Below are 47,045 nucleotides of genomic sequence, written 5' to 3' on the forward strand. Positions count from 1 at the left end.
CGCTGGTCTGATCCGGCGGGATCAGTTCGGCGGCCCCGCGGTCAGCACCACCGGAACCGTGCGCTGCCCAGCCGCGCCGGTGACGCCCAATCGGACGGTGTCGTTCGGTTTGCGGGTGTTCAGCACGGCGCGCAGTGATTGGACGCTGGTGACGGCGCGATCGTCGACCGAGGTGATCACGTCGCCCGCGCTCAGCCCCGCGGCGTGCGCGGGCATACCGTAGATCGCCACGTCCACCCGGGCGCCGGTGCCGGTGGGCAGCGCGTTGGAGATGAGCACACCGAGGGTGGCCGTCGGGCCGACGTGCACCGTATCGGTCGGGGTGCCGGATCGAATCTGCTCGACCACCCGCATCGCCGCGTCGATCGGCACCGCGTAACCGTTCGGCGAGCGGTCCTCGGCATGCTCCGGGTCCCCCGAAGCGGCCGCGATGACCCCGACCACGGACGCGTTCCGATCGACCAGGGCCCCGCCGGACTGCCCGGAAGTGACTTCCGCCGCGACCTCCAGCATGCCGCTGAGCGCCTTGCGCGACAGATCTGCGACGTTGACCGCCACGATCTCGCTGTCCAGGTCGGTGAGCGGGCCGTGCACCGCGGACGGTGGGCCACCGGTCCCGCCCGCATTGCCGATCGCCAGAACCTCTTCGCGCAACCGCAACCGGGCCGAGCTACCGATGGTGGCGGTCGGCAGCGCGGCCGCGGGCAGGTCGAGCAGCGCGATGTCGGCGCCGGAGTCGTAGCCGAGGACCACGGCGTCGTAGGCCGTCCCGTTGCCGACGTCGGTGACGGTCACCGTGTCCGCACCCTTGACCACGTGGTGGCTGGTGAGCACCTCACCGTCGGCGGTCAGCACGATGCCGGAACCCGCCGCGCCGGGGCCGGCGAGCTTGGTGGACGCGCTGATGTTGACCAGCGCCGGTTGCACGGCCGCCGTGACCAACGCGGGGTCCAACGGCTCCGGGAGCGCAGGCAGGGCGGAGACCGTGGTCCCGGTGGGATCGGACAAGTTCCGGCTGGGCAGTTCGCCGCGATACCCGAGAAATGCGGCCAGGGTCAGCACGAGGGTGATCACCATGACCAGCGAGCGCCCGCCACCCGGCGCGCGCCGCGCGATGATCTGCTGCCGTCCTTCGTCCATGGCTCTCCCCGCCTCGGCCGAATCGCTGACCGTTTTCCATTGTCGCCGGAGATCACCGGCAAAGATCATCGAACCGGAGATCGGGGCCAAAGAATGGTCGTGACCGGGTCGTTTACGTGTCATGGTTGGCAACCGGACCCATGCGGCGGTAGGCATGTATCCATGAGTACCGCTGCTGCCTACGCCCTGCCCGCCCCCGACGGCTCGTTCGAGAAGGTCACGATCGAGCGCAGGGAGCTGGGTACGCACGACGTGCTGATCGACATCAAGTACGCGGGCATCTGCCACTCGGACATCCACACCGCGCGCGACGAGTGGGGCGGGACCCGGTACCCGTGCGTGCCCGGGCACGAGATCGCGGGCGTGGTCGCCGCGGTGGGATCCGCGGTGACGAGGCACCGGGTCGGCGACCGCGTCGGCGTCGGGTGCATGGTCGACTCCTGCGGCGTCTGCGCACCGTGCCTCGCCGACGAGGAGCAGTACTGCACCGCAGGCGCGACGATGACCTACAACACCCCGGTCGATCCCGCGGTGCAGCCCGGCGGACACACTCTCGGCGGTTACTCCACCCAGGTCGTCGTCACCGAGAACTTCGTGGTCCGGATCCCCGAGGGGATCGGGCTGGACGTCGCCGCGCCGCTGCTGTGCGCGGGAGTCACGCTGTACTCGCCGCTGCGGCACTGGGACGCCGGGCCGGGCAAGAAGGTCGCGATCATCGGCATGGGTGGGCTCGGGCACGTCGGCGTGAAGCTCGCCGCCGCGATGGGCGCCGAGGTCACCGTGCTCAGCCACTCGCTGAGCAAGCAGGACGACGGCAAGCTCTTCGGGGCGAGCGGCTACTACGCGACCGCCGACAAGCAGACCTTCCGCAACCTGCGCGGCCGGTTCGACCTCATCCTCAACACGGTCTCGGCGGATCTTCCGCTGGACGACTACCTGCGCCTGCTCAACCTGGACGGAACCCTGGTGATCCTCGGCCTCCCCGAGAATCCATTGAGCGTCAAGCCGTTCACCCTCGCCGGGTACCGGCGCTCGCTGGCGGGCTCGATGATCGGCGGCATCGCGCAGACCCAGGAAATGCTGAACTTCTGCGCCGAGCACGGCATCGGCGCCGAGATCGAGCTGATCTCCGCCGACGAGATCGATGGCGCCTACGACCGGGTCGTGGCCAGCGACGTGCGGTATCGGTTCGTCATCGACGTCGCCACGATGTGACCCGCCTCGCCCGAACCGCGCGGCGCGCGATGTGGGGCCGCGAACCGGTCGCAGCGTGGGTACGTTGGCTTTGTGTCTGCGGAGGACAAGGAAGTGACGACACAAGCCGCCGAACCCGTGGGCGGCACTACCCGTATGCCGCAGTGGTTGCCGCGCGCGTTCCTGCTCGCCGCGGCGACGATCGCGGCACTGCTGGCGGCGGGCTGGGTGCTTCAGCGCTTGCAGGGCCTGCTGACGGTTCTGCTCGTCTCGCTGTTCCTCGCGTTCGCCATCGAGCCCGCGGTGAACTGGCTGGCCCGGCGTGGGATGCGCCGCGGTCCCGCTACCGGGCTGGTGTTCCTCGTGCTGACGGCACTGGTCGTCGCTTTCCTGTGGACCCTCGGCGCGCTGCTGGTCGAGCAGGTCACCACCTTGGTGAAGCACGCGCCGGAGTACGCCGACGGGGTGGTGGACTGGATCAACCGCACGTTCAAGACCGACCTGTCCAGCACCGACATCCAGAAGTACGCCAGCGAGTGGAGCTCGACCCTGGAGGGCTACCTCACCGGATTGGCGGGCAACGTGTGGGGCATCGGCGCCGCCGCGATCGGCGCGATCTTCCAGGGGCTCGGCATTCTGTTGTTCACTTACTACTTCGCCGCGGAAGGCCCGCGCTTCCGCAATGCCGTCTGCTCGTTGCTGCCGCCGCGACACCAACGACATGTGTTGCGGGCCTGGGACATCGCGGTGGACAAGACCGGCGGCTACATCTATTCACGCGGCCTGCTCGCGCTCATCTCGACGCTCGCGCATTACATAGTCCTGCGGGTGCTGGACATGCCATCGGCGTTCGCCTTGGCGCTGTGGGTCGGTGTGGTCTCCCAGTTCATCCCCACCGTCGGCACGTATCTCGCGGGTGCGCTTCCGGTGATCGTCGCGCTGGTGCACGGCCCGAGCACCGCGCTGTGGATTCTCGGCTTCATCGTGCTCTACCAGCAGTTCGAGAACTACGTGCTGCACCCGCGCATCACCGCGAGCACGCTCGACATGCACCCGGCCGTCGCGTTCGGCGCGGTGCTGGCGGGCGCGGCGCTACTCGGCCCGACCGGCGCGCTGCTCGCCATTCCGGTGACCGCGACCGTGCAGGCGTTCTCCAGCGCCTACATCCGCCGCTACGACGTCGAGACCGACGAGACCGATGTCCGGCGGCGGCCGCCGAAACGGCGCCGAACGTGGGCCAGGCAGTTGACCCTTCGCTTCGCGCGCACCAACCCGCCACCCACGGAGTAGAACCGCGCTTCCCACGAGTGGCCAGAAACTCGCCAGCCGATGTAGAACTCTTCGAAAACGATCCGCACCACAAGGTGTCGAGGCTGGATGGGAACAATGCTGAAGCGGCCGCCGGACCTGGCCTTCGACCTCGGCAAGATGCACCTCAGGCGCAACGACCTGGCGGCCGCGCGCGACGCGTTCCAAACCGCCATCGCGTCCGGGCACCCGAACTGGGCACCGCTGGCCGCCGCCGAGCTGGGCGACCTGCTCAGCGCGGCGGGTGACAAACCGGCCGCGGAGGGGGCCTACCACGTCGCGGTCGATTCCGGCCACGCGGACGCGGCGCCACGCGCCGCGTACAACCTCGGCTTGCTGCTGGCCGAGCGCGGCGACACCGCCGCTGCCGAGGCGATGTACCAGCGCGCGGCCGAATCCGGGCATTCCGACGCGGCGCCGCGCGCCTGGATCAATCTCGGGTATTCGCGGGCCAAACGCGGCGACTCGGACGCGGCGCGCGCCGCTTACGAGCACGCGATCGCCTCCGGTCCCGGCGAGATCGCCCGGCTCGCGCTGTCCAACCTGGCCTACCTGCTGCGCACGGACGACGATATGGACGGCCTGAAAGCCGCCTACCGCACCGTCATCGACGATTGGCCCGCCGATCAGGCGGTGATCGTCGCGGGCGATCTGGTTCAGCACCTGAGCGAGGCCGGAGATCTGGTCGGGGCCAGGGAGGTCAGCCGCTCCCTGGCCGCATCGGACGATCCGGCCGTCGCCGCGCGGGCCAGCTTCGACATCGGAATGTTCAGCAGCAGGCTCGGCGACACGGAGACAGCGCTGGCCGCTTTCCAGCGCGCGCTCGAGTCGACGGACACCGAAGCGCGCACACGAGCGGCGGACGCGCTCGCGCCGACCTACCATGAGCGGGCCGCGACCGTCCTGCGCGAGACCGACTGGGCCGGATTGGCTCACGCCCACGGTTCCGCCGCCGATGCCCCCGTCATGCTCGCCGACTTGATCGGCGAGGACGTGGATGACCGGTCACGCAGCATCGATTTCCTGTATTCCACGGTCCTGCACCAGGGTTCGATCTACTCCGTCACCGCGCCCGCCGCCGTGGTCGTGCTGGGCGCCCTGCTGCACGAGCGCACCGACGTGAGCTACGCCCGCGCTTGGCTCAGCGAGCCGCAGCCGCTGCGCTTGGAGCTGCTGAACTGGCTGCACGAGGTGATCGCCACCGCCGCATGGCAATCCGCCGCCGAGGATGACGACGCGCTCACCCCGGCCGACCGCGCCGCCGCGGCCGCCTGCGTGGCGCTGTTCCCCGACATTCGCACCGCCGCCGCGGCCGCGCTGGCCATGACGGAAACCGACTCCGTCGCCAATGCCGCCACCGAGGTGCTCGCGACGCTCAGCTCACTGCCCGCGGTCACCGGGTGATCGCGCGCAGCACCGCCGCGACCGACTGTTCGGCGAGGTCGTCCGAGAGCGGCAGGTGTCCGAACAGCGCACGGTAGTAGATCGGCGCGGCGACCGCGTCGAGCACGAAATCGATGTCGATTCCCGGGTCGATCTCGCCGCGCGCGACAGCCGACCGCAGCGCGGTCGCCGTGGTCTGCCGCCGCGGTTCGAAGACGGTGGCCAGGAAGTGTGCACGCAACTGCTCGTCGCCCGCCAGGTCGGCGACCAGCGCGGGCAGCACCCGGTGCAGGCATGTATCGCGCAGCGCGGCAACAAGGTTGCGCATGGCGAGGGTCAAGTCCGCGCGGAGGTCACCGGTGTCCGGGGTGGGCCGCAGGCCGAGCAGGTCGGCCACGACGTCGACCACCAAATGGCGCTTCGACGGCCATCGGCGGTAGATCGCCGGGCGGTGCAGGCCCGCGCGGGCGGCGACCTGACCGATGGACAGGTCGGCGTATCCGACCTCGTCGAGCAGCTCGCGCGCGGCGCTCAGTACCGCGGCGTCGATGCGATCGTCGCGGGCACGTCCCGCCATCAGAAGACCGGACGCGGCATCAGCACGACCCGCCAGCCGTCCGGATCGGGAAAGGTCAAACCGCCGTTGGCCGCCCAGAACGGATTCTCGGCGGGCACGGGTTCGACGCCGAATTCGCCGAGGCGCTGCGCCACGTCGTACATGTGGGTTTCGCCCTCGAAGTACAGCACCAAGAGATTCTCCGCGCTCGGCGCGTCGCCGGGGCTACCGTCCACGTGCGAGGTGAACTCCAGGTGATATCCGGTGCCGGGCAGTCCGAGCATCACGCCGTCGTAGCCCGCGTGGTTCTCGAATCGATACAGCTCGCGCAGGCCGAGACCGTCCACGTAGAACCGCACCACTTCGTCGAGCCGGTCGGTTGGTCGCGCGATCCGGACCTGCGCCACGCGCAACGAGTCCGGCCAGTCGTTCTCGGTTTCCATGCTTCAAAGAATACAGTACGTACTGTACCGAAATAGTAGGCGAGGCAGAGTACGCCTACCTCACTCGGCGGATTCGGCGGATTCGACGCGCCTGCGGATGCGTCGTGCCGCGGCGACGAGGTTCCGCAGCGACGGCTCGAGCTGCCAATAGTGGCGAGTCTTCAGGCCGCCGTCCGGATTGGCCCACAATCGCTGCGGCGTCACCGCTTCCGCCGCCGCGGTGAGCAATTCGTCCAGCTCGTCGATGTCCGGGATGCGCGCGGACCGGCTCTCGTACACGCCGGGGCCGACGCCGTGGCTGAGCCCGTGCCCGGAGGCGCAGTCCTCCTTCAGCGCGCGCAGCACCCACTCGATGGAGCGGGTCGCCACGATCGCGGTGACGTCGGCGTCGAGTTCATCGATCGCGTCGACCACCTCGGCGCGGCCGGAATAGCCGATGTGCGTGTGGATCTGGGTCTCGGCCTGCACACCGGAGGTGGCCAGCCGGAACGCGCCGATCGCCCAGCGCAGGTACTCCGCCCTGCCCTCCGGGCGCAACGGCAGCATCTCCCGGATCGCGGGCTCGTCGACCTGGATGATCGAGATGCCCGCCTTCTCCAGATCCACCACTTCGTCACGGATGGCGAGCGCCACCTGGTCGGCGGTCTCGTGCAGCGGCTGGTCCTGCCGGACGAACGAACGGGCGAGCATGGTGACCGGCCCGGTCACCATGCCCTTGACCGGCTTGTCGGTGAGCGACTGCGCGTAGCTGATCCACTCCACCGACATCGGCGCGGGCCGGGACACGTCGCCGTAGAGGATCGGGGGCCGCACGCAACGGGATCCGTACACCTGCACCCAGCCGAAATGGGTGGTCGCGAAACCGTCGAGCAGCTCGGCGAAGTACTGGATCATGTCGTTGCGCTCGTGCTCGCCGTGCACCAGCACGTCCAGCCCGATGTCCTCCTGCAGCCGGATCGTCGCCTCGATCTCGGCCTCGATCCGCTTGCGGTACTCCTCGTAGGACAGCCGTCCCTCACCGAGCTCGTAGCGCGCCTGACGGATTCGCGTGGTCTGCGGGAACGATCCGAGTGTGGTCGCCGGCACCGGCGGCAGGTTCAGCTTGCGCTGCTGCGCTTCCCGGCGCACCTCGTACGGCTCGCGCGAGCGCATATCCGACGTGATCGAGTACACCCGTTGCCGCACGGCGTGCTTCTGCTTGAAGTGCACCTCGGTCGGCCGCTTGCGCCACTTCTCCGACGGACCCTCGGTGAGCGCCTTGGCGAGCGAAACCACTTCGCCAACCTTCTGTTTCGCGAATGCGAGCCGGTCGGCGACATTGCCCTCGATGTCGTATTCGACGAGCAGGTCGTAGGGCACGTGCAGCAGCGTGGTCCCGGTCGAGACGACCAGGTCCGGACACACCTGAGCGAGCTCGTTGAGGTATTCCAGCGTCACGTAGCGGTCGGCTCGCCACACGTTGCGGCCGCTGATCACCCCCGCGTACAGGCGCTTGCGCCGGATGCCGGGAACCTTCGCCAGATCCTCCGGACGCATCCGATGACTCGCCAGGTCGAGGCCGATCGCCTCGACACCGGTACCGGCCAGGATGGTCAACGCCTCGCCGAAATCGCCGTACTGCCCGGTGACCAGGATGCGCGGGCGCAGCGGCGCTTTGGACAGCCGGTGATAGGCGGTCTCGAACGCGGCCAGCTCGGCGGGCGTGCGCTCGCTGGTGAACGCGGGCTCGTCCAGCTGCACACACGTGGCGCCGCGCTTGGCGAGGATCTCGAACAGTTCCTCGTAGACCGGCAGCAGCTTGTCCAGCAGGCTCAGGGTGTCGAACCCGCCCGACTCACCGGGGATGTGCCCGGCCTTGGACAGCAGCAGCAGCGACACCGGGCCGAGGACGACCGGCCGCAGTTCGATGTCTTGCTCCTTGGCCCGGTCGAATTCGTCGAGCAAGGCCTCGGGATGCAGCGAGAACTCGGTCTCGGCGTCCAGTTCCGGCTGGCGGTAGTGGTAGTTCGTGCCGAAGAACCGGACCAGCTCCAGCGGCGGCAAGTCCGGGCGGCCACGCGCCATCAGGAAGTAGAAATCCAGCGGGTGCATGCCCTCTCGGTACGGCTCGAACCGTTTGGGCACGGCGCCGAACAGCAGCGCGTTGTCCAGCACGTGGTCGTAGAACGAGAAGGTATTGCCCGGCACCTGGGTCAGGCCGGTGGCGGCCAGCTCGTTGAACTGGGTCTCCTGGATCTCGCGCCCAACCGCCAGCAGTTCGTCGCGGTCGATCCCACCGTGCCAGTAGGACTCCAGCGCCCGCTTGAGCTCGCGGTGCGGCCCGATCCTGGGATAGCCGAGGATGCTCGACCCGTAGCCGTCGGTCACGTTCACCATGAGCGGGACAACCCCTTTCGATCACCTGGGCGGTATGCCCTGGATATTCGGCCGAGCCGTTCCCACGACCCGGCCTTCTTGGAGCTTATGCCGATAGTTGCCACCGGCCATCACCAAGTTCTGGCTGGTTCCTCGCACCCACCGAAGTCCATGCACCATTGGCGCGCCGACCTCGTCAGCGAATCCCGGACAACAACCGCCCGATCTTCACCGTCCCGGTCCTGTCGGGTGCGAGTCTTACGAGCACCGTTCGCGGCCCGTCTCGCGTCCGAGTGACCGAAGCGCATGCGCCGCAGGCGCGAGTCTCGGTCGCTCGGACGCGAGACTTCCCGGGGCCGCGAACACGCAGCGCCGCAGGCGCTGCAAATCGAACACAGCTCAGCGGTTGTTGTACTGGTAGAAGCCCGCTCCGGTCTTCTTGCCCAGCAGCCCGGCCTCGACCATACGCATGAGCAGCGGCGGGGCCGAGTACAGCGGCTCCTTGAACTCCGCGTACATCGAGTCCGCGATGGACTTCACGGTGTCCAGGCCGACCAGGTCGGTCAGCGCCAGCGGGCCCATCGGGTGGGCACAGCCGAGCACCATGGCCTTGTCGACGTCTTCCTTGGTGGCGAAGCCGGATTCCACCATGCGGATGGCCGACAGCAGGTACGGAACCAGCAGCGCGTTGACGACGAAACCGGAGCGATCGGCCGAGCGCACGACCTGCTTGCCGAGCACATCGCCGGCGAAGGCCTCGGCCCGCACGGAGACCGACTCGCTGGTCTTGAGCGTGGTGACCAGCTCGACCAGCGGCAGCACCGGAACGGGGTTGAAGAAGTGCATGCCGACCACGCGCTCGGGGTTCGCCGTGGCGACCGCGATCTTCATGATCGGGATGGAGGAGGTGTTGGAGGCCAGCACCGCCGACGGGTCGGTGACGACCTTGTCGAGTTCGGCGAAGATGCTCGTCTTCACCTTCTCGTCCTCGAGCACCGCCTCGACCACCAGCTGGCGGTCGGCGAAGTCGCCGAGGTCGGAGGTGAAGCGCAGCCGCCATGCGGCCTGTTCGCGCTCACGCTCGGTGATCTTGCCGCTGCTCACGCCACGATCGAGGGACCGCAGGATGCGGGCGCGGCCCGCGGCAGCTAGTTCCCGGGTCTGCTCGTACACCAGCACGTCGACGTGCGCGCGTGCACACACCTCCGCGATTCCTGCGCCCATCTGTCCGGCGCCGATGATGCCGACGCGTTGGATCTTTTCGCTGCTCACGTCCCGCTCCTGCTGGGTTGTCTGGCTCTGGGGTGGCTGGTCTGCGAAGGTGCCGCTCCGGTATGAGCGAGCGACCCTCGATGGTCCAAGGTATAGGGATGCCCTCCCCGCCGGGGCTGTTCAGCGGGGAGGGCAGTACACCCCTACCGGAGTAGAGGATGGTCGGTATTCACGTCGGGAACCTCTCTTCCCTCGGCTAGCACCAGGTTCGACCCCGTGGCGTGCTCGCTGCTTACGCAACCACGCACGCGCGAGGCCATCGAGCGCCGTTCGCGGCCCGGCTTGCGTCCGAGTGGCCGAAGCGCATGCGCCGAAGGCGCGAGTCTCGGACGCTCGGGCGCAAGCCATCAAGGGGCCGCGAACACGCAGCGCCGCAGGCGCTGCTCAGTGAAATTGTCCCTCTTCGGTGGAGCCCTTGAGCGCCGCGGTGGAGGTGTTCGGGTCCACGGTGGTGGCGATGGTGTCGAAGTAGCCGGCGCCGACCTCACGCTGGTGCTTGATGGCGGTGAAGCCACGCTCGGTGGCGGCCTTGAACTCGCGCTCCTGCAGGTCGACGAAGGCGGTCATGCCCTCGCGGGCGTAGCCGTAGGCCAGGTCGAACATGCCGTAGTTGAGCGAGTGGAAGCCGGCCAGGGTGATGAACTGGAACTTGAAGCCCATCGCGCCGAGCTCACGCTGGAACTTCGCGATGGTCGCGTCGTCCAGGTGGGCCTTCCAGTTGAAGGACGGCGAGCAGTTGTAGGCCAGCAGCTGGTCCGGGAACTCGCCACGGACGGCCTCGGCGAACTTGCGCGCGACCTCGAGGTCCGGCACGCCGGTCTCCATCCAGATGAGGTCGGCGTAGGGGGCGTAGGCCTTGGCACGCGCGATGCAGGGCTCGATGCCGTTCTTCACACCGAAGAAGCCCTCGGCGGTGCGGGTGCCGTCCAGGAACTCACGGTCGCGCTCGTCCACGTCCGAGGTGATCAGGGTGGCGGCCTCGGCGTCGGTGCGGGCGATGATCACCGACGGCACGTCGGCGACGTCGGCGGCCAGACGCGCGGAGGTCAGGGTGCGGATGTGCTGCTGGGTCGGGATCAGCACCTTGCCGCCCAGGTGGCCGCACTTCTTCTCGGAGGCCAGCTGGTCCTCCCAGTGCACACCGGCGGCGCCGGCGGCGATCATGGCCTTCTGCAGCTCGTAGGCGTTCAGCGCGCCACCGAAGCCGGCCTCGGCGTCGGCGACGATCGGGGCCAGCCAGTTGGACACGGCGGTGTCGCCCTCGACCTTGGCGATCTCGTCGGCGCGCAGCAGCGCGTTGTTGATGCGGCGGACCACGGCCGGAACCGAGTTGGCCGGGTACAGCGACTGGTCGGGGTAGGTGTGGCCGGAGAGGTTCGCGTCACCGGCGACCTGCCAACCGGACAGGTAGATGGCCTTCAGGCCGGCGCGGACCTGCTGGACCGCCTGGTTGCCGGTGAGGGCGCCGAGCGAGTTGATGTAGTCCTCGTTGTTGACGAGATCCCACAGGATCTCCGAGCCGCGGCGAGCGAGCGTGTGCTCCTCGACGACGGTGCCCTGGAGCTTCACCACCTGCTCCGCGGTGTAGTTACGGGTGATGCCCTTCCAGCGCGGGTTGGTGTCCCAATCCTGCTGGATTTCCGCAGCGGTCTTCGGGGTGCCGGTGGTCGACATCTGTGACTCCACTTCCTCGTTCGGTCGAATGCCCAACGCTCGAGCTGGCAGACAACTCGAACTGCTGGAGCGGCAATTCGCAGGCTTGCTATGGCCTGGGGGTGTACTTCCACACGATGGCACACGAGGAAATGGCCGTCTACCTGTTGCTAATGCGAATCTGAGCTAGGTTTCCCGACCTCTTTGCTAACTCTGCAAAATTTGCCGCTTAGTTGCAAAGGCGAAGTCTACCGGCCGGTAGCCCTGACGTGCGGTTTTAGCGTAACGCTCGTACTGTTACCGGACCGCCAGCGGGCCACCCTTGCCGCACAGACCGATTCCCGAGTGTGAGCACCTTCACAAGTCAGGTGTGTCCTGCGCCACCCGAAGATTGGGGCAGAATCGCGCGTCGCGCCCTGTCGATCTCCAGCGCTTCGAGGATGGAGTCTGTGGGAGCGCGGCGAGTCCGCGGCCGAGTGGCGCGAGCGAGTGGCGACTCCGTCTTGGTTACGGGTGCTGAGCGCGGATGGTATGGGGTTCGGTCAGGGGTCCGTAGTGGTCGGTGAACAGCTTCGCGACCAGTTCACCCCTGCTCGCCACGGCGACCTTCTCGAAAATCGCCTTCACGTGGTCGCGGACAGTGTGCGGCGAGAGGAAAAGCCGGGCGGCGATCTCGGCAGTGGACAGACCACCGGCGATGAGTTCGGTGACTTCGTGCTCCCTAGGTGTCAACTCATAGGAGGCGATGACCAGCGTGGCAATCTCCGACACGGGCGCGGGCTCGATCGTCATCGCAGTCACACCGAGGGCGCCGTCTGCATCGCGGAGGCAGGACGCGTGGCAAACCAGCCACCTGCCGGTGGCGGTGCGTACACGGATTCGGGCATTCTCGCCCGTCACCCGCGCCCGGCTCGCGGTGCTACGGATCCATACGGGCAGCGGCAGGTCGATGCCGCGCGGCGTAGGCGCACAGGGGCCCTGCGGCATATCCGCGAGAAACCAGCGGGCCTCGTCGTTGATGGACGACAGATTTCCCTCGGTGTCGAACAGGAGCATGCCGGGCGTGTCGTACGAGCGCCGTGGCTGCGCAGTGGGCTGAACGTACGATCGAAGTCGCTGTGCCAGTGGGCTCGACAGGCAGCTGACCAATGCGATGTCATCGGCATGGAACGGCGTTCGACCACGCTCACGGAACAGGCTCAGCTGCCCCCACGGTCTTCCGTCGACCCGAAACACGGCTCGCAGTTCATCGTCGAGTCCGCGAGGCTGCATGAAATGCCGGTAGAGAGCGCTCGATCGGGGACGGTCGCCGGTGGCGTGCCGCAATCCGGCCACCGGGACGGAGGACTTCGCCAGATGCCGGAAGGGATTGATGGTGTCGGCGAGGAACTCTGATTCCCAATAGGTTCCGCATCCACCTCGATGCAAGTTCTCGATCCGCACCGGCGCAGTGGTGAGCCCGTTCAGCGGATCCGTGGCCACCCACACGGCCGCGTCGAACGGGGCGACGCGGCGCAGCCGGGCCGATGTCGCGGCGAACAACGCTGCGGGGTCCGGCGCCGCGGCGATTCCCGCCAAGAGGCCATCCATCGGGCCGCTGCTGAACCTGGTCATGACCGCCATACTCCCGCCGCATCAGTACGCCCACAACACCTCGAGTGAGGGGGTCGACCGGTAGGTCGCAAACCCCCGATTGCGGGATGGGATCCGCACCGCCGCCCGATGAGGCTGGTCGACGCCAGGCCACGACGGATCGGAAGGATCAACCATGCACATCGGGATCGTCGGCGCGGGAGCCGCCACGGTGAGTCTGCTCGACGCACTTGCCGCGGCGGACACGACCCCGGGCGACATCACAGTGTTCGAGAGCTCGTCCTCGGTATGGCGAGGCAGGCCATACCAGCCCGACCAAGAGTCTGTGCGCGTCAACGCCACGCCGATCGCCATGTCGGCGCGCAGCGGCGACTTGGAGCATTACCTGCGTTGGCTGCGGGAACGCACTGACCTCGCCCGCTACCTCGACGAAGGACTCGGCGTGCCAGTGGTCCCACGCGGGGTGTTCGGACAGTACCTGGAGCACACCGCGGACACCGCCATCGCCACTCTGCGCCGAGCTGGTTGGCGGGTGAGCGTCGTCAGTTCCCGGGTGACCGGGTTCTCCCGGAACAAGGACGCGACACTGCATACCGCGGACGGCGGTGCGTTTCCGGTGGACCGCGCGGTGCTGTGCATCGGCAGCGGACAGCCGCGCGACGACTACGGGCTGGCCGAGACGCCGGGGTTCGTCCGTGAGCCGTATCCCCTGTCCCGGACGCTGGCCGACATCCCCGCGGACCAGCATGTCGCGGTCATCGGAAGCGGGTTGACGGCGGTCGACATCGCCACCGGGCTGGTCGCCAACGGACACACCGGTCCGATCAGCCTGATGTCCCGAAGCGGTGTGCTGCCCGATGTCCAGCAAAAGCCGGTCCGACTCGAACCGCGGTACCTCACACCGGATCAGGTATTGCACCGGGCGCGTGGCGAGCAGGGTTCGATTGTGTTCACCACGCTGCTGGCGCTGATGAAGGAGGAGCTCACCGAGCTCGGGCAGGACTTCGATACCTTGGCCGCCGAGATCACCGCGACCGAGCCCCCGGTGCAACGACTGCGCCGCCAGTTGTCCGCGATCGATGACCCACACCTCGGCCGTCGGCTGCTCGCCATGGTCATCCGGACCGCCGGGCCTGCCGTGTGGCCGCTGCTGACCGAGCAGGACAAGACGATGCTGCGGTCACGGCACTTCCGCACCATCAACAGCCTGAGTTCACCGATGGTGCCACACAACGCGAAAATCCTGCTGCGCCTGCTGGATTCAGGGCAAGTTCGGCTGCGGCCAGGCCTACAGAAGATCCAGCCCCGCGTAGACGGCGGGTTCACCGTGCTCGATGGCACCGAATGGACCGCCGACCGGGTGCTCAACGCCGTCAATCCGCCCGCCTACGCCATTCCCGAGGCCGCCGACGCACTGATGCGTTCCCTGCTCGCCACGGCCTCCGCCGAACAGCACCCGTTCGGCGGCCTGAACGTCCAACCCGGCACCGGAAGACTTCTCGTCGCGGGACGGCCCGACCCCACCTGGTCTGCCCTGGGCAACATCGCATGCACATCGATGTTCATCGCGACCAATCCCAGCGGGCTCGCCGCCGAGGCAGGGCGCTTGGCGCGCGCGCTCACGACCACGAGAGCAAGTTGAACGACCGATACCGATCGCGCACCTATATCGGGCATGGCATTCCGAAGGCGCCGGTCGCGACCGCCCTGCCGACCGGATTTATCACTACCATCCTGTGTTCGATGTCGAGTTTCGCATTGGGTGCCAATGTCATTGCGCGCCGACAGCTGCCCGGTTGCCCAGCCGTCCCCACCTGGGGGAACCGGTCTTTCCACCGCTAGGATCGGCCATTCCATCACGCGGTATGAATCAGGAATATTCCCAATGATTTTCAGTTCGCAGTCGCAGCCGCGGGCAGATCGGCAGTCGCAGGCGCGGGTGCCGGAGGAGGCGGGCGAGAACAGGCTGGCTCTGGCAGCGGTGACGGACAGCTTGCTGGTGTTGTTCGCCGGTCTCGGTGTCTCTCAGCGCGCCTTTCCCGGCACCGATGGCGCTCTGGCGTTTCTCACGGCCTGGGTCGGGTGCGTGCTTGCGCTGTCCTTCGTCAACCATGTGATCGGCACCCTGCTGTTCCGCGGCAGTGTCGCCAAGCTCCTGTTCGGCATGCGGGTGCTGCGGTGGAAGGACGGGCGACGCCCACGGTTCTGGCAGACGCTGTGGCGGTGGCTGTTCGGGTTCGTCCTCATCGCCTTGCAATACGTCTTGGAGGGCGAGAGTGTGGGGCAAGCGTGCGGGCTGCGAACTGTGCGCAGACGTGATGTGCTGCGCCACACGCCGTGAACGCCACGCTGGTATGCATCCACACCCACGGCACCAGGGAATTGGTCCGGCAGGTGCCACATCTGCGGCCGCGCGAGCCACGAAGCGCCGATGGCGGGCAGGTCCGCGGCAAGCGCTGAGCGGGCGCCGGACCGGCGAGCGTTTCCCCGGCGCGCTCGAGTCGCATGCTGGAGCGCAGCACTGCCGCGAGAACTGGGTTCTTACTGCTGAGCGCCTTCGTGCGGATGCTGCCGAAGTCGGTGCCGGAGCTGGATGACTCCAGGCGCCTGTGAGCTGGGCAGCAGAAGGCTCGCGTCGAATTGATTTCGGGGTTGCTGGAAGTCGGCGGTCATCGCAGTGGTGATTCGGTAGGGGTTGGCGGCAAGCCGGTATCCGAGTATCCGCCGCAGCCGGGTGAGCTCGGCTCGCACCGTGACAGCCTTGCCTTCATACCCGTAGATCTCCTCGGCCAGCGACGCAGCGGTAAGTCCCGCCGGATGCGCCAGCAGGAGGACCAGCAGCTCGCTGTGCCGGGCGCGGAGCTGGTGGGTGACACCGTCGAGGTCGAGCAGCGCTCGATCTCGCCCCAGGGCCGTGACATGGGCGGTCTGTGCGTAGGGGGCGCCGTGGCGTGGCGCACGCACGGTGAACAGACCATCCGGCGAGAGACGCTCGACGATCACGGGGCGACCGTCCGGAAGTTCCGTCGCCCCGTCGGCGAGCGGGCCCGACCAGACTCCGGGCAGCCAGCCCGGCGGCTCCGCATGCAACACCCGCCCATCCGGTGCCAGCAAGGCGTTCAGGTCGGAGGAGCGGGCCGAGATCCGGTCCAGATAGCGAGCACGAGCCTGGGCGTCGCGCTGACGAGCGCGCTCGGCGAGATGTGCCTCGGCCAGCCGTGCCGCGGCAGTCACCAACGGAAGGGCGAGCGGACGCGTGTCGCGGCGGCGACACGTGACATCGACGACACCGACCACGGCTCCGCTGACCGGGTCCCGGATCGGGGCGGCTGTGCAGGTGTATTCCACTGCGAGAGAAAGATAATGTTCGGCACCCCGTACCTGGAATGGCTTGCCGAGCGCCAAAGCGGTGCCCACGCCATTGGTGCCCGCTCCCGCCTCGCTCCAGCGTGCGCCTTCGACGAGATGGGCGCGTTCCGCCGCACGGCGCGTAGCAGCGTCGCCACAGACCCATAGCAGGTGTCCTTGGGCGTCACCAACGAACAGGATGTGCCCCGGTTCCGACGCCGCACTGCCCAATACCGTCTGCAGCACGGGCCACACAATGCCCATCGGGTCTTCCTCGCGCCGACGCCGCAACTTGGCGTCGGTCAGCGCGACACTCGGAAGATGCCGATCCGGATGCAAACCGCTGCGACGCGCGCGATCCCACGACGCGCGCACATCAATGCGCACCTGTTGTATCTCTCCGCCAGCGAGCCGGTCGGCGCGGGCCTGTGCCACTCGTTTTTGTGCGGAGTCATCCATGACGATGAAGAGCAGGATAAGACGCCGCCCAACGTGGTGCAACCGACATCCGGCTTGCCCGACAGCGCACCGGCAAGCGGTCGGATGCCGCCAACGAAGGGGGCATTCGAGTCTCGGAGGAATCTCGCTGCGTGGGATGCGCTGGTTGCAACGTTTGTGCAGCCCCCTCCCGGTGTCTGGTCTCTCTGTCCCTCGGCGCGTCAAAGTGTGCGAATAGACAGCGGATCGAAAGTCGATGATGCCGTGTCCGGAATTGCCGGATCGATTCGACGGCAGCTGGCGATGGGTGCGACTCACGGTACAGCTGGTGGTGCCGATCGATCGTCCTGTCGACGTCGGACTTCGGAGTTGAGCGGTGAGAGTGATGGATGAACTGCCTGCGACGCTGCGGTGCCGCGACAGCGGTCTCCTGGCGGAGAGTGTTGCCGCACATAGCGCGGGTCCGCTGTTGTCGGCGAAGGAGTTGCTGTGCGCGATGCGCGGGGATTACGTCCGCGACCACCCGCTGGCGCGGTGGGCGCGCGGGCTCGCCGAGTTGCATCGCATGCACCGATTCACCGGCAGCTCCCGAACAGGCGACGAGAAGGGCTGTGCCCGTTGTGATCTCGTGCATGCAATCGACGTGTGGACCGAGCAGAACGTTCCGCAGCATCGCCACGGCGTCGCACTGCATACCGAGACGCTCGGGTCGGTGATCGATCGCATCGCCGACGCCCAACTGCGCGCCGCCACCGTACTGATGTCTTGCCGAACAGCAGCGGATCCTCGTGTACATGCCGCATGGCATCGGCTGGCCGAACTAGCCGATGGATACAACGATCTGGTCGCACAGGTGACCGACGGGGTGCGGCGGCTGCCGGCACCGGCAGGAGAGGACTGGTGACCTCACGACCGGACCAAGGCACGCTTCCGGATCGGGAGGCGCTCTTGGCGGCGTGCCGTGGATGGCCGCCGCCAACCGATAGCCCGATCTTGGCGGCGGCCGTCGAACTTGCCGAGTTGCATGAGATCCGGATGACCCGACCGGACGGCGAAGTATGGCAGATCGATCGGGCGCGGCTGCGGTGGTCAGCCGCCATCGACCACCTCGTCGCCTCGACCACACCGGTGCCGTCGCCGGAGGCGCCCATGCACACCGAGACACTTGGACAGATCATCGACCGAATGGCCCAGCTCACGGCCCTCGCGTTCGCCACGCTGATCGACGGACTGGACCTGGTATTCCACGACATCCATACCCAGCTCGACGATCTGGCCAAAGGCTATGAGGATCTCGCCGCCGAAGTGGTCACCGGAACCCGACGCCTACCCATTCGTGATCCCAGCCGATAGTGCCGACTCCGTCCGTCGCAGACGATACGGATCACCACACCGACAACGGCGAAGATCCACGCCCTGCCGTTTACGGCGGATCGATACTGTGCGCCATATTCTCTGCGCCCGTGGGTAGTCCGAAGAGGTCAAGAGAGGTCCGGAGAGAAGGAGAATCCGTGAAAACACGTACGTTCCTCGGTGCTGTGGTCGCCGCGGCGGCGGTCTCGATGGCGGGCAACGCGGTTGCCGCGGCTGCGCCGACGCAGATCGCGAATCAAGACACTGCCGACTATCTGGTCGGCGACACCGTGTATTTCGCCTACGCCAGTTCGAACTGCGCTATCCGGCCGAATGGCGATGTGGGGTGCGATATCCCATTCGGCACGAACCTGTACGGCTTCCCCATCTACGACCTCTCCATCGATCTGCCGTTCCTGCCTGCCCATCCGACCTTCGGCCTGGTCGGCGCACACGGCCGACCCGGCAGCCAACCAATCGCCGGCACTATCAACTACGCGGGCGCAAGCTGCACCGGCGGCGGCCGAGGCGCGCTGATCTGCACCTCGAAGGGCCACAGCTTCAGCTTCGGCTGGTCGGGCACCCAGATCAGCTGACGACGATCCGGACGCCCACCGGCACCAGGCGCGTGCTGGACTTCCGGCTGCCTCGCCGAGAGCTCAGGAAATGAAGCCCACCGGGTGTACCGTGCGCCAGTGTTCGGCGATGTCGATGCGCCGGGTGATCCACACCTGGTCGTAGGACTGCACGTGGTCGAGCAAGCGCTCCAGCGCGGCGGTGCGGGCGGGACGGCCGATCAGGCGGCAGTGCAGGCCGATCGAGAGCATCTTCGGGCTGCCTTCCGCGCCTTCCCGGTAGAGCACGTCGAAGGCGTCGCGCACGTGGGCGAAGAACTGTTCGCCGGTCGGGAAGCCCGCGGGCGAGGCGAAGCGCATGTCGTTGGTGTCGAGGGTGTAGGGCACAACCAGGTGGTCGTGGCCGTGCACGCGCACCCAGTACGGGAGGTCGTCGGCGTAGGAATCTGCGTCGTAGGCGAAACCGCCGTGCTGCACCACCAGCTCCCTGGTGTGCGGCGAATCGCGGCCGGTGTACCAGCCCAGGGGTGCGGCGCCGGTCAGCTCGGTCAGGATGCGCACGGCCTCGGCCATGTGCGCGCGTTCGGTGTCGCGGTCGGTCAGCTGGTAGGACTTCCAGCGCAGCCCGTGGCAGGCGATCTCGTGGCCGAGTTCGCGGAAAGCGGCCGCCGCCTCCGCGTTGCGCTGTAGGGCGCGGGCGACGGCGAAGACGGTCAGCGGCAGCCCGCGGCGCTCGAAGACGCGCAGCACCCGCCACAGTCCGGCGCGGGAGCCGTATTCGTAGAGCGATTCCATGCTCATGTGCCGGTTCGGGAATGCCTCAGCAGGAGTCATTTCCGACAGGAATGTCTCGGAATGCGCGTCCCCGTCCAGGACGTTGTTCTCGCCGCCCTCCTCGTAGTTGAGCACGAACTGGACCGCGATCCGCGCGGCGCCCGGCCACTGCGGGTCCGGCGGGTTCGGACCGTAACCGACGAAGTCCCGGGCCTGACCACTCATGCTGCGTCCCTTCGCGCATGACCGGAGCCCTCCGTGGTCACGCTCCGCTGCCGCCTCCTGGCCTGACCACTCATCCGCCGAGCTCTCCGTACAGCCGTAACCGCGCCATCCCGCCGTCGGGATAGATGTCCAGGCGGACCTCTTCCACCGACGCGGCCATCGGTGCGATCGGGAACCGATGTCTGGTGTCGGGCTGCAATGCGGTGCGCGGCAACAACTCCAGTTCGGTGCCGTCGGTGGTGCGGCCGGTGAGCCGGGCCGCGCCCGGACTGTTGCCCAGGAAGTACGAGGTGTCCAGCTCGGCGAGGCGGATCAGCCCCGGTCCGGCCAGGCGGATGCGTACCCAGTCGTTGCCCTCGTCCCTGCGGCGAGCGGTCTCCCAGCCGTCGCCCATGGACCGGGCCAGGCCGGGATAGAGCAATTGATTGGGCGAACTGTAGAAGCGGTTGGAGCAGCCCAGCACCAGCGCACCGTTCTCCAGCGCGGCCAGATCCAGCGGCCCGAGGCCGAGCAGTCGCGGATCGGGTCTTCCCTCGCCGTGCACCCGCAACCGCGCCACGCCGCCGTCGGGATGCATGGTCAGCTTCACGTGCGTCCAGCGTTTCTCGTTCTCGACGGTGAACAGGTTGCGGCGGTCGCCTGCGACCGGGGAACGGTCGATCAGCATCACCCAATCATCGCGTGCGGCAATGGTTTCCGCGGCCGGATAGTCCTCGATCTCCAGCGCCGACACCGAAACCGCGGGCGGGTAGTTGCCCTTGAACCACGCGGTGTCGACCACGATGCCGCGGATCACGCCCGGCACGCCCAGCCGCACGATCGCGGAATCGTCGCCGGGCTGCCCGCGGTGCCTGCGGGTCTCCCAGCCGTCGTAGATCTGACCTTTGTGCCCGAAGGTGGACGGCCGGCGCTCGGCGGGGCCGGGGTTGATCAAATTCTCTTTCTCGGCGAAGAATTCGTCATCGGCCCAGATCACCGAGCCGCCGATCGGGCGGACCGCCAGATCCGGCAGCAGCGTGAACTCTTCGTCCTCGAGGCCGTCGCGCATCGCGCCTCCGGTGTCTTCGCGGGACGCCCGCGCATGGTCGGCGTCGTCCGGGACCGCACCGTCAGGAAGGCCGTTCACATCGCCTCCTCCGGAATCGGTGCGCGTGCCGCCAGTGCGCGCAGCACCGCCTCGGTCAGTTCCGGGGCGCCCGCGGTCGGCCGGGCGCCGCAGTCGATGCCGCGCAGAACCGTGGCGGCCAGCGCTTCCGCGGTGGCGGGCTCGTCCACGACGTCGCCGCCGCGCCGGGCCAGATAGTCCAGCAGCCGCGGCACCGCCACGTCGATGGCCCGGCGGAAGAAGTCGTAGGTGGCCAGCCAGCGCGTGACGAGGTGACCGGGATGCATGTCCCAGCCCTGGTAGTACCCGCGCCGCAGGGCTCGGGCGACCAAGCGGTGATGGTTGCGCAGCGCGGCCTCGGGGTCGGCGTCGGGCACGATCTGGGTGGAGCCGTCGCACACCCACACCCCGGTCTGGGCGGCCGCGACCTGCATGACCGCCTTGGCGTAGTCGGCGGCCGGATGGTCCAGCGCCTGGTCCGGCGCGGCGACGCCACATGCCGCGGTGTAGTCGTAGGTGCCGAAATGCACTGCGCTGCACCGCCCTTCGGCCAGTCTCAGCATGGTGGCCACCGGGGCGGTGCCGTCCGCCGCGAGGATCGCCTGCGGGCTCTCGATCTGTAGTTCGAAGCGCAGACTGCCCTCCGCGATGCCGTAACCGCGTTCCAATCCGACACACAGCTGCACCAGCGCTGGGACCTGCTGCGCCGCACGGATTTTCGGGACGGTGAAGACGAAACCCGCCGGCACCCCACCCGCGCCCTCCAGCACCAGGTCCAGGGTCCGCAGGGCACGCCGACGCTCACCGACTCCCAACCCCTTCATCCGGATGCCGCTGCTCGCCGGGCGCGGTCGCTGCGCCCGAGCATCGACGACGACCTGCTGCGCATTGTCGAAGTGCCGCCGGCGCAGGCCCGGGACCTCGTCGGATTCGTCGGCGCCGCCTGCCGTGGACGCGCCGACCGGGTGGCCACCGGAGCGCCGCGCCCATGACGCGAGCATGACGCCCGCCGCGATGGCGGCGCGGTCCTCCTCGGCGTCGGGGCGCAGGCCGTAGCCGTCCTCGAAGTCGATGCGCAGGTCCTGGACCGGGTCCAGCTCCAGGCGCTTGCGCACGTCGGGCAGCGACCCGGTTTCGTCGAGGGTGGCCAGCAGATCATGGTGGCGGTCGAGCAATTCGACCGCGGTGGCGCCCCATTCGGCAGCAGTTTCCTCCACCACGCGATCGGCCGGGACGTACACCGTGTGGATCGGCTGCGACCTGCCGTTCGACCCCGGATACCTCCGGCGCAGGTCGGCGTCGACCGTGTCGAGCATCGCCTCGATCCTGGCGCGGACGTGCTCGGGCACCTTGGTCATCGCGACTCCTTCTTCCCCAGCGCGGCCCAGATCCGGTCCGCGGTCATCGGCAGGCGATCGAGGCGGACACCCATCGCGTCGCGGATCGCGTTGGCCAACGCGGGCGCGACCGGGTTGTACGGCGACTCGCTCATCGATTTGGCGCCCAGCGGCCCGAGGATGTCGGCCGTCTCGGCGAAGTACACCTCGGTGTGGGGCACGTCGGCGAACTGCGGCACGTGGTAGTGCCGCAAGGTCTGCGTGAGCACCACGCCGTGGTCGCTGCGCATGTCCTCGTACAGCGCGGTGCCGATGGCCTGCGCGACACCGCCTTCCACCTGCCCGCGACACTGCACCGGGTTGAGCACGGTGCCCGCGTCGGCGGCCTGGATCGACTGGAGGATGCGGACCGAGCCGGTGTCGGGGTGCACGGCCACCCGGAAGGCGTGCACGTTGAAGCTCACCGACCTGGGGCTACCCGCGTGCTCGGCGCGCGCTGTGAGATCGCCGCGAGCCAGCAGTTCGGTCGCGCCGAGTAGCTGATCACCGCAGTGCACACCCCCGGACGTCAGCACGCAGTCGTGCTCCGGAACACCCGACACCTCGGCCGCCCTGGCCAGCAGCAGCCCGCGTAACGCGCCCGCGGCCGCGTAGACGGCCTTGCCTGCGACCACGATGCCGGTGGAGCCGAACGCGCCGGTGTCGTACTCCACCAGGTCGGTGTCGGCATGCCGGACCACGATGCGGGACACGTCGGTGTCCAGCGCGGTAGCCGCGAGCTGAGCGTGCACCGTCGTCGTGCCGTTGCCGAATTCCGCTGTGCCGACGCGGATCTCGTAGCGTCCGTCGGACAGCAGCGACGCCGTCGCCGTCGATCGGTGGCCGCGCGGCGGGACGGTCGCGATCATCGCGGCGGCCATCCCGGTGCCGACGCGCCACTCCGGGCCGGGCGCGTGCACGTCATTGCCCCGCAGCAGTGCCCGCTCGGCCAGGTCCAGGCACTGGTCCAGGCCGTAGCTGCCGAACATCAGGTCACCCTCGTTCACCGCGGCTCCGACGAACGGATCGCCGGGCACCACGACGTTGCGGCGCCGGAATTCGAACGGGTCGATGCCCAGCGCATGCGCGAGATCGTCCAGCGCCGACTCGACGCCGAAGATCACCTGTCCGAGTCCGTAACCGCGGAACGCCCCGGAGGGAACGTTGTTGGTGTACACCGCTCGCGCGTCGACGCGTTTGTTGGCGCAGCGGTAGAGCTCCACCGACTCACCGACGCCGTGGTACATCACGCCGCCGCTGTGGTTGCCGTAGGCCCCGGTGTCCGCGAGCACGTCGACGGCCAGAGCGGTCAGCACGCCGTTCGCGTCGGCGCCCGCCGTCACGGCGACGCGCATCGGGTGCCGACAGGTCGCGGCGGTGAACTCGTCGGAGCGGGTGAACTCGTACTGCACCGGCCTGCCGGTCCGCAGGACGGCCAGTGCGATCAGGTCCTCGGCCAGCATCTCCTGCTTCGCGCCGAATCCGCCGCCGACCCTGGCCGCGAACACCCGCACCCGCTGCGGCGGCAGTCCGAAAACGCGGCACAGTTCGTCGCGCACCAGGAACGGAACCTGGGTACTGCACCGGATGACCAGCCTGCCCGCGTCGTCCAGCCAGCCGACCCCGCCGTGCGTCTCCAGGTGCACGTGCTGCCCGCGCGGTGAATGCCACACACCACGCACAACCTGGGCCGCTGCCGCCAGGCCCGCCGCCATGTCGCCCACCTCGCCGTGCACTTCGGCGACCAGATTGCGGCCCGGATCGGCGATTCGCGCCGGCTCGAGTTTGTCCCCATGCAGTTTCGGCGCGTCGGCTCGTAGCGCCTCCTGCGGGTCGAACACCGCGGGCAGGATCTCATAGTCGACGTGCAGCAGCCGGACCGCCGCGCGGGCGGTCGCGACGCTCTCCGCCACCACCGCGGCCACCCGCTGCCCGACGAATCGGACGGTCCGGTCCAGCACGTAGGTGTCGTCGGGATCGTCCATCCGCAGCTCATGCCGTGCGGTCGAGAACGCCACGTCCGGCGCGTCGGCGTAGGTGAGCACCGCGTGCACGCCCGGCAGCGCCTCGGCGGCCGCGGTGCGGATCGATCGGATTCGCGCGTGCGGGTGCGGACTCCGCAGCACCGCGATATGCAGCGGGGCAGTCGGGGGCCCGTCGGCCGCATCTCCCATGCGCGGCCGGTCCGCCGCGAAGAAATCAGCGGCGAACTCGCGCTCCATGGCCGCGGGCGGCAGATCGAGGGTGAAGGGTTCGCTGCCGCTGACGATGCGTGGTCCGGCGAGAGCGCCGACTCCGGCGCCTGCGCCGCCGACCTTCGTCACGGTCTCATCGAGCGCGATGGCGGCGGGGTCGTCCGGGATGGGCGGCTCGCCCAGTGCCGCACGGATCGCGCGGTAACCGGTGCAACGGCACAGGTTTCCCTTCATCAATTCGGCGAGTTCGCTTTCGCGTCCGCGGAGTGGTCCATCCGGAGCACAACCCAGTCCCGCCGCGGTGACGACCATGCCCGCGGTGCAGAAACCACATTGGAATCCGGCGTTGTCGACGAATCGCCGCTGCACCGGGTGTGGGTCCTCCGGCGTCCCGAGCCCGGCGGCCGTCGTAATGGAGTGCCCGGCAGCGCGATAGGCGGGAAACACACAGGAGTGCACCGACATTCCGTCGACCAGCACCGAGCAGGCCCCGCAATCGCCCGCGTCACATCCCTTTTTCACGGCCAGATGGCCACTCTCGCGCAAGGCCGTGCGCAGGCATTGTCCCGGTCGCGCCTCGAACTCGACAGGCTTGCCGTCCACCTCGAACCGCATCACGATCCCCACCCCCGCCCTTCTCCGGCGACCTCCCGTTGGCCGCTCGCGCACAGGGACCTGCGCAACCGCTGGCCCGGCCGCGCCGCAATTCCTACGGGCCTACCGTCCACCTCGAACCGCATCACGATCCCCACCCCCGCCCTTCTCCCGCGACCTGGCAATGGCCGCTCACGCGCAGGGACCTGCGCAACCGCTGGCCCGGCCGCGCCGCGATTCCTACGAGCTTGCCGTCCACTCCGAACCGCATTACGACTCCCGCTCCCCCAGTTCCGGCGAACTCACAATCGCCGCTCGCACACAGGGCCCTGCGTAGGCCCGGCCGCACCTCGGACTCAACAAGCTTGCTGTCCACCTCGCACCGCGTCATGATGCGCGTTCCCGCAGTTCACCGGCGACCTCGCGGGCGAGCATCCCGGCGACGTGCCGCCGCCACTCCGGCGACCCGTGCGGGTCGTCGAACCAGAGCGTGGGATCGATCGCGCCCAGGGCGTCCCGCAACTCGACGTCGCTCGGTGGTGCGGCGAAGTCCAGGACGACCGGCTTGGTCGTGGCGGCCGTGATGGTGACCGCGCTGCGGCCGTCCGGATCCCGCCGTCCCATCACCACCGCGCCGGACCGGCCGAGCGGGGCGAGCGCGATCTTCCGAAAGCTGGTGTGCGCCAGCAGACTCGACCGCGGCAGGTAGATCGAGCGCAGTACCTCGCCGGGCCGCAGGGCGGTGCACCCGGGACCGATGACGAAGTCCCGCAACGGAATACCGCGATCGACGCCGTCCGCCGCCCACACCAGCGCCAAGCCGTCGAGCGCGACCAGCGCACCGAGCACCGCTCCGGCGGGCAGCGCGAGACAGACGTTGCCTCCGACGGTGGCGGTGCGCCAGATCTTGTGTGAGGCCAGCAGCGCCCGGCAGGATTGCGCGAACAGCGCCGTCCCTGGCCACAGGTCGCGCAAGACCGGCGCGCCCAGCTCGCGCCGCTGCGCGGCGCCCGCGAACTCGGCCAGAGTGCAGGTCGCGGCGATCTCCAGTCCGTCGTCCACCACCTCGAACGGGGGCCAGCTCATGGTCGTGATGTCGATCAGGCGCACCAGCTGATCCTGCGGTTCGGAGAACAGGAAGGTGCCACCGGCGAGCACCGCGGTCGACGCGCCGAGCAGCGCCAGGTCCTCTCGCTCCCGGGCGATCACCACCTCGCGGATCGTGTCCAGGTCCACGTCTCACCTCGTTCCTGCCTCCCCGTCACGGTAGAGCCAGTCGGTTGCCGCCACATTGCGCGTGACGCACGCCAGATTGCGCGGCCGTTACCTGGCCGCGAGCCACCATGTCCGAGCCCTCGGTCCACCATCCAGAGCTCCCGCCCGCCTCCGCGAGTCGCCCGAGCCGACACTGTCTCAGTATCTCGCGTCCGGCCTGACCAGGCACGAAACCGCGCTCACAGCCGCGATTGCGCCCCCACGCCCCGCTCTACCGACCGCAACAGCAACCCGATCACGGCCGACTCACCATCGCGCGTGCGCGACGTCCCGACCCGCGGTAGCTTCGCCCCACACCGAAGAGGCCCTCCTCCCCAGCATGGTCCGGCGCACCGCCGGCAAGCTCGTAGCGCGACGCGTTCGCAGCGGTCCGCTCATCTCGCTTTCGCGACCAACGCCGCCTGTGCCCGGGCCACCTCGGTGGCGACCACGTCCGTGGCGACTGTGCGTACCTCGCCGTCGCGGACCACCTGGCGTCCGTTCACCAGCAGCGCGGCCAGCGGTGGCGGTGCGCCGAGCACCAGTGCGGTCACCGGGTCATCGATTCCGGCGTGCGCGGCGGTGTCCAGGCGCCATAGTGCCAGATCCGCCAGTTTGCCTACTTCGATCGAGCCGATCTCGGCGGCGCGGCCCAGCACTCGCGCGCCGCCGATGGTGGCGAGTTCCAACGCGGTGCGCACCGTCATCGCGCGGGGTCCGCCGCGGTTGCGGGCCCACAGCAGCGCGTGCCTCGCCTCCTCGATCATCGAGCCGGACTCATTGCTCGCCGCGCCGTCGACGCCGAGCCCGACCGGGACGCCCGCGCGCACCAGGTCGGCGGTGCGCGCGATACCGGCGCCGAGCCGCGCGTTCGAGGTCGGGCAATGCGCCACGCCGGTGCCGGTTTGCGCCATGGCCTCGATCGCGTGGTCGTCGAGATGGACGGCGTGCGCGTACCAGACGTCGGGGCCGAGCCAGCCGAGCCGCTCCAGGTATTGCGCGGGTGTGCACTCGAAAGCTTGTGCGCAGTAGTCCTGTTCGTCGAGGGTTTCGGCGAGATGGGTGTGCAATCGGACGCCGGCGGTGCGGGCCAGCGCCGCCGATTCCCGCAGCAGTTCCGGCGTGACCGAGAACGGCGAGCACGGCGCCAGCGCGATCCGCAGCATCGAGTCGAACGAAGGGTCGTGCCAGCGCTCGACGGCCTCCGCGCTCGCGGTGAGGATGTCGTCCAGGCTCTCCACGATGTGATCGGGCGGCAACCCGCCCGCACTCGCCCCGAGATCCATCGAGCCGCGGCAGGGATGGAAACGCAGCCCCACCTCGGCTGCCGCGGTGATCTCAGCCCCGAGCAGGTCACCGCCCTCCCGCGGGAACAAGTAGTGGTGATCCGTCGTGGTGGTGCATCCGGTGCGGGCGAGCGCGGCCAGCGCACCCGTCGCGGCGACGCGCACCGCGTCCTCGTCGATGCCCGCCCAGATGGGATACAGCGTGCTGAGCCACTCGAACAGAGTGTGATCCGTGGCCAAGCCGCGGGTGATCCACTGGTAGAGGTGCTGGTGGGTGTTCACCAAGCCGGGAGTCAGCAGGCAGCCGCGGCCATCGATACGCCGCGCGCCCGCGTCGGCTTCGGGCGCGTCACCCTCGCCGACCGCCTCGATCCGGTTGCCGCGCACGACGACGTAGCCGCGCGAGTACTCGGTGCGGCGCTCGTCGACGGTAGCGATGGCGCAACCAGCGATGACGGTCACCTGGTCCACGCGAGACCCGCTTCCGGTGCGTCGGCGCGCGCCACGGTGGCGTGGATCAGACCGTAGGGCCGGTCGTCGGCGTGATAGACCTCGCCGCGGTTCTCGATGCCGAAACGGGCCAGGTCGTAGTCGAAATGGTGCTTGTTCGGCGCGGCGAGCCGGATCTCGGCCAGCACCGGGTACGCCGCGAGCGCGGCTTTGCCCATCTCGAACAACGTCTGCTGGAGCGCTTTCGAGTGCAGCGTCGCGAACGTCTCCACCAACCGGGCCCGCACTCCCGTGTAGACCTCGTCCCAGTCGACGCCACCGGTGTCCGCGAAGCGCCATTCGGCGACCAGCGAGGTGGCCAGCATCCGGTCGTCGGTCGGCGCGAGCACGGTGAACTCGTCGGTCAGGAAGCCCGTGAACTCCGACCCGGTCGACTTCAGGATGGTCAGGTCCTTGACCCCGCACACGACCCAGGCCAGCCGATCCGCACCGCTACCGGCAACGGTGACCGCCGCCGTGCGTACCTCGGGCCCCTGGCGCACCCAGGTGTGGTCGTGCTCGACCCCGCCGACCGAGACCCGCTGCCAGGCGTATTCGTCGACCTCGACGCGCGCGCTGGTCACCGGCTCGATCTCGGCGACGAAGTGGTCGGCCAGCGCCAGCGCGTAGTCCTCGATCGTGCGCAGTCCCGGCTGTTTCGCGAACGCGTAGGCGGTCTGCTTCTGCGTGTCGGTGGGCAGCACCTTCGCCTGGTCACCCGTGACGTACGCGTCGGCGAAATCGCCGCGCAGCACCGTGGAGACGTTCACGTCACGGATCTCGTGCCGCGCGGTCTGCCGGTAGATCCGGACGATCCGATTTTCCGCCTTGCCGTATCGGTGGTCCGACAGCACGATCGGCCCGGTCAGTTCCATGCTCGGCTCAGCTCCCTCGGTAGGTGGAAAAGGCGAACGGCGACAACAACAACGGGACGTGGTAGTGCCGGTCCTCGGTGACGACGAACGCGATGACGACTTCGGGATAGAAGGTTTCGACCTCGTGGCGCGCGAAATAGGCGCCGGTGTCGAACACCAGACGATAGGTTCCCGGTTCGAGGGCTTCGCCCAAGGCCCGGATCCGGCCATCCGCGTCGGTTTCCCGCGAATCGAGCTGCCGCGCCTGCTGATACAGCGTCACCGTGACGCCCGCGGCCGGTACGCCGCGCACCGCGTCCAGCACATGGGTGCTCAGTGTGCTCATGACTTCACCTCGCTGGCGCTCGGCTCCGTCATGACCACGAACGTGGCTGTGTTGACTGTTCGCTCGCTACGCTCACTCATGACTTCACCTCGCTGGCGCCCGGCTCCGTCATGACCACGAACGTGGCTGTGTTGACTGTTCGCTCGCTACGCTCACTCATGACTTCACCTCGCTGGCGCCCGGCTCCGTCATGACCACGAACGTGGCTGTGCTGACTGTTCGCTCGCTCATGACCGCTCCTCCAGCAGCGCGCGCAGCCGGATGCGGTTGATCTTCGCCAGTTCTGTTCGCACGACTCGCCTTTCGGTCTCGGGATCATTGCGCAGCCGGGCGGTGAGCAGCGCTAGTAGTTCCTCGGCCGACTTGCCGCTCGCGCATACGAGGTAGATGTGCCCGAACCGTGCCTCGTAGGCGCGATTGCCCTCGGCGAGCGCCGCGCGGACCGCGTCCGCCGCACTCGCCACCCCCGCCTGCTCCCGGGCCGATGCCGCCGAGCGCGGCCGCTCTCCGATCCGGGGGTGCCCCGCGAGCGCGAGCTCCAGCTCGGAGTCCGGCAATCGCTCCAGCACCGCGTCGGCGGCGTCGAGCAGCGCATCGACGCTCCGGTACGGACGGCCCTCGACCAGCGCCCGCGCGAAGCCCGGCGACGAGCAGCAGCCGAGCACCGCAGTGCAGGCCGCGTCGTCGGACAGCGCGTCGAAGGCCGCGAGTCCAGGTCGCTGATCCGTCATCCGACCAGCATCGAGTACGACCTCACGGACCGCCACCGGAAACGGGACAGATCACCCTCGGCGTGTCGCCCAGGTGAACGCGGCCTGAGCACTGGTTTCACGTCGTGCGTCGCAGACCGCCCGGTATTACCGTCATAGCCATGGCTGATCAGGAGCGCTCGGCTGTCGCGCCCTGCGCGGGTGTCGTTCTCGCCGCCGGCGCGGGAACACGCTACGGGCGGCCCAAAGTGCTCGCCGAGGGCGGCGCGTGGCTGCGCGCGACGGTGGCCGCGCTGCGCGATGGCGGCTGCGATCCGGTGATCGTCGTGCTCGGCGCGACCGGCCCGACGCCGCAGATCGTCGATCTGCCGCCGGGCGTGCGGCACGTATGGGCCGCCGACTGGGCCACGGGGCTCAGCGCCGCTCTACACGCCGGTCTGATCGCCGCGGCCCGTACCCCCGCGCGCTACGCCGCGATCATGCCGGTGGATACACCCGACGTCGGCGCCGACGTAGTCGCCCGGGTCCTCGCCGCCGCGCTCGCGGCACCCAGCGGCCTCGCGCGCGCTGTGTTCCACGACACACCCGGACACCCCGTTGTTATGGCACACAAGCATTGGAACGCGGTTTGTGAGACCGCAGCAGGAGATTCCGGAGCTCATACCTATTTGACCGGCAGAAACGATATGGTGTGCGTCACGTGCGACGATTTGGCGACGGGGATCGATCGTGACTTTCCGGCCACGACCGCACGGTGATCGGAGCTAGCTGATGCGGGACATCATCGACGACCTGTTGCGGGTGTGGCACTCGGGCCGGACCGGTGGACTGGCCACCATCGTGCGCACAGTGGGATCGGCCCCGTTACCGGTGGGCTCCGCGATGCTGGTCGACCCGGATGGCGGCGTGTACGGATCGGTCGCCGCGGGCGGGCTGGAGGACATCGCGTACGAGGCGGTGCTTCAGGCCGCCCGCACCGGCCAGCGCGTGTTGCACCGCTTCGGGGTGGCCGGCGGCTTCGACGCGGGTGCGAACGGCGAGGGGATGATGGACGTCTTCACCGAACCGTTCTCCCGAAGACATTTCCCGGAGTTTCCCGATGTGGCCGCCGAGATCGCGGCGCACCGGAGAGTCACCGTCTTCACGGTGGTGTGGAACTCCGACCCCGACCTGATCGGCCAGCACCTGATCACCGACCGAAGACACCCGACCGAACTGGTCGCACTGCCGGATTCCGACGTATTCGTCGCGTCGTTCGCCCCGCCGCCGCGCCTGATCATCTTCGGCGCCAATTCCTTCGCCGCCGCCCTCACCGTGCAGGCCGAACTGCTCGGCTACCGGGTGACGATCTGCGACTCGCGTCCCAATTTCGCTACGCCGGAAGCATTTCCCGGCGCCGAAGTCGTGGTCGACTGGCCGCACCGCTATCTCAACACTCTCTCCGCGGCCGGTGAAATCGATAGCAGCACCGCCATCGTCGTGCTCGCGCACGATCCGACGTTCGAAATCCCGCTGCTCACCGTGGCATTGCGACTACCCGAGCTGGGGTACCTCGGCGCTATGGGTTCACGCCAGGTACACATCCGGCGCATGGAGGACCTGCGGGCAGGCGGTTTCGGCGACGAGACCCTCGCCCGACTACATTCGCCCGCCGGCTTCGACATCGGGGCGCGCACGGCCCCCGAAGTCGCGGTCTCGATCGCGGCCGAACTTCTTGCCGCACGTGCCGCGCAACCGGCGCGACCGATCGACCCCTACAGCGGTGAAATCCCGGTCACCCCGAAAACCGCTGTAGGGCTCGGAATCTAGTTACTTCAGGCCGGGGTTCTCGGCATACACCTCGCGCAGCACGGACAGGTCGAACAATTGCTCGGCCTTGATATCGATCTTGGCGGTGCGCAGCGCGGCGATATTCTGCTCGATCAGCGCGTCGGTCATCGTCAGCAGGCCATGGGCGGCCGTATCCCGCGAGACCACCAGATCGTTCTGCGCGATGGCCTCTTTCGTCTGCTCGGCCAGATCGAGCTTCTGATCCTTGCCGTACACCTCGACCGCGAGCCGGGCCGACTCGGCCGGATCGGCGACCGCGTCCTTCCAGCCCTTGATCTCGGCGGCCAAGAACGCCTTCAGCTTGTCGCGCTCCTTGTCGATGGTGGACTGCGCGACCGTCAGTGTCTCGGCGACCAACGGCAGGTTGAAGTCGGCGAACAGGAAATGCGTGTTCTGGAAACCTTTGGCGGCGAGGACGATCGGTTCGTTCGTCACATAGCTGACCCATCCGTCGACCTCGCCATTGGCCAGTGGGGTCGGATCGAACTGCGCGGGCACGATGGTGACGTCGCTCGGCTTCATCCCGTTGGCGGTGAGCAGTGCGTTGAAGATCAGCTGGTTGGTGTCCTGCACGCCGATCTTGCGGCCCTTCATCTCCGCAGGCGTCCGGATCGGCTTGGCCGCGGAGCTCACGATCGCGAACGGGTTCTTCTGATAGGTGGTCGCGACGATCTTCGCGGGCAGACCCTCCAGAATCGCCGGTGCGGTGGTCTGCGGCGCCGACAGCCCCAGCCACACCTTGCCGGTGTCCAATCCCGCTTCCACCGACGTGCTCGCCGCGCCGCCCGCGATCAGGTCGACCGCACCGAAACCGGCTTCCTTGAAATAGCCTCTGGCGTCGGCGAAGTACTCGCCCGCGAATTCGATGTTCTTCAGCCAGGACAGCTGCACCGCGACCTTTCCGTATTTCGAGCCGTCCGGGGTCGAGCCGCCCGACGTGTCGCTTGTCTCACCGCCGCAGGCGGCCGAGGCCATCGAGCCGCCGAGCACGGCCGCGGTGAGCGAGGAATAACGGAGAAAAGTGCGTCGGTTCAGGTGCCCGAACGTGGAGCGCTGCACGGGTGTCATGGGCCGAATCTAGGTGCCTTGCGTTTCGAATTCTTTACTTTGACGTTCCGAGCCTGGATTTGCGCGAATTTCGCTGACAGACCGCACGGTCAGTATTGTCCCGCCTCCGGCCCGAAACGTGCGAGCACCAGATTCTCGATGACGCCGACGATCGCGTACAACACCACCGAGACCAGGGTGACGATGACGATCGAGGCCCACAGCTTGCTGTACTGGAAGGTCGGGATGGCCCGGATCAGGCTGGCCCCGAGCCCGGTCCCGCTGCCGAGCCACTCGCCAAGCAGCGCGCCGATCAGCGCGCCGGGCACCGAGATCCGCGCGGCGGCGAACACCGAGGGCAGCGCCGCGGGCACTGCGACCATGCGCAAACCGGTCCACCGCGATCCGCCGTAGGCGGCCACCAGCTCCAGCGCCTGCCGCGGCGCGGTGCGCAATCCCGCCATGATCATGACCAGGGCGGGGAAGAACACGACGATGGCGGCGAGCACGGCGACCCCGGCCAGGCCGCGGCCGAAGACCAGCACGATGATCGGGGTCAACGCCACCAGCGGCACCGAGCGCAGCAGCATCGCCACCGGAAGAAATGTCTGCTCGACCGCGGCGAACGACACGAACAACGCGGCGACCACCAGCGCGGCCAGCATGCCCGCGCCGAACCCGATAGCCGCGTCCCGCAGGGTGATCTGGAGATCGTCGAGAATGGCCTGACGCGCGGTGTCCGCGTTGGGCGCCGTCACCAGATAGGTCCAGATATCGCCGGGTGTCTTGCCGACTCGCGGGCCGACCTGCGGAAACGCCTTCAGGAAGACGTACCAGATCACCAGCATCAGCAGCAGCGAAGTAGCCAGCGGGAACAGAAACCGCCCGATTCGTCGCAGCAGGCTCATCGTGCGCCCGCCGCATCGATCGGCCCGGGGAGTCGCGACGCGCCATGGCTTTTCATCGCATGCGCTACGCAATTGTTCGTCATCGTGCCTCCTGCGCGGTCCACGGAGCGACCAACCGCGCGCCCAGCGCCACCAGCGCGTAGCCGAGTCCGGCCAGCGCCGCGGCGGCCAGCGCCATGCCCCAGGTGCGCGGCACGTTGTAGGCGGTCTGCGCGGCGGTCAGCGCCACCCCGATGCCGCTGTCCACGCCGCCGAGGTACTCGCCGATGATGGCGCCGAGCACGGCGGACGGCGCGGCGATCTTCAGCGCCGCGAAGGTGCTCGGCAGCGCCGCGATCGCCTGCACCCGGTAGAGCTGTTGCCAGCGTCCGCCGCCGTAGGCGCGCACCAGGTCGAGGCTGGTGCGGTCGGCGGAGCGCAATCCGGCGACGGTGCCGACCATCGTGGTGAAGAAGCAGTACATCGCGGCGAGGAACACGGTCGGGGTGCGCCCGCCGAAAACGACCAGAATAATCGGGCCGAGCGCAAGCAGCGGCGTGCAATAGCTCAGGATCGCCAGCTGGGTGGCCAGCGATTCGATCGGCGGGACGAGCACGATCAAGACGGCCAGCGCGATGGCCAGCCCATTGCCCCAGACGAACCCCTGCAACGCACCGAGCGCGGTGATCCGGAAGTTGGGTCCGTACAAGCCCCATCCGTCGGTGTACATCGTGTGCAGCACCCGCCATGGGCTGGGTATGGTGCCGCCCGCGACCTCGAACGCCGCGAGAATCCACCACACCGCGACCAGCCCGAGCACGCCGAGCACACCGCCGTAGCGCTTCATGACGCGCCTCCCGCTCATGCCACGCCTCCCTTCCCCGACTTCCCGAACAGCAGCTCGGACAGATAATCGTGCAGCTTGTGGAACTCCGGTGTGCGCATCATCTCCGGCAGCCGCGGGCGCGGCAGGTCGATCTCGACCAGCTCCAGCACCCGGCCCGGCCGCGGGCTCATCACGGCCACCACGTCGGACAGGAACACCGCCTCCGCGATGCCGTGCGTGACCATCAGCGTGGTCGCCGGTTTCTCGGTCCAGATCCGCAGCAACTCCAGATTGAGCCGCTGCCTGGTCATGTCGTCGAGGGCGCCGAACGGTTCGTCCAGCAGCAGCACGGTCGGCTTCACCACCAGCGCCCGCGCGATCGAAACCCGCTGGCGCATGCCGCCGGACAGCTGCGCGGGTTTGGCCTTCTCGAAGCCGTCCAGCCCGACCAGCCGGATCAGGTCGGCGATCTGTCCCGGCTCCGGCGTCATCCCGGCGACCTGGAGCGGCAGCTTGATATTCGACTCCACCGACCGCCACGGCAGCAGCGCGGAATCCTGGAACGCGATGCCCAGCTCGTGGTGCCCGCGCAACTCGGCGGGCGTCTCGCCGTTGATCAACGCCTGGCCCGCGGTCGGCGTCTCCAGACCGGCGAGGATACGCAGCACCGTCGACTTGCCGCAGCCGGAGGGGCCCAGCAGCGACAGAAACGCGCCCTGCTCGGTGTGCAGATCCACGGAATCCAACGCCTGCACCGGTTTCCGCCCTACCCGGAAGGTCTTGGTCAACCCGCTGAGGTGAATTCCGCTCCCCCCGGCGGTACTGCTTTCCGTGCTCATGACGGTCACCCTAGGAGCACCCGGTTGCGCGGATATTGCGAATGGCGTCGTCAGATTGCGCAATCGTTACGGTGCGCACGAAGGCCGCCGCGCGAATTTCGGATCGCGGCGATCCGATACGGATGAGATGCGGCCCGCCGCTGGTTGCACGACAGGTGAACCCGATCATCACGCTGCTCGACGCCAAGCTGCACATCGCGGGCTCGGAGATCCTCTGGCGCGAAGTGATCGGCAACGGCTTCGGCCTGGCCTCCGCGATCGGCGGCATGCGGCGGCGGGTCTGGGCCTGGCCGATCGGCATCGCCGGGAACGCCCTGCTGTTCACGGTGTTCGTCGGTGGCGTGTTCAACACCCCACAGCAGCTGAACATGGCGGGGCAGGCCGGACGCCAGCTGATGTTCATCGCGGTCAGCGTCTACGGCTGGTGGCGGTGGTATCAGCACGCGACCCGGGACACCGGACTCGAGCATCGCGGTGTCGATCCGCGTTGGGCCAGTTCGCGCGAACGCGTGGCACTCGTGGCCGCGATGCTGCTCGGCACGGCGGTGTTCGCCCAGCTCTTCGCATGGATCGGCTCTTATGGCCCGTGGGCCGAGGCGTGGATCTTCACCGGTTCGGTGCTGGCCACCTATGGCATGGCGCGCGGGCTGGCCGAATTCTGGTTGATCTGGATCGCGGTCGACCTCGTCGGCGTTCCATTGCTCCTGCGGGCTGGTTACTATCCGTCGGCCACCTTGTATCTGGTCTACGCCGGCTTCGTGTCCTGGGGATTCCTTGTCTGGGCGCGCAGCATGCGGCCGGGTGACGAGAACGTTCGGCCACCGGTGCCGGTCGCCGCTCCGGACTGACGGACGCTTACACCACGTCGACCCGCACGCCCGCCGCGCGGATGGTCGCGACGGCCGAGGGATCGGCGTCGGAATCGGTCACCAGTAGCTGCACCTGGTCGATGCCGCAGATGCGGGCCAGGGCCGTGCGCTCCAGCTTGTCCGCGGTGGCCACCACCAGCACCCGCCCGGAACGCCGGACCATCTCGGTGGTCACCCCGGCCTCGTCGATGTGCCTGCACTGGGCGCCGCCCTCGGCGGAGATCGCGTTCACGCCGAGGATGAGGTCGTCGAGCCGCAATTCGGCCAGCGCCCGTTCGGCCAGTGGTCCGTGCAGCTCGTAGGACTCCCGCCGCGCCACCCCGCCGAGGACGATCGTGCGCACGTGCGGCCGCAGCACCATCTCGCCCGCGATGTTCAGCGCGTTGGTGACGATGGTCAGCTGCTCGTCACCGGACAGTCCGAGGTCGGTCCGTCCGGCCAGCGCCCTGGCCACCGCCGTCGTAGTGGTGCCGCCGTTCATTCCCACCACCGCGTGCGGATTGATCAAGGCGGCGGCGTGTTCGGCTATGCGCTGCTTGGCTTCGCCGCCGGACTGCCGGTAGCGGGCGGGCAGGTCGTAGGCCACGGCGGTCGCCACCACGCCGCCGTGCGTCCTGGTCGCCAGCTGCTGTTCGGCGAGCGCGGTGAAATCGCGGCGCACGGTCGCGGCGGACACGCCGAGCCGCTCGGCGGCTTCCTCCACCGAGAGCCGTCCGGTTTCGGCGAGCAGTTCCAGCAACCGGTTCCACCGTTGCGGACGATCGGTCGGTCCGGTCATCTCAGACCGTCCCAATCGTGCGGGAAGCCCGCTGTTTCGGTGCGCACGCGAACAATATGACCACAGGCATTCCGCTCAAGTCAGCGCCAGGCCGGAGTTCACGAAATACGCGATTTCCGCGCAGATTTCGTCCAGCCCGAGTGGCTCGTCCGGCGCCGTGCTCTGGACCAACTCCTGGGCAAGGGAATTGACCGCGCCGATCACGGCCAGAGCGAACAGATCGAAACGCCGCCGCGACCCGGTCTCGCCGCGCTCGATGGCGCGTTCAGCCTCGCTGACCAGCAATGCCGACAGCAGGCGGCGCTGCTGCCTGCGCCACTCCTCCACCGCGGCGCTCACGCCGACCACCTCGACATAGCAGACGCGGGCTCGGCGCGGGTCGGCGCAAGTGACCCCGAGATACGCCCGGAAACTCGCCACGACACGGGTGGCCAGCGGCTCGTCCGCGGTTTCGGCGAGCGCGACGAGCGCGCGGTCCAGGGCCTGCGCGGTGATGCGATTCGCCAGCGCGATGAGCAATGCCTCGCGGCTGCCCATGTCCTCGTAGAAACTGCGCGTGGAGACATTGGCGAAGGAACAGAGACGTTCGATGGACGTGGCCGCGTAGCCCTGGGTGCCGAATAGTTCGAGCGCGGCGTCGATCAGCCGGGTCCGGCGCTGGGCCACCCGTTGTTCCTTGGTCAGCCCGCCGTAGTGGCGACCGTCCGTGGCTCCGTGATCCTGCCGTGTCACCATTCGATGCTACCGTGCGGCAATCGCTGCTCCGCGCCGCGAACGTCGATCCGCGACGATCCCTTTGGCTCGTCAGCGGGCGTTCGGTCCATGAACCGCAAGGGATCTGGCCAAGTCCCGGCTATTTCACACTGCCCGCTGTGAGCCCCGCCACCAAGCGCTTCTCGATTACGGCGAACAGCAGCACCACGGGGATGATGCCGACGGTGGAAATCGCGAACACGTATTGCCACGCCGTGTCGTACTGACCGACGAACTTGGTGAGCGCCACCGACAGCGGCTGGTTCTCCGGCGTGGTCAGCACGACCAGGCTGGCGGCGAACTCGTTCCAGCACGCCACCACGACGAAGATCGTCGCCGTGACGATGCCCGGCCACACCAGCGGCAGGCTCACCCGGATCAGCGTCTGCCAGCGATTCAGTCCGTCGAGCAGCGCGGCCTCCTCGATCTCGATCGGGATCGCCGCGAAGAAACTGTGCAGGATCCACACCGCGAACGACAGGTTGAACGCCGCGTTCACCAGGATCATCGCCAGCCAGGTGTCGTTGATGCCGAGGGCGAAGAACTCCCGGATCAACCCGGTGACCAGGACGGTGGGCTGCAACATCTGGGTGACCAGCACCACGCCGAGAAACACGCCGCGGCCCGGAAAGCGATGACGGGCCGTGTAATACCCCGCCGGTATCGCGACCAGCAACACCAGCACGGTGGCGCAGACCGCGATGATGATCGTGCTGGCCAGGTTGAACGGCAGCGGCGTCTCCGGCGTGTCCCACATGGTCACGTAGTTGTCCGGGTGCCAGGACTCCGGCAGATACGTCGGCGGGATGCGCAGGATCTCGGCCCTGCTCTTCAGCGAGCCGAGCACCATCACCACGAACGGCAGCAGGAAGACCGCGGCCAGCACCACCCCGACCGCGGTGAGCTCCCAGCGCCTCCTTCTGGCCCGCGCGGGACCGGCGGCGGGTTGGGGCGCGTCGGGAACCTGTTCGATTCGCGCCACCTCGGTCCGGGTCGTCATCGGTCGACCTCCTGGGTCGGGCGGACAACCTTCACGTAGATCGCGATAACGACCACGATCAGCGCGAAGTTCAGCACGCTCATCGCGGCGGCCGTGTCGATCTGCTGGTTCTGCCGGATCAGCTTGAAGGTCAGCGTGGTCGTGGTGTCGGCGGAGAAGCCCGCGATGCTGCCGGTGATCACCTGCAGAATCGGCAGTGAGTTGAACACGTTGATGATGTTGATGATGGTCGCCACCGCGATCGCCGGGCGCAGCTGCGGCAGCGTGAGATAGCGGTAGCGCTGCCATGCGCTCGCCCCGTCGACCCGGCCCGCCTCCTCGATCTCCGCCGGGATCGATTGCAGCCCGGCCAGGATCGTGTAGGTCGTGAACGGCACCGAGACGAACACCGCGACGCCCATCGCCACGAGGAACGCCTGCGTCGGTTGCTTGGTGAAGCCGTAGCCCCGGTCCAGCACGCCGATGTCGACCAGGAACCGGTTGGCGATGCCGACGTCCGGATCGAGCAGGTAGTAGAAGATGGTCGTCGTCATCACCACCGACGCCGCCCACGGCACCAGGATCGCCATCCGCACCGCCGTGCGGCCGGGGAAGTCCTTGTTCAGGAACTGGGCCAGCGCCGCGGAAAGCACCAGCGTGATCAGCACGACGCCGACCACCCAGACCACCGTGTGGACCAGCACCGAGCCGAGTTCCGAGATCCCGAACAGTGCCCGGTAGTTGGCCAGCCCGGCGCTGCCGCGGTCCTGGCCGTAGGCGCTGAGGTCCCTGGTGCTGGTCCACACCATGTAGCAAGCCGGGAAGGCGACGATGGCCGCGATCAAGACCAGCGACGGCCCGATCCACGGCAGCGCCGCGAGCGTTCCTCTGCGCCGCACGCTACTTCGCGGCTTCCTGGATCCGCCGCAACACCTGGGCCGGGTCCGCGCCTTGGGCGATGGTGCCCATCTGCTGCCGGATCGCGCCCTGCGCCGCGGCCCATTTCGGGTTGTTGCTGGGATAGAACCGCGCCACCGGGAGCGTGGCGGCGAACGCCTTGGTGACCGGGTCGTCGGCGAGCGCGGCCGCGGCGCTGTGCGTGATCGGGATGAAGCCCTCGTGCTTGACGAAATTCGCGTACACGGCGGCGGAGTAGAAGTAGTCGAGGAACTTCCTGATCGATTCGGCCTTCTTGCCGTCCTTCTTGAACGCCATCAGATGATCGGCCACCCCGAGCGTGACCGGCGCGCCGGACTTGGTCGGCGACGGCGCGGTCGCGTAGCGCAGGCCGGGGTTCTTCGCGGCGATCTGGCCGATGGTGGGCGGTAGCGCCTCGATCATGCCGATCTTGCCCTGGATGAAGGCGTTGATCACGTCCTTGCGGTCGGTCGCACCCGGATTCGGCTGCGTCGCACCCGCATCGATGAGTTCACGCATGGCCCGCACGCCCTCAAGGTTCTCCGGGGTGTCCACGGTGATGCGGTCGCCGTCCGCCCAGGCGCCGCCCGCGCCGAACGTCCAGATGGAGGTCTCCCCCTGTGCCTCCTCGCTGCCCAATGGCAGTCCGTACCCGGAGACGCCGCCGCCGAGTGCCTGGATCTTCTTGGCCGCGTCGGTCAGCTCGGCCCAGGTCTTCGGCGGCCGGGTGATGCCTGCCTTGTCGAACAGCTCGGTGTTGTAGAACAGCGTGCGGGTGGAGGCGAACAGCGGCAAGGCATATTGCGTGCCGTTCAACGCGGCGTTCTGCGCGAAACCCGGCTGGATATCGGCCAGCACCGGCGGGGAGACGATTTCGGCCGCCGGGTAGAGCATGCCGTCGCCGGCGAAGCTGGCGTAGGCGTCGATATTGAGGATGTCCGGGGTGGTGGACGTGGACTGGAGCTTGGTGCGCACCACGTCGTTGATCGAGTTCCAGGACTCCATTTGCAGATTGACGGTGAGCCCCGGGTTCTGCTTCTGGAACTCGGCGATGATGCCGTCCCACAGAGCCTTGGTGCCCGTCGCGCCGTCGCTGTACGCGGGCGCGAGGAAGTTGATCGTGGTGTCGGAGTCCGCGGCGTCTTTCGAACCGAACCCGCACGATGACAGGGCCAGCGCAAAGCCGGTGACCATCGCGACTCCGGCAAGCACGCGGTGGAATGGTCTTTTCACGAGCAGAACCTTTCAGATTTACCCACCCGGCGCCAACGGAGGAACCGATGATGGGGGGACGCACCGTCCGTGCACCTCAATCTAGCCCGGTCGGTGATCATATGTGACCGATTCGCGCGTAAATTTGACATGAACGATCACGCAGGGTGAAGCTGGTCGTGTGCCTGCCGAACACACCGCCGCGCCATATCTGGCCACCGAGGTAGCTACCCAGCCGGACGACTGGACGCATGCCGAGACCGTCGCCGCCGACCATCGCGCCGTGCTGCCCCAACCGGGCGAGCGCGTAGCCGTAATCGGATGCGGCACGTCGTTTTTCATGTCACGAGCGATTGCCGCACTCCGCGAGGAGGCGGGTCACGGCGTCACCGACGCGTGGCCCGCCAGCGCCGTCCGCGATCGCGACTACGACCGCTACCTGGTGATCTGCCGGTCCGGAACGACCACCGAAGTGGTGCGAGCGATGCGGGCCATCCCGGCGCACGTCCCGCGGGCGGTGATCTGCTCCACCCCCGGCACACCCGTGCTCGACCTCGGCGATCCGATCCTCATCGAGCAGGTCGACGAGCAGTCGGTGGTGCAGACCCGCTTCGCGACGACCACCCTCGCCATCTTGCGCTGGCATCTGGGCCAGAACCTGACACCGGTGATCGCGCAGGCCCGCGCGGTGCTCGCCGAGGATCCCGCCGAGTCCTTGGCCGCGGTGCGCGCCGCGGAGCAGATCACCTTCGTCGGGATGGGATTCGCGGCGGCCGTAGCCGACGAAGCGGCGCTCAAGCTGCGTGAATCCTGCCAGTCCTGGACCGAGGCGTACTTGGCGACCGAATATCGCCACGGTCCGATCAGCATCTCCGCGCCGGGCCGCGCGGTCTGGGCCTTCGGGCCGCTGGAGCCGGACTTCACCGCGGACGTCGCCGCCACCGGCGCACACCTGGAACACCGCGATATCGACCCGATGGCGGATCTGGTCCGGGTGCACCGGCTGTGCATCCTGCGGTCCGCCGACCTGGGCCTCGACCCCGACCACCCGCGCAGCCTGAACCGCTCCGTTGTCCTGAAGTCATGACCGGGGCAGGGCGATGATTCCCGTCCGCGGCTGTCTATGCCCCCGAACCGGAGCCACATCAGCACTTGGGACAGCCGCACTCCACGCCGCCACACCGGCAACAACCGCGCCACCGGGCGCGCCCGTCCGATTCCGGGCCACACTTGCCCTGCACACACCGGAACCCCCGTCGCCCGACGCGGGCGTTTCCTTCCCTGCCGCGTGTGCGGCGGCACGGGCGCTACCAGGAACTACTGTGCCGAACATGGGAACCAAACAGCCGGAGACGCGCGCGCACTTCGGCGTGACCAGATCCGGATCGCCCGGGCCGGAGTCCACCCGGCCCGCCGCCGCGCCGGACGCCACATCGGACGTGGCCGGGCAACGCCGAATGCGCTCGCACTCCGGGACTACCGAGCCCAGACCACACACGACCGAGTCGAGGGGGTCCGTCGCGCAGGGCATGGCCCAGCAGCCCGCGACCACGCTCCGCCCAGCGGCTGCAACTCGATCGTCCGCACCATTACCGGACCCGGACGTGGCCGAGCAGCACCGGAGGCGCTCGCACTCCGGCGCTACCGGTCCCAGATCGCACACGACCGAATCGACCAGGCCCGCCGCGCCGGACACAGCCGAGCAGTCCGCGACCACGCTCGGCCCGGCAGCTATGACGCGATCTGCCGCGCCATTGCCCGACGACGCGCTCGTGCTCGGGTTGGATGTCGGCGGAACCACCATCAAAGGCGAGATCACCGATGCCGCGGGCACGGCGCTGGCCGTCGCCGCGGTCGCCACGCCGCGCGGCGCGGCCGCCTTCGACGCCATGGGTCAGCTGGGCGAGCGATTGCTGGCCGAACTATCGATATCCGATCGCCGCCGCGTCGGCCGCGCGGCCGTCGTGCTGCCCGGAATCGTCGACGTCGCCCGATCCGTCGCGGTGTTCAGCAGCAATGTCGGCTGGCGAGACGTGCACGTCGGTGACCGCTTCACCGAGCGCTGGGGCATACCTACGCTGATCGAACATGATGTCGCCGTCGCCGGTTGGGCGGAAGGGCGGTACGGCGCCGGACGTGGCCACGAGAACGTGTGCGTCGTCATTCTCGGCACCGGCATCTCCGGGACGCTGTCCGTCGGCGGGCGGCTGGTGCGCAGCGGCTATGGACAGGTCGGCGAATACGGCCACATACCGGTAAGGCGCGAGGGATTGCCCTGCCCCTGCGGCAATACCGGCTGCGTCGAGACGGTCGCCTCCGGCGCGGCGATCGCACGGGCCTACACCCGCCGCACGGGTCGCGAGATCACCGGCGCGGCCGATGTTTTCGCGCTCATGGCCGCCGACCCCGATGCCGCCGCCGTCGTCCAGGACGCCGTCGACGCACTTGCCGACGGACTGGTAGGCATCGTGCACGCGGCCTGCCCCGAACTGATCGTTCTCGGCGGCGGACTCGCCGGAGCGGGCGCCGCACTCACCGAGCCACTACACCGAGCGCTGGACGATCGCCTCCGCCTGGTTCCCACACCCCGTGTGGTCCTCGGCGAATTCGGCGCCCGCGCAGGCCTGGCGGGCGCCGCCTTCCTCGCACGGAAGGGGTCCCTGGCATGACACGCACACCCGCCACTCAACTCCACCTGACCCACGCACCCCGAGCCTCCGCCGAGCACGGCAAACACGCGGGCTCGGTGGGTACAGCGCGCTCGCACGGCAGCGCCACTGGCATCACACGCACACCCGCCACTCAACTCCACTTGGCCCACGCATCCCGAATTACGCGGGCCGCGTACAGCACACACGCGGGCCTGGCAGGTGCTGCCGCCCTCCTCGCATGGCAAGAAGCACTGCTCTTCGCACGGCAGGGAGCACTGGCATGACAGAGCATTCCGAGCTGACGATTCGTGGGCGCATCGTTTCGGCGAGTGTCGTTCTCGATGACGGTGTGGTGATGACTTCCGGGGAGCGGATCGAGGCGGTGCGGTCGTTCGCGCAGTGGCGGGCCGTCCACCCGGATATACCCGAGCCGCCATTTTCCGGAACGCTGCTGCCGGGGCTTGTAGATATTCACAATCACGGCGGGTTCGGGCATCGGTTCGACACGGTGGACGCCGCGCAGGCGAGAGCGGCGGCCGAGTCGCACCATGCGAGCGGCTCCACCACGGTGGTGGCGAGCGTGGTCACCGGACCGGGCGCGGAGATGGTGGCGCAGACCGCCGTCCTGCGCGAACTGGCCGAGGAAGGCGTGCTCGGAGGCATTCATGTCGAGGGGCCTTTCCTGGCCGAGGCCCGATGCGGAGCACAGGATCCGCGATTTCTGCGCGACCCCGATCTCGACCTGACCGACCAACTGCTGGCCGCGGGCGGCGCGTGGCTACGTGCGATGACACTCGCGCCGGAGCGCCCCGGATACGCGGAGGTCGCAGGGCGATTGGCCGACCACGGTGTGGTGGTCGCGCTCGGCCACAGCGACACGGACTACGAAACTTTCCGTAATGCCTTGCGCCCCAGGGGTTTGGCCAGCCTCGTCACTCATCTGGCGAACGGGATGCCGCCGCTGCATCATCGCGATGCGGGTCCGGTCGCCGCGGCTCTGGTCACCGCGGCGGCAGGGGACGTGATCGTGGAACTGATCGGCGACGGCGTGCACGTCGATCCCGGCTTCGCCGCGCTGGTGTTCGCGACCGCGCCGGGGCGGGTCGCGCTGGTCACCGATGCCATGCAGGCTGCCGGGCTCGGGGACGGCGAATACCGGCTCGGCCCACAGTCGGTCACGGTGCGTGAGGGGGTCGCGCGAATCGCCAATGGGTCGATCGCGGGCGGTGTCAGCACGCTGTTGCGGTGTGTGGCGCGAGCGGTGCACGAATCCGATGTCCCATTGCGGGACGCGGTGCTGGCGGCCACCTGCACTCCGGCCACCGCACTCGGGCTCGCGGACGTCGGTGACCTGCGGCCCGGCTACTTCGCCGACATATTGACAGTCAGTGACAATCTCCAGTTGCGCCGGGTGCTCAGACGTGGACAGTGGTTCTCGTGATCCTCACCGTGACAATGAATCCCGCGTACGACATGACCTACCGGGTCGAACGCTTCGAACGCGGGCAAGCCCACCGGGTCCGCTCGGTGGAGCAGCGCATCGGCGGCAAGGGCATCAACGTGACGCGGGTGCTGAATCAGCTCGGCAAATACGCCAGGGCCACCGGTTTCTCCGACCATGCGTTCGCGGCCGCCGCCGAACTGGAGATGCCGGTGGACTTCGTGCACGCGCTGCCCTGGGTGCGCCGCACCGTGGTGATCAGCGAATCCGAGGACGGCACCGCCACCGCGCTGTGGGAACCGGGCGCCCGCGTCTCCAATCCGCATGCGGCCGAGCAATTGGCCGTCCGGGTGGCCGGGCTGCTACCCGAGATCGCGGGGCTGGTCATCTCCGGTTCGTTGCCGGGCGGCATCGAACCTTCGCTTCCCGCCGAGATCGCGCGCACCGCCATCGCGGCCGACGTACCGACCATCGTCGACGTCGACGGCGAGGCGTTGCGCCTGGCGGCCCAGGTGCCGGGCATCGTGCTCACGCCGAACCGTGGGGAAGTGCGTCGTCTCACGGGCGCCGAACCCGACACCACCGACTCCATCGTGAACGCCACCTATCCCCTCGTCGAACGCGGCGTGCGCGCCGTGATCGCCACCCGCGGTGCGGAAGGAATGGTCGCGGTGACCGCCGACGGCGCGTGGTCGGCCGCGCTACCCGAGCCGCTCGCCGGAAACCCGACCGGTGCAGGAGATTCCGTGGTGGCGGCGGTGATCGCCGCCCTTTCCACCGACTCCGGCCCGGACTGGGCGGCCGTGCTCACCGACGCGGTAGCGACTTCCGCTGCCGCCGTGGTCATCCCGGTGGCCGGTGAGATCGACCGCGGTCTGCGGACCCGCCTCGCCCCAACCGTCCGAGTCGAGAAACTGGACCTACCGAAACCCCGAGAAACTTCCCCATGACAATCGCCCACCGCATCGAGTGCGCCGACGACGTCGGTTCCCAGCCGCTGCACCGTCCGGGCAAACGCTCCGATCTCGGCACATCCGCAGTGGATTCCCGCCACCGCCACCGGCACCGCAGGCGCGCCGCAGCGCATCGAGGCCGCCCGCACCACGGTAACGAACTTCGGCATTGCCACCCAATGCCGCCATCCGGCGAGCCGGACTCCCGACCGGTTCGACCAGTGCGCGACGTCGACGCCAACCCCGCTCCCACTCGAGAATCAGCGGCCGTACAACCCGGTCCAGCCCATCGGGCCAGTTCGCCCGTGCCTAATTGCCACCCAATGCCGCCATCCGGCGAGCCGGACTCCCGACCGGTTCGACCAGTGCGCGACGTCGACGCAAACCCCGCTTCCCCTTGGGAATCAGCGGCTGTACAAGGCTGTCCGGCACACCGGGCCAGTTCATCCGTCCCGGTCAGCCCCCCGCGCCGGGCATCACGAAAGCATGAGCTATGCCGCTGACCTCTGTTCCGGAACTGATAGCGGCGGCCCGTCCGGGTGGGCTCGGCGCATTCAACGTGATCACACTCGAGCACGCCGAGGCGATCGCCGCCGCAGCAGAATCCGCGAAACGGCCACTTGTCTTGCAGCTTTCGGAGAACACGGCGATCTACCACAGAAGCATCGCCCCGCTCGCCCTCGCCTGTTTGCGCATCGCCGCCGACAGCAGCGCGGCCGTCGCGGTCCATCTCGACCACGCCACCACCGCCGAATTGGTCCATGAAGCGGTCGACCTCGGTATCCGCTCAATCATGTTCGACGGCTCCACCCTCGACTACGCCGACAACCTCGCCGCCACCGCCGCCCTCGCCCGCTGGTGCCATGACCGCGGCGTGCACATCGAAGCCGAACTCGGCGAAGTCGGCGGCAAAGACGGCGCCCACGCCCCCGGCGCACGCACCGACCCCGACGAGGCCGTCGAGTTCGTCGACGTCACCGGCGTCGACGCGCTCGCGGTGGCCGTCGGCTCCTCGCACGCCATGCACACCCGCACCGCGGAACTCGACAACGAACTGATCGCCCGCCTGGCGGCGAAAGTCCCGGTCCCCCTGGTGCTGCACGGCTCCTCCGGCGTCCCCGACGCGGGCCTACGCGCCGCCATCGACCACGGCATGACCAAGATCAACATCGCCACCCGCCTCAACATCCAGATGACCACCGCCATCCGCACCACCCTCACCACCCACCCCGCCATATCAGAC

43 protein-coding genes (1 of these 43 running past the window's edge) are annotated in these 47,045 nt (G+C 68.4%); 17 read left to right on the forward strand and 26 right to left on the reverse strand.

Going from position 1 to position 47,045, the window contains the following annotated elements; genetic code table 11:
- Nucleotides 1-11, forward strand: the final stretch of a protein-coding gene (locus ACWPXK_RS32450) for a vitamin K epoxide reductase family protein (RefSeq protein WP_454200021.1). 553 nt of this gene lie to the left of the window's left edge; 11 of the gene's 564 nt are visible here — the last part of the coding sequence; the start codon falls outside the window, past its left edge; the stop codon is at nucleotides 9-11.
- A 10-nt stretch (nucleotides 12-21) separates the two neighbouring features.
- On the opposite strand, the gene ACWPXK_RS32455 is transcribed toward ACWPXK_RS32450, so the two are convergent.
- Nucleotides 22-1,140, reverse strand: coding sequence for a S1C family serine protease (locus ACWPXK_RS32455; protein WP_454199977.1), 1,119 nt, complete (start codon nucleotides 1,138-1,140; stop codon nucleotides 22-24).
- A gap of 162 nt (nucleotides 1,141-1,302) precedes the next feature.
- Here ACWPXK_RS32455 and ACWPXK_RS32460 point away from each other — a divergent pair, with 162 nt between their 5' ends.
- The 3 genes from ACWPXK_RS32460 (at nucleotide 1,303) to ACWPXK_RS32470 (ending at nucleotide 5,046) form a co-directional block, all read left to right on the forward strand.
- Entirely contained in the window at nucleotides 1,303-2,355 is a 1,053-nt protein-coding gene (locus tag ACWPXK_RS32460; RefSeq protein WP_454199978.1) for an NAD(P)-dependent alcohol dehydrogenase, read from the forward strand.
- A 72-nt stretch (nucleotides 2,356-2,427) separates the two neighbouring features.
- A complete protein-coding gene (locus tag ACWPXK_RS32465) occupies nucleotides 2,428-3,624 on the forward strand; it encodes an AI-2E family transporter (RefSeq protein ID WP_454199979.1) in 1,197 nt (398 codons plus the stop codon).
- A gap of 87 nt (nucleotides 3,625-3,711) precedes the next feature.
- Nucleotides 3,712-5,046, forward strand: a complete 1,335-nt coding sequence (locus ACWPXK_RS32470) for a tetratricopeptide repeat protein (RefSeq protein WP_454199980.1) — start codon at nucleotides 3,712-3,714, stop codon at nucleotides 5,044-5,046.
- On the opposite strand, the gene ACWPXK_RS32475 is transcribed toward ACWPXK_RS32470, so the two are convergent.
- The 6 genes from ACWPXK_RS32475 to ACWPXK_RS32500 form a co-directional block, all read right to left on the reverse strand.
- On the reverse strand, nucleotides 5,036-5,602 hold the full coding sequence (locus ACWPXK_RS32475; protein ID WP_454199981.1) for a TetR/AcrR family transcriptional regulator: 567 nt from the start codon (nucleotides 5,600-5,602) through the stop codon (nucleotides 5,036-5,038). The genes ACWPXK_RS32470 and ACWPXK_RS32475 overlap by 11 nt on opposite strands.
- Nucleotides 5,602-6,024, reverse strand: a complete 423-nt coding sequence (locus tag ACWPXK_RS32480; RefSeq protein ID WP_454199982.1) for a VOC family protein — start codon at nucleotides 6,022-6,024, stop codon at nucleotides 5,602-5,604. Before ACWPXK_RS32480 ends, ACWPXK_RS32475 begins: the two co-directional genes overlap by 1 nt.
- Nucleotides 6,025-6,084: 60 nt before the next feature.
- Nucleotides 6,085-8,400 carry a 5-methyltetrahydropteroyltriglutamate--homocysteine S-methyltransferase gene (gene metE, locus ACWPXK_RS32485; RefSeq protein WP_454199983.1) on the reverse strand — a complete coding sequence of 772 codons (2,316 nt, stop codon included), beginning with the start codon at nucleotides 8,398-8,400 and terminating at the stop codon, nucleotides 6,085-6,087.
- 378 nt (nucleotides 8,401-8,778) lie between these two features.
- Nucleotides 8,779-9,651, reverse strand: coding sequence for a 3-hydroxybutyryl-CoA dehydrogenase (locus tag ACWPXK_RS32490; protein ID WP_454199984.1), 873 nt, complete (start codon nucleotides 9,649-9,651; stop codon nucleotides 8,779-8,781).
- A gap of 384 nt (nucleotides 9,652-10,035) precedes the next feature.
- Nucleotides 10,036-11,325 (reverse strand): isocitrate lyase, encoded by a 1,290-nt coding sequence (aceA, locus tag ACWPXK_RS32495; protein WP_454199985.1) that lies wholly within the window; start codon nucleotides 11,323-11,325, stop codon nucleotides 10,036-10,038.
- 486 nt (nucleotides 11,326-11,811) lie between these two features.
- Nucleotides 11,812-12,918 (reverse strand): LuxR C-terminal-related transcriptional regulator, encoded by a 1,107-nt coding sequence (locus tag ACWPXK_RS32500; RefSeq protein WP_454199986.1) that lies wholly within the window; start codon nucleotides 12,916-12,918, stop codon nucleotides 11,812-11,814.
- A 154-nt stretch (nucleotides 12,919-13,072) separates the two neighbouring features.
- Between ACWPXK_RS32500 and ACWPXK_RS32505 the strand changes: the two genes are divergently transcribed.
- Together ACWPXK_RS32505 and ACWPXK_RS32510 are read left to right on the forward strand one after the other, a co-directional pair.
- Nucleotides 13,073-14,539, forward strand: coding sequence for an FAD/NAD(P)-binding protein (locus ACWPXK_RS32505; RefSeq protein WP_454199987.1), 1,467 nt, complete (start codon nucleotides 13,073-13,075; stop codon nucleotides 14,537-14,539).
- Between the two features lie 243 nt (nucleotides 14,540-14,782).
- Nucleotides 14,783-15,238, forward strand: a complete 456-nt coding sequence (locus ACWPXK_RS32510; RefSeq protein ID WP_454199988.1) for an RDD family protein — start codon at nucleotides 14,783-14,785, stop codon at nucleotides 15,236-15,238.
- 200 nt (nucleotides 15,239-15,438) lie between these two features.
- On the opposite strand, the gene ACWPXK_RS32515 is transcribed toward ACWPXK_RS32510, so the two are convergent.
- Nucleotides 15,439-16,632: a GAF domain-containing protein gene (locus ACWPXK_RS32515; RefSeq protein ID WP_454199989.1), complete on the reverse strand. Its 1,194-nt coding sequence runs from the start codon at nucleotides 16,630-16,632 to the stop codon at nucleotides 15,439-15,441.
- Nucleotides 16,633-17,068: 436 nt separating this feature from the next.
- On the opposite strand from ACWPXK_RS32515, the gene ACWPXK_RS32520 reads away from it, so the two are divergent.
- From ACWPXK_RS32520 to ACWPXK_RS32530, 3 genes are all read left to right on the forward strand, one after another.
- On the forward strand, nucleotides 17,069-17,587 hold the full coding sequence (locus tag ACWPXK_RS32520; RefSeq protein WP_454199990.1) for a DUF4254 domain-containing protein: 519 nt from the start codon (nucleotides 17,069-17,071) through the stop codon (nucleotides 17,585-17,587).
- Nucleotides 17,584-18,036: a DUF4254 domain-containing protein gene (locus ACWPXK_RS32525; protein WP_454199991.1), complete on the forward strand. Its 453-nt coding sequence runs from the start codon at nucleotides 17,584-17,586 to the stop codon at nucleotides 18,034-18,036. The genes ACWPXK_RS32520 and ACWPXK_RS32525 overlap by 4 nt, the downstream gene beginning before the upstream one ends.
- Nucleotides 18,037-18,221: 185 nt before the next feature.
- Complete coding sequence (locus ACWPXK_RS32530) at nucleotides 18,222-18,632, forward strand: hypothetical protein (protein ID WP_454199992.1); 411 nt, start codon at nucleotides 18,222-18,224, stop codon at nucleotides 18,630-18,632.
- A 63-nt stretch (nucleotides 18,633-18,695) separates the two neighbouring features.
- Here the strand turns inward: ACWPXK_RS32530 and puuE are convergent, their stop codons facing one another.
- From puuE to uraD, 9 genes are all read right to left on the reverse strand, one after another.
- Nucleotides 18,696-19,610 (reverse strand): allantoinase PuuE, encoded by a 915-nt coding sequence (gene puuE, locus ACWPXK_RS32535; RefSeq protein WP_454199993.1) that lies wholly within the window; start codon nucleotides 19,608-19,610, stop codon nucleotides 18,696-18,698.
- 70 nt (nucleotides 19,611-19,680) lie between these two features.
- The gene (gene alc, locus ACWPXK_RS32540; RefSeq protein WP_454200022.1) at nucleotides 19,681-20,658 is read right to left on the reverse strand and encodes an allantoicase; all 978 of its coding nucleotides are present in this window, start codon (nucleotides 20,656-20,658) and stop codon (nucleotides 19,681-19,683) included.
- 74 nt (nucleotides 20,659-20,732) lie between these two features.
- Entirely contained in the window at nucleotides 20,733-22,073 is a 1,341-nt protein-coding gene (locus tag ACWPXK_RS32545) for a DUF6986 family protein (RefSeq protein ID WP_454199994.1), read from the reverse strand.
- Nucleotides 22,070-24,901, reverse strand: a complete 2,832-nt coding sequence (locus tag ACWPXK_RS32550; protein ID WP_454200023.1) for a molybdopterin-dependent oxidoreductase — start codon at nucleotides 24,899-24,901, stop codon at nucleotides 22,070-22,072. The genes ACWPXK_RS32545 and ACWPXK_RS32550 overlap by 4 nt, the downstream gene beginning before the upstream one ends.
- Before the next feature lie 366 nt (nucleotides 24,902-25,267).
- Complete coding sequence (locus ACWPXK_RS32555) at nucleotides 25,268-26,116, reverse strand: FAD binding domain-containing protein (RefSeq protein ID WP_454199995.1); 849 nt, start codon at nucleotides 26,114-26,116, stop codon at nucleotides 25,268-25,270.
- A 413-nt stretch (nucleotides 26,117-26,529) separates the two neighbouring features.
- On the reverse strand, nucleotides 26,530-27,882 hold the full coding sequence (locus ACWPXK_RS32560) for an 8-oxoguanine deaminase (protein WP_454199996.1): 1,353 nt from the start codon (nucleotides 27,880-27,882) through the stop codon (nucleotides 26,530-26,532).
- Nucleotides 27,879-28,784, reverse strand: coding sequence for a factor-independent urate hydroxylase (gene pucL / locus ACWPXK_RS32565; protein ID WP_454199997.1), 906 nt, complete (start codon nucleotides 28,782-28,784; stop codon nucleotides 27,879-27,881). Before pucL ends, ACWPXK_RS32560 begins: the two co-directional genes overlap by 4 nt.
- A gap of 7 nt (nucleotides 28,785-28,791) precedes the next feature.
- On the reverse strand, nucleotides 28,792-29,109 hold the full coding sequence (gene uraH / locus ACWPXK_RS32570; RefSeq protein ID WP_454199998.1) for a hydroxyisourate hydrolase: 318 nt from the start codon (nucleotides 29,107-29,109) through the stop codon (nucleotides 28,792-28,794).
- Between the two features lie 227 nt (nucleotides 29,110-29,336).
- Nucleotides 29,337-29,840 (reverse strand): 2-oxo-4-hydroxy-4-carboxy-5-ureidoimidazoline decarboxylase, encoded by a 504-nt coding sequence (gene uraD, locus ACWPXK_RS32575; RefSeq protein ID WP_454199999.1) that lies wholly within the window; start codon nucleotides 29,838-29,840, stop codon nucleotides 29,337-29,339.
- 140 nt (nucleotides 29,841-29,980) lie between these two features.
- Between uraD and ACWPXK_RS32580 the strand changes: the two genes are divergently transcribed.
- Entirely contained in the window at nucleotides 29,981-30,577 is a 597-nt protein-coding gene (locus ACWPXK_RS32580; protein ID WP_454200000.1) for a nucleotidyltransferase family protein, read from the forward strand.
- A gap of 13 nt (nucleotides 30,578-30,590) precedes the next feature.
- Nucleotides 30,591-31,628: an XdhC family protein gene (locus ACWPXK_RS32585; protein WP_454200001.1), complete on the forward strand. Its 1,038-nt coding sequence runs from the start codon at nucleotides 30,591-30,593 to the stop codon at nucleotides 31,626-31,628.
- Here ACWPXK_RS32585 and ACWPXK_RS32590 read toward each other — a convergent pair whose 3' ends face one another.
- The 4 genes from ACWPXK_RS32590 to ACWPXK_RS32605 all read right to left on the reverse strand — a co-directional run bounded on the left by ACWPXK_RS32590 (nucleotide 31,629) and on the right by ACWPXK_RS32605 (nucleotide 35,248).
- Nucleotides 31,629-32,717: an ABC transporter substrate-binding protein gene (locus tag ACWPXK_RS32590; RefSeq protein WP_454200002.1), complete on the reverse strand. Its 1,089-nt coding sequence runs from the start codon at nucleotides 32,715-32,717 to the stop codon at nucleotides 31,629-31,631. It lies immediately after the preceding gene.
- 89 nt (nucleotides 32,718-32,806) lie between these two features.
- On the reverse strand, nucleotides 32,807-33,604 hold the full coding sequence (locus ACWPXK_RS32595) for an ABC transporter permease (protein WP_454200003.1): 798 nt from the start codon (nucleotides 33,602-33,604) through the stop codon (nucleotides 32,807-32,809).
- Nucleotides 33,605-33,683: 79 nt separating this feature from the next.
- Nucleotides 33,684-34,448 (reverse strand): ABC transporter permease, encoded by a 765-nt coding sequence (locus ACWPXK_RS32600; protein WP_454200004.1) that lies wholly within the window; start codon nucleotides 34,446-34,448, stop codon nucleotides 33,684-33,686.
- Nucleotides 34,445-35,248: an ABC transporter ATP-binding protein gene (locus ACWPXK_RS32605; protein ID WP_454200005.1), complete on the reverse strand. Its 804-nt coding sequence runs from the start codon at nucleotides 35,246-35,248 to the stop codon at nucleotides 34,445-34,447. The genes ACWPXK_RS32600 and ACWPXK_RS32605 overlap by 4 nt, the downstream gene beginning before the upstream one ends.
- Before the next feature lie 155 nt (nucleotides 35,249-35,403).
- Between ACWPXK_RS32605 and pnuC the strand changes: the two genes are divergently transcribed.
- A complete protein-coding gene (pnuC, locus tag ACWPXK_RS32610; protein ID WP_454200006.1) occupies nucleotides 35,404-36,096 on the forward strand; it encodes a nicotinamide riboside transporter PnuC in 693 nt (230 codons plus the stop codon).
- Between the two features lie 7 nt (nucleotides 36,097-36,103).
- Here pnuC and ACWPXK_RS32615 read toward each other — a convergent pair whose 3' ends face one another.
- The 5 genes from ACWPXK_RS32615 to ACWPXK_RS32635 form a co-directional block, all read right to left on the reverse strand.
- On the reverse strand, nucleotides 36,104-36,895 hold the full coding sequence (locus tag ACWPXK_RS32615) for a DeoR/GlpR family DNA-binding transcription regulator (protein WP_454200007.1): 792 nt from the start codon (nucleotides 36,893-36,895) through the stop codon (nucleotides 36,104-36,106).
- A 75-nt stretch (nucleotides 36,896-36,970) separates the two neighbouring features.
- Nucleotides 36,971-37,627 carry a TetR/AcrR family transcriptional regulator gene (locus tag ACWPXK_RS32620; RefSeq protein ID WP_454200008.1) on the reverse strand — a complete coding sequence of 219 codons (657 nt, stop codon included), beginning with the start codon at nucleotides 37,625-37,627 and terminating at the stop codon, nucleotides 36,971-36,973.
- 121 nt (nucleotides 37,628-37,748) lie between these two features.
- Nucleotides 37,749-38,648, reverse strand: a complete 900-nt coding sequence (locus ACWPXK_RS32625) for a carbohydrate ABC transporter permease (RefSeq protein ID WP_454200009.1) — start codon at nucleotides 38,646-38,648, stop codon at nucleotides 37,749-37,751.
- Nucleotides 38,645-39,526, reverse strand: coding sequence for a carbohydrate ABC transporter permease (locus ACWPXK_RS32630; RefSeq protein ID WP_454200010.1), 882 nt, complete (start codon nucleotides 39,524-39,526; stop codon nucleotides 38,645-38,647). The genes ACWPXK_RS32625 and ACWPXK_RS32630 overlap by 4 nt, the downstream gene beginning before the upstream one ends.
- Before the next feature lies 1 nt (nucleotide 39,527).
- On the reverse strand, nucleotides 39,528-40,778 hold the full coding sequence (locus ACWPXK_RS32635) for an extracellular solute-binding protein (RefSeq protein ID WP_454200011.1): 1,251 nt from the start codon (nucleotides 40,776-40,778) through the stop codon (nucleotides 39,528-39,530).
- A 160-nt stretch (nucleotides 40,779-40,938) separates the two neighbouring features.
- Between ACWPXK_RS32635 and ACWPXK_RS32640 the strand changes: the two genes are divergently transcribed.
- From ACWPXK_RS32640 to ACWPXK_RS32660, 5 genes are all read left to right on the forward strand, one after another.
- Nucleotides 40,939-41,844 carry an SIS domain-containing protein gene (locus ACWPXK_RS32640; protein WP_454200012.1) on the forward strand — a complete coding sequence of 302 codons (906 nt, stop codon included), beginning with the start codon at nucleotides 40,939-40,941 and terminating at the stop codon, nucleotides 41,842-41,844.
- Between the two features lie 244 nt (nucleotides 41,845-42,088).
- Complete coding sequence (locus tag ACWPXK_RS32645; protein ID WP_454200013.1) at nucleotides 42,089-43,426, forward strand: ROK family protein; 1,338 nt, start codon at nucleotides 42,089-42,091, stop codon at nucleotides 43,424-43,426.
- 262 nt (nucleotides 43,427-43,688) lie between these two features.
- Complete coding sequence (locus ACWPXK_RS32650) at nucleotides 43,689-44,849, forward strand: N-acetylglucosamine-6-phosphate deacetylase (RefSeq protein ID WP_454200014.1); 1,161 nt, start codon at nucleotides 43,689-43,691, stop codon at nucleotides 44,847-44,849.
- On the forward strand, nucleotides 44,846-45,799 hold the full coding sequence (locus ACWPXK_RS32655) for a 1-phosphofructokinase (RefSeq protein ID WP_454200015.1): 954 nt from the start codon (nucleotides 44,846-44,848) through the stop codon (nucleotides 45,797-45,799). Before ACWPXK_RS32650 ends, ACWPXK_RS32655 begins: the two co-directional genes overlap by 4 nt.
- A 496-nt stretch (nucleotides 45,800-46,295) precedes the next feature.
- The coding region (locus tag ACWPXK_RS32660) for a class II fructose-bisphosphate aldolase (RefSeq protein WP_454200016.1) at nucleotides 46,296-47,045 on the forward strand (750 nt) is incomplete at its 3' end.

Source organism: Nocardia sp. Marseille-Q1738 (genome assembly GCF_965283145.1).

Excerpts from the sequence above, each read along its gene's own strand:
- ACWPXK_RS32550 (WP_454200023.1), bottom strand. The coding sequence starts at position 24,901 with ATGCGGTTCGAGGTGGACGGCAAGCCTGTCGAGTTCGAGGCGCGACCG.
- ACWPXK_RS32505 (WP_454199987.1), top strand. The coding sequence starts at position 13,073 with ATGCACATCGGGATCGTCGGCGCGGGAGCCGCCACGGTGAGTCTGCTC.
- uraH (WP_454199998.1), bottom strand. The coding sequence starts at position 29,109 with ATGAGCACACTGAGCACCCATGTGCTGGACGCGGTGCGCGGCGTACCG.
- ACWPXK_RS32480 (WP_454199982.1), bottom strand. The coding sequence starts at position 6,024 with ATGGAAACCGAGAACGACTGGCCGGACTCGTTGCGCGTGGCGCAGGTC.
- aceA (WP_454199985.1), bottom strand. The coding sequence starts at position 11,325 with ATGTCGACCACCGGCACCCCGAAGACCGCTGCGGAAATCCAGCAGGAT.
- ACWPXK_RS32625 (WP_454200009.1), bottom strand. The coding sequence starts at position 38,648 with ATGACGACCCGGACCGAGGTGGCGCGAATCGAACAGGTTCCCGACGCG.
- pucL (WP_454199997.1), bottom strand. The coding sequence starts at position 28,784 with ATGGAACTGACCGGGCCGATCGTGCTGTCGGACCACCGATACGGCAAG.
- ACWPXK_RS32605 (WP_454200005.1), bottom strand. The coding sequence starts at position 35,248 with ATGAGCACGGAAAGCAGTACCGCCGGGGGGAGCGGAATTCACCTCAGC.
- ACWPXK_RS32545 (WP_454199994.1), bottom strand. The coding sequence starts at position 22,073 with ATGACCAAGGTGCCCGAGCACGTCCGCGCCAGGATCGAGGCGATGCTC.
- ACWPXK_RS32650 (WP_454200014.1), top strand. The coding sequence starts at position 43,689 with ATGACAGAGCATTCCGAGCTGACGATTCGTGGGCGCATCGTTTCGGCG.
- ACWPXK_RS32500 (WP_454199986.1), bottom strand. The coding sequence starts at position 12,918 with ATGACCAGGTTCAGCAGCGGCCCGATGGATGGCCTCTTGGCGGGAATC.
- ACWPXK_RS32460 (WP_454199978.1), top strand. The coding sequence starts at position 1,303 with ATGAGTACCGCTGCTGCCTACGCCCTGCCCGCCCCCGACGGCTCGTTC.
- puuE (WP_454199993.1), bottom strand. The coding sequence starts at position 19,610 with ATGAGTGGTCAGGCCCGGGACTTCGTCGGTTACGGTCCGAACCCGCCG.
- ACWPXK_RS32470 (WP_454199980.1), top strand. The coding sequence starts at position 3,712 with ATGGGAACAATGCTGAAGCGGCCGCCGGACCTGGCCTTCGACCTCGGC.
- ACWPXK_RS32590 (WP_454200002.1), bottom strand. The coding sequence starts at position 32,717 with ATGACACCCGTGCAGCGCTCCACGTTCGGGCACCTGAACCGACGCACT.
- alc (WP_454200022.1), bottom strand. The coding sequence starts at position 20,658 with ATGCGCGACGGCCTCGAGGACGAAGAGTTCACGCTGCTGCCGGATCTG.
- ACWPXK_RS32615 (WP_454200007.1), bottom strand. The coding sequence starts at position 36,895 with ATGACCGGACCGACCGATCGTCCGCAACGGTGGAACCGGTTGCTGGAA.
- ACWPXK_RS32645 (WP_454200013.1), top strand. The coding sequence starts at position 42,089 with ATGGGAACCAAACAGCCGGAGACGCGCGCGCACTTCGGCGTGACCAGA.
- uraD (WP_454199999.1), bottom strand. The coding sequence starts at position 29,840 with ATGACGGATCAGCGACCTGGACTCGCGGCCTTCGACGCGCTGTCCGAC.
- ACWPXK_RS32585 (WP_454200001.1), top strand. The coding sequence starts at position 30,591 with ATGCGGGACATCATCGACGACCTGTTGCGGGTGTGGCACTCGGGCCGG.
- ACWPXK_RS32520 (WP_454199990.1), top strand. The coding sequence starts at position 17,069 with ATGGATGAACTGCCTGCGACGCTGCGGTGCCGCGACAGCGGTCTCCTG.
- ACWPXK_RS32600 (WP_454200004.1), bottom strand. The coding sequence starts at position 34,448 with ATGAGCGGGAGGCGCGTCATGAAGCGCTACGGCGGTGTGCTCGGCGTG.
- ACWPXK_RS32595 (WP_454200003.1), bottom strand. The coding sequence starts at position 33,604 with ATGAGCCTGCTGCGACGAATCGGGCGGTTTCTGTTCCCGCTGGCTACT.
- ACWPXK_RS32455 (WP_454199977.1), bottom strand. The coding sequence starts at position 1,140 with ATGGACGAAGGACGGCAGCAGATCATCGCGCGGCGCGCGCCGGGTGGC.
- ACWPXK_RS32510 (WP_454199988.1), top strand. The coding sequence starts at position 14,783 with ATGATTTTCAGTTCGCAGTCGCAGCCGCGGGCAGATCGGCAGTCGCAG.
- ACWPXK_RS32580 (WP_454200000.1), top strand. The coding sequence starts at position 29,981 with ATGGCTGATCAGGAGCGCTCGGCTGTCGCGCCCTGCGCGGGTGTCGTT.
- metE (WP_454199983.1), bottom strand. The coding sequence starts at position 8,400 with ATGGTGAACGTGACCGACGGCTACGGGTCGAGCATCCTCGGCTATCCC.
- ACWPXK_RS32475 (WP_454199981.1), bottom strand. The coding sequence starts at position 5,602 with ATGGCGGGACGTGCCCGCGACGATCGCATCGACGCCGCGGTACTGAGC.